The organism is Actinomadura sp. NPDC023710 (assembly GCF_040639875.1).
GTDB lineage: Bacteria > Actinomycetota > Actinomycetes > Streptosporangiales > Streptosporangiaceae > Spirillospora > Spirillospora citrea.
The window spans coordinates 1-56,856 of the sequence record NZ_JBFAGB010000024.1; the positions used below are offsets into that span (position 1 = coordinate 1).

46 protein-coding genes and 1 pseudogene (1 of these 47 only partly in view) are annotated in these 56,856 nt (G+C 72.7%); 17 read left to right on the forward strand and 30 right to left on the reverse strand.

Translation table 11 applies throughout. The features are described from left to right. Positions 1-507 precede the first annotated feature (507 nt). On the forward strand, positions 508-798 hold the full coding sequence (locus tag AB0H37_RS26135) for a CD225/dispanin family protein (RefSeq protein ID WP_179835341.1): 291 nt from the start codon (positions 508-510) through the stop codon (positions 796-798). 3 nt (positions 799-801) lie between these two features. Beyond that, positions 802-1,275, forward strand: coding sequence for a DUF2752 domain-containing protein (locus AB0H37_RS26140; RefSeq protein WP_360615836.1), 474 nt, complete (start codon positions 802-804; stop codon positions 1,273-1,275). A 483-nt stretch (positions 1,276-1,758) separates the two neighbouring features. Here the strand turns inward: AB0H37_RS26140 and AB0H37_RS26145 are convergent, their stop codons facing one another. The 20 genes and pseudogenes from AB0H37_RS26145 to AB0H37_RS26240 all read right to left on the reverse strand — a co-directional run bounded on the left by AB0H37_RS26145 (position 1,759) and on the right by AB0H37_RS26240 (position 24,402). Further along, positions 1,759-2,568: a crotonase/enoyl-CoA hydratase family protein gene (locus AB0H37_RS26145; RefSeq protein WP_360615838.1), complete on the reverse strand. Its 810-nt coding sequence runs from the start codon at positions 2,566-2,568 to the stop codon at positions 1,759-1,761. 75 nt (positions 2,569-2,643) lie between these two features. Beyond that, the gene (locus AB0H37_RS26150; protein ID WP_329089954.1) at positions 2,644-3,135 is read right to left on the reverse strand and encodes a metallophosphoesterase family protein; all 492 of its coding nucleotides are present in this window, start codon (positions 3,133-3,135) and stop codon (positions 2,644-2,646) included. Positions 3,136-3,542: 407 nt separating this feature from the next. Further along, a complete protein-coding gene (locus AB0H37_RS26155; RefSeq protein ID WP_360615840.1) occupies positions 3,543-4,250 on the reverse strand; it encodes a hypothetical protein in 708 nt (235 codons plus the stop codon). A gap of 231 nt (positions 4,251-4,481) precedes the next feature. Further along, positions 4,482-5,288: a hypothetical protein gene (locus AB0H37_RS26160; RefSeq protein ID WP_360615842.1), complete on the reverse strand. Its 807-nt coding sequence runs from the start codon at positions 5,286-5,288 to the stop codon at positions 4,482-4,484. Positions 5,289-5,323: 35 nt separating this feature from the next. Continuing rightward, the gene (locus AB0H37_RS26165) at positions 5,324-6,382 is read right to left on the reverse strand and encodes a 2-hydroxyacid dehydrogenase (protein ID WP_179835346.1); all 1,059 of its coding nucleotides are present in this window, start codon (positions 6,380-6,382) and stop codon (positions 5,324-5,326) included. Beyond that, the gene (locus AB0H37_RS26170) at positions 6,383-6,991 is read right to left on the reverse strand and encodes a histidine phosphatase family protein (protein ID WP_329089948.1); all 609 of its coding nucleotides are present in this window, start codon (positions 6,989-6,991) and stop codon (positions 6,383-6,385) included. After that, complete coding sequence (locus tag AB0H37_RS26175) at positions 6,988-8,463, reverse strand: FGGY family carbohydrate kinase (RefSeq protein ID WP_360615844.1); 1,476 nt, start codon at positions 8,461-8,463, stop codon at positions 6,988-6,990. Before AB0H37_RS26175 ends, AB0H37_RS26170 begins: the two co-directional genes overlap by 4 nt. After that, on the reverse strand, positions 8,460-9,971 hold the full coding sequence (locus AB0H37_RS26180) for an FGGY-family carbohydrate kinase (RefSeq protein WP_360615846.1): 1,512 nt from the start codon (positions 9,969-9,971) through the stop codon (positions 8,460-8,462). Before AB0H37_RS26180 ends, AB0H37_RS26175 begins: the two co-directional genes overlap by 4 nt. Positions 9,972-10,017: 46 nt before the next feature. Next, positions 10,018-11,262, reverse strand: coding sequence for a sugar ABC transporter permease (locus AB0H37_RS26185; RefSeq protein WP_218935196.1), 1,245 nt, complete (start codon positions 11,260-11,262; stop codon positions 10,018-10,020). Positions 11,263-11,416: 154 nt separating this feature from the next. Next, a pseudogene (locus tag AB0H37_RS26190) lies at positions 11,417-12,199 on the reverse strand (ATP-binding cassette domain-containing protein); the annotation flags it as partial. Positions 12,200-12,218: 19 nt separating this feature from the next. Then, positions 12,219-13,295 (reverse strand): substrate-binding domain-containing protein, encoded by a 1,077-nt coding sequence (locus tag AB0H37_RS26195; RefSeq protein ID WP_179835351.1) that lies wholly within the window; start codon positions 13,293-13,295, stop codon positions 12,219-12,221. Positions 13,296-13,565: 270 nt separating this feature from the next. Continuing rightward, positions 13,566-14,357 (reverse strand): DeoR/GlpR family DNA-binding transcription regulator, encoded by a 792-nt coding sequence (locus tag AB0H37_RS26200; protein ID WP_179835352.1) that lies wholly within the window; start codon positions 14,355-14,357, stop codon positions 13,566-13,568. A gap of 70 nt (positions 14,358-14,427) precedes the next feature. Continuing rightward, on the reverse strand, positions 14,428-14,820 hold the full coding sequence (locus tag AB0H37_RS26205; protein ID WP_179835353.1) for a rhodanese-like domain-containing protein: 393 nt from the start codon (positions 14,818-14,820) through the stop codon (positions 14,428-14,430). A gap of 21 nt (positions 14,821-14,841) precedes the next feature. Then, positions 14,842-15,714: a Gfo/Idh/MocA family oxidoreductase gene (locus AB0H37_RS26210; RefSeq protein WP_360615849.1), complete on the reverse strand. Its 873-nt coding sequence runs from the start codon at positions 15,712-15,714 to the stop codon at positions 14,842-14,844. Positions 15,715-15,774: 60 nt separating this feature from the next. Beyond that, on the reverse strand, positions 15,775-16,164 hold the full coding sequence (locus tag AB0H37_RS26215; protein ID WP_329089940.1) for a hypothetical protein: 390 nt from the start codon (positions 16,162-16,164) through the stop codon (positions 15,775-15,777). A gap of 96 nt (positions 16,165-16,260) precedes the next feature. After that, a complete protein-coding gene (gene narI, locus AB0H37_RS26220) occupies positions 16,261-17,034 on the reverse strand; it encodes a respiratory nitrate reductase subunit gamma (RefSeq protein ID WP_360615851.1) in 774 nt (257 codons plus the stop codon). Beyond that, positions 17,031-17,717: a nitrate reductase molybdenum cofactor assembly chaperone gene (gene narJ, locus AB0H37_RS26225; protein WP_360615853.1), complete on the reverse strand. Its 687-nt coding sequence runs from the start codon at positions 17,715-17,717 to the stop codon at positions 17,031-17,033. Before narJ ends, narI begins: the two co-directional genes overlap by 4 nt. Beyond that, positions 17,714-19,456: a nitrate reductase subunit beta gene (gene narH / locus AB0H37_RS26230; protein WP_360615855.1), complete on the reverse strand. Its 1,743-nt coding sequence runs from the start codon at positions 19,454-19,456 to the stop codon at positions 17,714-17,716. The genes narJ and narH overlap by 4 nt, the downstream gene beginning before the upstream one ends. After that, positions 19,456-23,094: a nitrate reductase subunit alpha gene (locus tag AB0H37_RS26235; RefSeq protein WP_360615989.1), complete on the reverse strand. Its 3,639-nt coding sequence runs from the start codon at positions 23,092-23,094 to the stop codon at positions 19,456-19,458. Before AB0H37_RS26235 ends, narH begins: the two co-directional genes overlap by 1 nt. A 69-nt stretch (positions 23,095-23,163) precedes the next feature. Next, on the reverse strand, positions 23,164-24,402 hold the full coding sequence (locus AB0H37_RS26240; RefSeq protein WP_360615857.1) for an MFS transporter: 1,239 nt from the start codon (positions 24,400-24,402) through the stop codon (positions 23,164-23,166). A gap of 194 nt (positions 24,403-24,596) precedes the next feature. Here AB0H37_RS26240 and AB0H37_RS26245 point away from each other — a divergent pair, with 194 nt between their 5' ends. Beyond that, positions 24,597-27,449 carry an FAD-linked oxidase C-terminal domain-containing protein gene (locus tag AB0H37_RS26245; protein WP_360615859.1) on the forward strand — a complete coding sequence of 951 codons (2,853 nt, stop codon included), beginning with the start codon at positions 24,597-24,599 and terminating at the stop codon, positions 27,447-27,449. 13 nt (positions 27,450-27,462) lie between these two features. On the opposite strand, the gene AB0H37_RS26250 is transcribed toward AB0H37_RS26245, so the two are convergent. Further along, the gene (locus AB0H37_RS26250; protein WP_179835360.1) at positions 27,463-28,209 is read right to left on the reverse strand and encodes an IclR family transcriptional regulator; all 747 of its coding nucleotides are present in this window, start codon (positions 28,207-28,209) and stop codon (positions 27,463-27,465) included. Between the two features lie 95 nt (positions 28,210-28,304). On the opposite strand from AB0H37_RS26250, the gene AB0H37_RS26255 reads away from it, so the two are divergent. From AB0H37_RS26255 to dmpG, 3 genes are read left to right on the forward strand one after another with little or no spacing between them, the layout of a single operon-like run. Continuing rightward, positions 28,305-29,102, forward strand: a complete 798-nt coding sequence (locus AB0H37_RS26255; protein WP_360615861.1) for a 2-keto-4-pentenoate hydratase — start codon at positions 28,305-28,307, stop codon at positions 29,100-29,102. Beyond that, entirely contained in the window at positions 29,099-30,049 is a 951-nt protein-coding gene (locus AB0H37_RS26260; RefSeq protein ID WP_360615863.1) for an acetaldehyde dehydrogenase (acetylating), read from the forward strand. The genes AB0H37_RS26255 and AB0H37_RS26260 overlap by 4 nt, the downstream gene beginning before the upstream one ends. After that, complete coding sequence (gene dmpG / locus AB0H37_RS26265) at positions 30,046-31,077, forward strand: 4-hydroxy-2-oxovalerate aldolase (RefSeq protein WP_329089928.1); 1,032 nt, start codon at positions 30,046-30,048, stop codon at positions 31,075-31,077. The genes AB0H37_RS26260 and dmpG overlap by 4 nt, the downstream gene beginning before the upstream one ends. Here dmpG and AB0H37_RS26270 read toward each other — a convergent pair. Next, positions 31,072-31,731 (reverse strand): HAD family hydrolase, encoded by a 660-nt coding sequence (locus tag AB0H37_RS26270; protein ID WP_179835364.1) that lies wholly within the window; start codon positions 31,729-31,731, stop codon positions 31,072-31,074. The two genes, dmpG and AB0H37_RS26270, sit on opposite strands and share 6 nt — an antisense overlap. Positions 31,732-31,824: 93 nt before the next feature. Between AB0H37_RS26270 and AB0H37_RS26275 the strand changes: the two genes are divergently transcribed. Then, complete coding sequence (locus tag AB0H37_RS26275) at positions 31,825-32,415, forward strand: TetR family transcriptional regulator C-terminal domain-containing protein (protein WP_329089925.1); 591 nt, start codon at positions 31,825-31,827, stop codon at positions 32,413-32,415. 7 nt (positions 32,416-32,422) lie between these two features. Here AB0H37_RS26275 and AB0H37_RS26280 read toward each other — a convergent pair whose 3' ends face one another. Beyond that, positions 32,423-33,274 (reverse strand): universal stress protein, encoded by an 852-nt coding sequence (locus AB0H37_RS26280; RefSeq protein WP_360615866.1) that lies wholly within the window; start codon positions 33,272-33,274, stop codon positions 32,423-32,425. A gap of 107 nt (positions 33,275-33,381) precedes the next feature. On the opposite strand from AB0H37_RS26280, the gene AB0H37_RS26285 reads away from it, so the two are divergent. Continuing rightward, entirely contained in the window at positions 33,382-33,936 is a 555-nt protein-coding gene (locus AB0H37_RS26285; RefSeq protein ID WP_360615868.1) for a hypothetical protein, read from the forward strand. 111 nt (positions 33,937-34,047) lie between these two features. Next, entirely contained in the window at positions 34,048-34,794 is a 747-nt protein-coding gene (locus AB0H37_RS26290) for an aquaporin (protein ID WP_360615870.1), read from the forward strand. Positions 34,795-34,822: 28 nt separating this feature from the next. Here the strand turns inward: AB0H37_RS26290 and argG are convergent, their stop codons facing one another. Then, complete coding sequence (argG, locus tag AB0H37_RS26295; RefSeq protein ID WP_329089917.1) at positions 34,823-36,271, reverse strand: argininosuccinate synthase; 1,449 nt, start codon at positions 36,269-36,271, stop codon at positions 34,823-34,825. A 1,417-nt stretch (positions 36,272-37,688) separates the two neighbouring features. Between argG and AB0H37_RS26300 the strand changes: the two genes are divergently transcribed. Continuing rightward, positions 37,689-38,147, forward strand: a complete 459-nt coding sequence (locus AB0H37_RS26300; RefSeq protein ID WP_360615872.1) for a hypothetical protein — start codon at positions 37,689-37,691, stop codon at positions 38,145-38,147. A gap of 39 nt (positions 38,148-38,186) precedes the next feature. On the opposite strand, the gene AB0H37_RS26305 is transcribed toward AB0H37_RS26300, so the two are convergent. After that, positions 38,187-39,713, reverse strand: a complete 1,527-nt coding sequence (locus AB0H37_RS26305) for an AMP-binding protein (RefSeq protein ID WP_360615874.1) — start codon at positions 39,711-39,713, stop codon at positions 38,187-38,189. A gap of 55 nt (positions 39,714-39,768) precedes the next feature. Continuing rightward, positions 39,769-40,605, reverse strand: a complete 837-nt coding sequence (locus AB0H37_RS26310) for an SAM-dependent methyltransferase (RefSeq protein ID WP_360615876.1) — start codon at positions 40,603-40,605, stop codon at positions 39,769-39,771. 231 nt (positions 40,606-40,836) lie between these two features. Here AB0H37_RS26310 and AB0H37_RS26315 point away from each other — a divergent pair, with 231 nt between their 5' ends. Then, the gene (locus AB0H37_RS26315; protein WP_179835372.1) at positions 40,837-41,658 is read left to right on the forward strand and encodes an SAM-dependent methyltransferase; all 822 of its coding nucleotides are present in this window, start codon (positions 40,837-40,839) and stop codon (positions 41,656-41,658) included. 7 nt (positions 41,659-41,665) lie between these two features. Here AB0H37_RS26315 and AB0H37_RS26320 read toward each other — a convergent pair whose 3' ends face one another. Then, complete coding sequence (locus AB0H37_RS26320) at positions 41,666-45,193, reverse strand: alpha-N-acetylglucosaminidase TIM-barrel domain-containing protein (RefSeq protein ID WP_360615878.1); 3,528 nt, start codon at positions 45,191-45,193, stop codon at positions 41,666-41,668. Positions 45,194-45,307: 114 nt separating this feature from the next. On the opposite strand from AB0H37_RS26320, the gene AB0H37_RS26325 reads away from it, so the two are divergent. The 4 genes from AB0H37_RS26325 to AB0H37_RS26340 all read left to right on the forward strand — a co-directional run bounded on the left by AB0H37_RS26325 (position 45,308) and on the right by AB0H37_RS26340 (position 51,077). Next, positions 45,308-46,486 carry an ROK family transcriptional regulator gene (locus AB0H37_RS26325; RefSeq protein WP_360615880.1) on the forward strand — a complete coding sequence of 393 codons (1,179 nt, stop codon included), beginning with the start codon at positions 45,308-45,310 and terminating at the stop codon, positions 46,484-46,486. 373 nt (positions 46,487-46,859) lie between these two features. Beyond that, a complete protein-coding gene (locus AB0H37_RS26330) occupies positions 46,860-47,522 on the forward strand; it encodes a TetR/AcrR family transcriptional regulator (RefSeq protein ID WP_329089903.1) in 663 nt (220 codons plus the stop codon). 320 nt (positions 47,523-47,842) lie between these two features. Next, positions 47,843-49,705 (forward strand): FAD-dependent oxidoreductase, encoded by a 1,863-nt coding sequence (locus tag AB0H37_RS26335; RefSeq protein WP_360615882.1) that lies wholly within the window; start codon positions 47,843-47,845, stop codon positions 49,703-49,705. A gap of 181 nt (positions 49,706-49,886) precedes the next feature. Then, positions 49,887-51,077 (forward strand): putative PEP-binding protein, encoded by a 1,191-nt coding sequence (locus AB0H37_RS26340; protein WP_360615884.1) that lies wholly within the window; start codon positions 49,887-49,889, stop codon positions 51,075-51,077. Between the two features lie 4 nt (positions 51,078-51,081). On the opposite strand, the gene AB0H37_RS26345 is transcribed toward AB0H37_RS26340, so the two are convergent. After that, positions 51,082-51,420 carry a VOC family protein gene (locus AB0H37_RS26345; protein WP_179835378.1) on the reverse strand — a complete coding sequence of 113 codons (339 nt, stop codon included), beginning with the start codon at positions 51,418-51,420 and terminating at the stop codon, positions 51,082-51,084. Between the two features lie 303 nt (positions 51,421-51,723). On the opposite strand from AB0H37_RS26345, the gene AB0H37_RS26350 reads away from it, so the two are divergent. Next, the gene (locus AB0H37_RS26350) at positions 51,724-52,956 is read left to right on the forward strand and encodes an acetyl-CoA hydrolase/transferase C-terminal domain-containing protein (protein ID WP_360615887.1); all 1,233 of its coding nucleotides are present in this window, start codon (positions 51,724-51,726) and stop codon (positions 52,954-52,956) included. 174 nt (positions 52,957-53,130) lie between these two features. Next, the gene (locus AB0H37_RS26355) at positions 53,131-54,372 is read left to right on the forward strand and encodes an oxygenase MpaB family protein (RefSeq protein WP_360615889.1); all 1,242 of its coding nucleotides are present in this window, start codon (positions 53,131-53,133) and stop codon (positions 54,370-54,372) included. 100 nt (positions 54,373-54,472) lie between these two features. Here AB0H37_RS26355 and AB0H37_RS26360 read toward each other — a convergent pair whose 3' ends face one another. Both AB0H37_RS26360 and AB0H37_RS26365 read right to left on the reverse strand, forming a co-directional pair. Next, positions 54,473-56,137, reverse strand: coding sequence for a DUF4132 domain-containing protein (locus AB0H37_RS26360; RefSeq protein WP_360615991.1), 1,665 nt, complete (start codon positions 56,135-56,137; stop codon positions 54,473-54,475). A 182-nt stretch (positions 56,138-56,319) separates the two neighbouring features. Beyond that, on the reverse strand, positions 56,320-56,856 hold the 3' portion of the coding sequence (locus AB0H37_RS26365; protein ID WP_360615891.1) for a hypothetical protein. Its footprint extends 216 nt past the window's final position; only the last 537 of its 753 coding nucleotides appear in the window; the start codon falls outside the window, past its right edge; its stop codon occupies positions 56,320-56,322.

Sequence of the window (56,856 nt, forward strand, 5' to 3'; positions counted from 1 at the left end):
GACCGAGCCGATAAAGGCACTGGCTTTTAACACGCTGTTGAGTTCTCAAGAAACGGACACCCACCGCGCTGGACCCGCTTTCGCGTTTCCCGCCCCGGGGCGACTCGTATTACTTTATCAGATCCGCTCGGACTGTCAATTCCGGGCTTTTCCGATACGCCATTCCGGTTCCGCTTGCGCGGTTCCTTCCCGGCGGTGGAGCTATTTCATCAGATCCGGCCCGATTGTCAAAACCGAGCCTTTCCGACCCACCACGGCACGCCGGGCACGGCGAGGCCGTGTCGGCTGTTTCGTAGGTGGTTTCCCCATGCTTCGGCCGGCCGCCATGCGGGCGTCCTGCATCCGTGAGGGGACGAGGGGTTAACTTACGCGGCCGGAGCGCCTCCGTCAAATCGGCGCCCCGGCGAGTTGCTCCTCTGCCAGGTTGCGGCGTATTGGGGGAACCTGGAGTGGCCTGTCACCATCTACCTAAGTAGATCACCCAGCCCAAGCAGGAGAGGTACCGACATGGCCTACCCACCCGCCCCGCCGCCGCCCCCGACCTCCGGCGCCGGCTCTCCTCCCCCGAACCATCTCGCATGGGCGATCGCGACCACGATCCTGTGCTGCCTGCCCGCCGGCGTCGTGTCCATCGTCTACGCCGCCCAGGTCAACTCCAAGTGGTCGGCCGGCGACCAGGCCGGCGCGCTCAAGTCGTCCAACAACGCGAAGACCTGGGCGATCGTGTCCGCGGTCCTCGGCGTGGTCGTCGGTGCCATCTACTTCGTCATCGCCCTGATGGGGAACAGCGGCAGCTGACCGATGACGGACGAGCCCCAGCCCGTCCCGCTCTCGCGGGGCGGGCTGGTCCCCGAGGTGCGAGGCGGCGGTCGACGGCGCCTCGCCGTCCGGTTGCTGCGGCCGGGCGGGGTGCTGATCCTCAGCGTCGCGGCCGTCTCGTACGTCGCCGCGGTCGACCCCAACGAGGCAGGGCACTATCCGACCTGCCCGTTCCTCGCTCTGACCGGTTTCCAGTGCCCAGGCTGCGGATCGATGCGCACCGTGCACGCGCTCGCCCACGGTCATCTCCAAGAGGCGTTCGGCCTGAATGTGCTGACCGTCGCGATGCTCCCGGTTCTGGTGTTCTTCTGGCTCCGTTGGGCAAGGGCCCGCGCCCTGGATCGTCCGGTGAGGACGAAGGTGGCGCACCCCGCACTGATCTGGATCCTGTTCGGCGCCATCCTTCTCTTCTGGCTGATCAGAAACCTGCCGGTCGGATCGGCCCTCGCCGCCTGACCACGACCGGCCAGGGCCGGGCGGACCCCGTCGCTCCGGGCGAGCTAAGGGTGGCCACTCCCCCTTGTCAGGCGGGTGGGACGTGCCGCCGCGGACCTTGCCTGAGCGGTTGCCGCGTCAGCTGCGCGCGGTCCTCTCTGCGTTGTCAGCAGGAGGGCCTGTGCGTTCGGCGAGATAGCCGTATACATACCGTCAGGTTCTTGTCGCTCTCGGGAAGCTGTGACGCCTGAGGTGGTCCGGAGACGTGGGGCCCAGGTGTTCCAGGGCTTGGGGCGTTGGCGTCGCGCTGCTCGGCGGGCCTTTCCCCTCGGGAGGTGATCCCGCCTGCCTGTTCCAGGCGGGTGACTCGCGGCGCAGGGCGGGAGGCCGCATTAGCCGCCCGGCAGCGCCCGGTCCGGCGGTGTTCTCGTTCGAGACGGTGAACGCGCTGATGGGTGTTCGGCCGCGGGTCGATAGCCCGGTTCTCGGACGCCGACGGGCGCGTCAGGCCGGGTCGGTGAAGGCGGGCGGGCGCTTGTCGAAGTAGGCGCGGACGGCCTCGACCTGGTTCGGGCTTCCGCGCAGGGCGCCGAGCGTCCGGGACTCCTCCAGGAACTGGCCGGCCAGATCGGCGTCGGCGGCGCGGTTGAGCAGGCGCTTGGCCCCGCGGACGGCGTCGGGGCTGTTGCCGGCTATCTCGCGGGCGAGTTCCGTCGCGGCGGCGCGGGGGTCGTCGGCGGTGCGGGTGGCCAGGCCGAGGCGGACGGCGTCCGCGCCGGAGACCCTACGGCCGGTGAAGGTGAGTTCCTTCGCGACGTCCTCTCCGACGAGACGGATCAGCGCGGCCGTGCCGGTCATGTCGGGCACCAGACCCCAGCGGATCTCCAGGACCGACAGGTGCGCGTCCGGGGCGACGATCCGGATGTCGGCGCCGAGCGCGACCTGCAGGCCGCCGCCGAGGGCGTGCCCGTGGACGGCGGCGATGACGGGCTGCGGCATTTCCCGCCACACGTGCACGGCCTGCTGTCCGAGGTTGGTGATGCGCCCCGGCTCGCGCGCGGTGATGTCGTCGGCGCGCCGCCCGGCGCCGTCGCCGGCCATGGCGGCGAATCCGGCGAAGTCCAGGCCGGCGCAGAACGCGCGGCCCTCCCCCGACAGGACCACGGCCCGGACGGAGGCATCGGCGGCGAGGGCGTCCCCGGCCTGGGCGAGCGCCTCGAACATGGGAAGGTCGAGGGCGTTCAGCTTGTCGGGACGGTTGAGCCGCACGTCGGCGACCCCCTCGTGGACGTGCACGGTGACGCGGTCGGTCATGGCGGGGTCCCTCTCATCCTCGCGGTCCTCTCCGGGGACGATTCCATGCGGCGCCCCGCCGGTCGAGGGCGACGGTCAGGTCACGGGGACGAGCCTCGCCCCGGTGATCCGGCCGTCGTCGATGTCCAGGAGCCCGAGGGTGCCGTGCGGCTGGCGGCGCCGGTCGGTCGGCGACCCGGGGTTGAAGATGCGGACGCCGTCGCCGGTCTCGTCCAGCGGGATGTGCGAGTGCCCGAACACCACGAGGTCGGCGCCGGGGAACCAGCGCCGCATCCGTGCGGTGCGGCCCCGGGCCTGGCCGCTGTCGTGGACCATCGCGACGGCGAGGCCGTCCAGGTCGAGTTCGAGACGTTCGGGCGCGCCCCACTCGGCCACGTCCGGCCCGTCGTTGTTGCCGAGGACGGCGTGGACGGGCGCGAATGCGGCCAGCTCGTCGAGGACTGACGCGACGCACACGTCGCCGGCGTGCAGGATCACGTCGGCGTCCCGCAGGTGCTCGGCCACCCGCGGCGGGCACGACTTCCAGCGCCGGGGCGCGTGGGTGTCGGAGATGGCCACCGCTCTCATGTCCTCCATTGTCCCGTAGGGCGCAGACCGGGCCGGATGCGGGACGGGCATCGGCGGTGTGCGGCCTCTACTCCGACGTCGAGGGCTCCGGGCCGGCGCCGGACGGCGCGGCGATGGGAGCGGCCGTGTCGTGGCGGGGAAAGGCGGGTGATTTTGCCACGGCAGGTCTCGGACACGCGTGGGAAACAACTGTAAGCACGCAGTCATTACTGCGGACTGAACTGCGGAGTTACGCTCGAATTCCTCGCGATCGTCCAGAAGGATTCGGCCGTACGCCCCCGGTCGTTCTTTCCGACACGGCGACCCAGCACCGCGAGGGCACAGTGAGGGCGGCCGGGCCCGAGGAGGATGATCACTCCCTTGCACCGGCCCCGGGCCCGGCCGCCTCTCCACCCGCCCGGGGCGGGTTACGGGGTCAGGTAGAGCTTGCGGTCGAAGACCCCGGAGCCCGGCGTGCTCTCACCGCGGGCGATGGCGGAGCCGCTGCCGGTGCCGTCGGACGGGCAGAGGCCGCTGCTTCCCGACTGCCGCACGAGCGTGATGTTGTCGGACCTGCCCTGCGCGTCGTCCTGGTTCGGCAGCGGGCGGTTCGGGTTGTCGCGGTTGTAGACGTCGAAGCGCAGACCGTCGGTGCTCCCCGTCCGGAATCCGTAGTAGCAGGTGACGGTGATGCCGAGGATCTTGCCCTCCATCTTGAAGCGAAGGCCGCCGCTGATGGACAGGGTGCCGTCCCGGCCGCCGGAGACCGGGTCGTAGGCGACGCTCCCGCTCTTGTCGGGCATCTGCCCGAGGTCGAGGTCGGTGGCCGGGGAGCTGAGGCCGTTGGAGGTCCGGCACGCGCCGATCGACGCGGCGGTCAGCTCGCCCGCGCCGGTGGACTGGACGGTGCCCTGCAGGTCGGCGCCGTCGCAGGAGCCGGTCACCTTCACGCCCAGGTAGTTGACGGAGAACGTGAGCGCTCCGACGGTGGCGACCTGCCAGTTGCCGGAGTAGGGCGCTCCGGTGGCGGTCTCCTGGCGGATCGTGGTGGTGGCGGCGGACGCGGCGGGCGCAGTCAGGGCCAGCGCGGCGGAGGCGGCCGCCAGAGACGCGGCCAGCCTGATGGGAGCCTTCACGGGGTTCCTCCTCGGGGAGAGGGATTTGCCTTTTTCTACCCGAGTGGCCGTGAAAAGCAAGACCCCGTTCAGCCGGATATTCACAGTCTAGAGAATTCCGCTAAACGGGGGCGGCCGGACACTAAGCTGACCGTGATATCGACCGAAGAGTTAAGCACTCTGTGCGCAGAAACGGGATGGCGCGCGGCCGGGACGGGAGGTAGGGACGGAACCCGGCCGCGCGCCTGGCCGTCAGTGGAACACGGGCTTCATCGCGTACACGCGGTTCGGCTTGTTGTAGCCGAAGAAGACGCGGGTGCCGCGGCCGGCGGGCGCGACCGCCAGCCCCTCGCTCTCCCCGGTCAGCGGGATGTCGATCGCCTCCAGGATCGTCCCTGCCCGGTCCAGCACGGTGATGGTGTCGTTGGTGTAGTAGAGGACCTTGTCGCCGGCCATCTCCAGGCCCTGCGGGACGCCCTGGTAGCCGAGGTCGAAGGTCGAGCGGACGGTGCCGTCGAGGTCGGTGAACGCGAACACGAACGGGCCCTGGTCACCCGGTCCGGCGTGCACGAGCAGGCCGTCGCGCCGGTTGTCGACCGCGACCAGGCCGGAGTTGCCGAGCGAGCCGAGGTCGATGGTGCGCACGACCTCCGGCTCGCCGCTCCAGTCCACGACGTTGACCTTGGTCGGGTTCGTCCCGCCGCCGGTGGCGACGTAGAGGAGCCCGTCGCGGTCGCGGACGCTGATCTCGGCGGCGTGCCCGACGGCGAGCGGCGCGCTCTCCTTGAGGGTGGTGCCGTCGCGGTCGTACTCGCGGATGACGCCGTGGCCGCCGCCCACGTCGAAGCCGACGTAGAAGCGGCCGCGGCGGTAGGCGAGGCCCTGCATATTGTCGGTGTGGGGGACGTTGAAAAGCAGGTCGAAGGTATAGGTGCGTCCGTCGGCCGCGGCGGGGCGGGCGCCGGCCAGGGCGGCGGCTCCGGCGAGCGTGGCGGCGCCCGCGAAGCCGAGGACTCTGCGGCGGGTGAGAGCGGCCTCGCCGAGTCCGGGTCCGTGCATCGTGCCTCCTTGTGGGGGGGTGGTGGGGAGGAAGGTCAGGGGCGGGCCGGCCGGGGAGCCTCCAGCGCCTCGGGGTTCGCGCAGTGCAGGAGGGGCTCGCCGCGCACGTGGCGGCCGACGTCGGCGGCGAGGATGCGGGCCGCGTTGGCGGCGGTCTGCTTGCTGGCCCCGGCCAGGTGCGGCGTGACGATGATGTTCGGGGTGGTCAGCAGCCGCGACCCGGCCGGGATCGGCTCCTCGGGGAAGACGTCGAAGGCGGCGGCGAACAGGTGCCCGGACTCGGCGGCGTCGCAGACGGCCTCGTAGTCCAGCAGCGACCCGCGCGCGCAGTTGACGATGATGGAGCCGGGCGGCATCGCGGCGATCTGCGCGGCGCCGATCATCCCCGTGGTCTGCGGCGTCGCGCGGGCGTGCAGGGAGACGATCTGCGCGCGCGCCAGCAGTTCGTCCAGCGGGACGAGTTCGGCGATGCCGGACAGGTCGCCGAGGTCGTCCAGGTACGGGTCGTGGACGAGCACGCGGGCGCCGAGCGCGGCGAGCGTCCGGGCGACGCGGCGGCCGACGGCGCCGCAGCCGACGAGCCCGGCGGTGCTGCCGTGGATCTCGATGCCGACGTCGTCGTACCGGTAGTAGTCGCCGCGCCACTGCCCCGCCATCAGGTCGACGTGCGTCTGCGGGATGCGCCGCACCGCCGCGAGGATCAGCCCGAGGGTGTGCTCGGCGGTGGCGCCGGCGTTGCGTCCGGGCGCGAAGCAGACGGCCACGCCGTGCTCGGTCGCCGCCTCCAGGTTGGCGTTGACGGGCCCGCCGCGGCTGATCCCGAAGAGCCGCAGGTCCGGTGAGGCCTCCAGGATCCGCCGGGTCAGCGGGGCCATCTGGGTGACGCAGACCTCGGCGCCGCGCAGCGCCTCGATGAGCTGCTCCTCGGTCCCGGACGCCTCGTCGACCTCGGCGACGCGCCCGAACGGCTCCACCGGCCACGGCAGGGTGACCTCCGAGAACGCCAGGTCGCCGGGCGCCTCGGCGCGCAGAGCGCCGATGAGCAGCTCGTTGCGGACGAAGAGGTCACCGGCCGCGAGCACGCGGGTAGTCATTCATCGCTCCAGTGGGGTGTTGAACTCCAGGAGGGCGGCCTCGCCGTCCCGGAGCCGGATCTCGGTCAGTGCGCAGTTGCCCAGCGACGGGAACCGCCGCCGGTAGTCCCTGAGCGGCACCCCCAGGAGCCGGCACAGCGCGAGCCGGATCGCCGTGGAGTGCGCGACGACCAGCACGCGGGCGCCCTGGTGCAGGCGGGCGATGTCGTCCAGGCACGCGGTGAAACGCCGGGCGGCCGCGGCCGGGTCCTCGCCGCCGGGCAGGTGCGCGGCGACGGGGTCGGCCAGGAACGCGCGCAGCTCCGCGGGGAACTTGCGTTCCATCTCCCCGCGGGTGAGCCCCTCGCCGTGCCCGAAGTCCAGCTCCCGGAGCCGCTCGTCGACGTGCAGCCGCGCGCCGATCGCCGCGGCGGACGGCGCCGCGGTCAGCCGGGACCGCGACAGGTCCGAGCACCACACCGCGTCGGGCCGGGCCGCGTCCGCCCACGCGGCCAGCGTGCGGGCCTGCTCCAGGCCGCGCGGGGTCAGCGCGACGTCGCTGATCCCCGCGTAGCGGTTCTCGGCGTGCCACTCGGTCTCCCCGTGCCGGACGAGGATGAGGCGCGTCATCGGGATGTCCTCTCGCGTGCGTGCGCGGCGGTCTCGGCGGGCAGCCACCCGCGCCGTTCCAGCTCACCGACCAGGCGCAGGTAGGGCGCGTCGAACACGCCGGTCTTCTCCGGACGCGGGTCGATGACCGCCTTGACGGCGACCATCCGCCCGGCGGTCTCGGCGACGTCGCGGCCCGGCGCGGCGGCGAGGACGGCGGCGCCGAGCGCGGGTTCGGCCTGCCGGGGCAGCACGACGGGGCGGCCGAGGATGTCGGCGCGCAGCTGGCACCAGTACCGGCTGCGCGCGGCCCCGCCCGTCAGGGTCAGGTCGCCCCCGGTGGGCGCGCCGAGCAGGTCGAGGTGGTCGAAGCAGAGCCGCTCCAGGTAGCCGACGCCCTGCAGGACGGCGGCGAAGTCGTCGGCCTCGTCGCCCGTCCCGTCCAGCCGGAACCCGCGGGCGTCCGGCGCGAGGAACGGGAACCGCTCCCCCGCCGGGACGAGCGGGTAGGCCAGCGCCGCCGCCGGTTCGCGCCGGGCGGCGCGCCGGTCCAGGTCGGCCAGGTCGCGGCCGGGGAAGTCGCGGGAGATCGCGCCGGCGCCGGTGCTGGACGCGCCGCCGGGCAGCCACCGTCCGTCCGGGGCCCTGTGGGAGTAGACGACGCCGAACGGGTCCTGGACGAGGTCGTCGCTGACGCCCTTGAGGACGAGGGTCGTCCCGAGGACGGAGTTCCACGACCCGACGGTGAGGCGTCCCGTCCCGAGCTGCGCGGCGCACCCGTCGGTGGCGCCCGCGACGACGGAGGTCCCCTCGGGGAGGCCGGTCGCTTCGGCGGCCGCCGCGCAGACCGTCCCGAGCGGCGTGCCGGACCGTTCCAGCGGCGGGAGCAGATCGGCGGGGACGCCCAGCGCGTCGAGGACGTCCGCGGGCCAGGCCTCGGCGACGAGGTCCGCCCCCGTCTTGAGCGCGTTGCTGAGGTCCGCGGCCACCGGGTGTCCGGTCAGCCGCCGGTTGACGAAGTCGGCCTGGTGGGCGAGGCGGGCGCCCGCGCGCGGGTGGTTCTCCAGGAGCCACAGCAGTTTCGGCAGGGCCCAGGCGGGCTGCATGCGCTGGTAGCCGAGGCTGCGCCACACCTCGCCGCCGGCCTCGTTGACCCGCTGGACGTGGTCGGCCGCGCGGGTGTCGTCGTACATGAGCGCCGGGGTCAGCGGCCACCCGCCGTCGTCGGTGAGCAGGATCGTCCCGGACGTGGCGTCGACGGCGACGGCCTGCACCGCCTGCGCCGGGACGTCGCGCAGCGCCTCCCGGCAGGCGGCTCCGACCGCCGTCCACCAGTCCTCGGGGTCCTGCTCGTGCCGGGGGCCGTCCCGCCGCCCGGTCAGCGCCCGGCTGCCGGCCCCGGCCACGTCTCCCGACGCGGTGACGGCGAGCGCGCGCACGCTCTGCGTCCCCAGGTCGACGCCGACCCACACCGCCTCGTTCTGGTCGGTCACCGGGCGCCGCCGTCCCGGCCGGTGCGGGCACGTGCCGCCGCGAGGGTCGGCCAGGCGGGCGCCGTGGCGGTGCGGATCGTCAAGAAGTCCTCATAGGTCTGGGCGTAGTGGGCGGCCCGGCCCGGGTCGGGCGCGTAGGTGTCGCCGGGTCGGACGTGGGCGTCGGCGGCCTCGCGGGCATCGGCGGCCCGCCCGGTGGCCAGGAGGCCGACGATGAACGCGCCGCGCGCGCCGGCCTCGCTGTCGGCCGACCGGACGACGGGGACCCCGGTGACGTCGGCCAGCATGCCGAGCCAGACGGGGCTGGCCGAGCCGCCGCCGCTGACCCGCAGCTCGGTGGGGCGGGTCTCGGCCGCCATCAGGCAGTCGCGCACGACCAGGCTCAGCCCCTCCAGGACGGCGCGGGCGATCTGCTCGCGCTCGTGGTGGACGGTGAGGCCGTGGAACGCGCCGCGCGCCTGCGGGTCCAGGAACGGCGCGCGTTCGCCCGCGGGCGACAGGTACGGCAGGAAGACCAGGCCGTCGGCGCCCGGCGCCGCCCGCGCCGCCAGCTCGGCGAGCTCCGCGGGCGCGGCGAGGCCGAGCACGCGGCACGCCCAGTCGACGACCTGGCCGCCCGCGAGCGTCGGGAAGGCCCGCAGGTAGCGGCCCGGCAGGCCCATCGCGACCGTGAGGCCGGACGGATCGCCGCTCAGGCGCGGGGCGTCCACGACCGTCTCCGTGCACAGCGTCGTGCCGAGGATCGTGCAGGCCTGGCCGGTGTCGACCGCGCCGACGCCGATCGCGGTGGACGCGATGTCGTAGGGGGCGAGGACGACCGGCAGGCCCTCCGGCAGCCCCAGCTCGTCCGCCGCGTCCCTGGTCAGGGGGGCGGCGCGCCGGTCGTCGCCGCGCAGGTCGGGCAGGAGCCGCCGCGCCCACTCCATGTCGTAGGCGCGGAGCAGGTCGTCCGAGAAGCGGAGCGCGGCGATGTCCAGGAAGGGCGCGGACGCGTCCGAGCCGTCCACCGCGATCCGCCCGGTGAGGCGGGAGAAGATCCAGCCGCCGCAGGTGAGGGACGCCGCCGACCGGGCGAGCCGGTCGGGGTCGTGCTCGCGCAGCCAGGTGAGGATCGCGTTCGGCAGGCCCGCGAAGTGCAGCGACCCGTTGACGCGGAACGCCCGCTCCAGCACGCCGGAGGCGGCCCAGCGCTCGACGGCCGGGGCGGCGCGGCCGTCGTTCCACAGGATCGCCGGGCCGGTGGGGGCTCCGTCGCCGTCCACCAGCCAGCAGCCGTCGCCCTGCGCGGTGAGCGCCAGGAAGTCGACGTCGCCGCCGACCTGGGCGAGCACCTCCCGGACGGCGTCGGCGACGGCCCGCCACACCGCGCCCATGTCCTGCTCGGCGTACCCCGGGGCGGGCCGGGCCACCTCGGTGGGACGCCGGGCGACGGCCAGTTCGGCGCCGTCCCCGGCGTACCCCACCGCCTTGATCATCGTGGTGCCCGCGTCGACGCAGACGACCGTCATCGGTTCCCCCGTCCGTTGCGTAGTGGTCCCATCCAACCCGGGCCGGTCAGGCGCGGCCGTGCGAGGCGCGCGAGCGGCGGGCGACCGAGTCCAGCGCCACGGCGAGCAGCAGCACCGCGCCGGTGACCATGAAGCGGTAGGACGAGTCGAGGTTCAGCAGCGTCAGCCCGCTGGAGATCGACTGGATGACCAGGATGCCGAGCAGCGCCGCGAACGCGTTGCCGCGCCCGCCGAACAGGCTCGTCCCGCCGATGACGGCCGCCGCGATCGCGTTCAGGTTGACGTCGCCGCCGCCGCTGCTCTGGTTGGCCGCGGCGAGGCGCGCCGCGGCGAGGATGCCGCCGATCGCGGCGAGCGTGGTGCACATGACGAACGCCGAGGCGTAGACCGTCTTGACGTTGATGCCGGCGCGCCGGGCCGCCTCGACGTTGCCGCCGACGGCGTACACGGACTTGCCGTACTTCGTCCGGGACAGGACGTAGTGCGTCACCAGCACGAGCGCCAGGAACAGGACGAACATCCAGCCGACCCCGCGGTCCCGGTTCAGGTACCAGACCGCCACGCCGAGGCCGACCAGCAGGGCGGCGCTGCGCAGGATGAGCGTGCGCTCCGTCGTCGCGGGCAGGCCCGCCCTGCGGCGCTGGGCCGCCCGGTTATGGCCCGTCAGGTACAGCCCGGCCGCGCCGACGACGACCAGCGCGTACGCGAACCACGGCGGGAGGAAGTCGAGCTGGGCGAACGTCACCAGCCGCGAGTCGAACGGCAGGTTGATCGATCCCTTGGGCCCGAGGACCCACAGCTGCAGGCCGAGCCAGCCGAGCAGCCCCGCCAGAGTGATCACGAAGCTGGGCACGCCGAGCCGGTTGAACACCTTCGCGTAGAACCAGCCCAGCGCGACGGCCAGGGCCACCGCCGCGGCGATCGCCAGCCAGGACGGCCAGCCGTGGTCGACGAACAGCACCGCGACGACGGCGGCGCTGAGCCCGCTGACCGACCCCACCGACAGGTCGATCTGCCCGACCAGCAGCATGAACATCACGCCGAGCGCGATGACGCCGACCGGCACGCACTCCAGCGCCAGGTTGACCAGGTTCGCGCTGGACAGGAAGACCGGGTTGAGGATCTGCATCACGGTCCAGATCACGACCAGCCCGCCGACCACCGGCGCGACGCCGAGGTCGCCGCCGCGGACCCGGTCGGCGGCCGCTGCCAGCGCGGCGCGCACGCCGCGGTCCCCGGGCTCGCCCGGCAGGCCGGTCTTGGTCTCCGGGGGTGCCATGAGGTCACTCATCGCCCGCTCCCTTCCTCAGGCCGCCCGGTGCGACCCGCTCGGGCCGATCGCCGGCCGGCTCGGGCTCGTCCGCGTCGCCGGCGGCGTCCCGCGCTTGCGCGGTCTCGGTCTTCCCGCCGGCCTCGCCGGGGGCGTCCGCCGCTTCGGGACGGAGTTTGCCGGCGCGGCGGCTCACCACGTTGTCGGTCGCGCCGGTGATGGCGGCGACCAGTTCCTCGGCGGAGGTCGTCCGCGCGTCGAACACCCCGTTGTTGCGGCCGAGGCGCAGCACCGCGACGGTGTCGGCGACGGCCTGCACGTCCGCCATGTTGTGGCTGATCATGAGGACGCCGTGCCCGCGCTCTCTGAGCCGCTCGATCAGGTTGAGCACCTCGGCGGTCTGCGCCACGCCGAGCGCGGCGGTCGGCTCGTCCAGGATGATGACCTTCGGGTCGCCGAGCAGCGACCGGGCGATCGCCACCGTCTGCCGCTGGCCGCCCGACAGCGCCGCGACCGGGACCCCCACCGAGGGGATCTTCGCCGAGAGCTGGGTGAGCAGCTCGCGGGAGCGGACCTCCATCGCGACGTCGTCCAGGCGCAGGGCCCGCATCTCGCGGCCGAGGAACAGGTTCTCGATCACGTTGAGGTTCTCGCAGAGGGCGAGGTCCTGGAAGACGGTCGCGATGCCGAGCTGCTGCGCCGCGGCCGGGGTGGGGATGCTCACCTCCCGCGACTCGAAGGTGATGGTCCCCGCGTCCGCGGCGTGCACGCCGGACAGGACCTTCACCAGGGTGGACTTGCCGGCGCCGTTGTCGCCGACGAGGGCGACGACCTCGCCCGCGGCGACGTCCAGGTCGACGCCGGTGAGCGCGGCGACCGCGCCGAACGACTTGCTGACGCCGCGCAGCGACAGCAGCGGGCCCGCCGCGCCGGCGGCCGGGGTGGGCGTTGGTGACATGACGAACCTCGGGAGATCGCTACTTGAGGCCGAGCTTGGCGCAGGCGGCCGCGTACTCGGCGGTGCAGACCTTGTCGGCCTTGAGGGCGCCGCCCGGGCCGAGCAGGACCTTGCCGATGTTGTCCTGGGTGACGACGGTCGGGGTGAACAGCTCCGACGGCGTGCCGAACAGCGTCGTGTTGCCCTTCGGGGTCTCGCCCTGGACGAACGCGTGGGCCGCGTTGGCGGCGGCCTCCGCGACGATCTTGATCGGCTTGGAGATCGTGTTGTACTGGTCGCCGGCGATGATCCGCTGCGCGGCGGCGAGCTCGGCGTCGTTGCCGGTCACCGGCGGGACGTCGGTGCCGGCGGCCTTGAACGCGGCGACGGCGGCGCCGCCCGTGCCGTCGTTCGCGGCGACGACGCCCGCGATCTGGCCGCGGAACTTGCTGATCTGGCCGCTGACCCACTGCTGGGCCTTGGCGGGCTCCCAGCCGGGAGTGTCGTACTCGGCGAGCAGCTTGAAGCCGCTCGGGTCGACCGAGCTGTGGATGCCCTTCTTGATGAGGTTCGCGGCCGCGTCCGTCGGCGAGCCGTTGACCTCCAGGATGCCGCCCTCGGCCTTCTCCTGCTTGAGGTGGTCGACCAGCGACTGGCCGATCATCGCGCCGATCTTCTCGTTGTCGAACGAGACGTAGTAGTCGGCCTTGGCCGCCGGGATGGGGCGGTCGTAGGCGATCACCTTCACGTCCCGGGACTGCGCCATCCGGACGATCGACGCCGCCGCGGCCGAGTCGACCGGGTCGATCACGATGGCCTTGACGCCCTGGGCGAGCACCGAGCTGGCCTGCTGCTGCTGCTTGGAGGCGTCGGCGCCGGCGTTCTGGTAGAGCACCGTGCAGCCGCCGCACAGCTGCTTCATCTTGGCCTTGAACAGCGGGGCGTCGTAGAGCTCGTAGCGGGTCGAGGCGATGTCGGGCATGAGGAACGCGATCTTGGCGCTCTTCGCGTCGCCGCCGCCGGACCCCGCGCTCTTGGAGGAGCACGCCGCGGCGGGGGCGAGCGCGGCGAGCGCCGCGGCGGCCGCGGCGACCGTCCTGAGAGAGGGCTTCTTCACAGAGTTCTCCTCGGGGGTGCGCCCGTGAAGGGGGCGATGGAGCCGATGCGGCGTCCGCTCGACCGGGATCGGCGGCCACCGCGGGGAGAACGTAACATTCCGAACGTTAGAAGTGTCAATACATGGGCGTTAACTAACACGGATGATCGTGAAGATGATCGTTCCGGGAGTCAGTAAAGCCTGGTCACAGCTCAGCATCGATCCCGTGGGGGCCCTAGGCGTCCACGGGTCAGGCGATGTTAGTTGTAACGTCCCGTGCTCACACGGAGGTCAGCGGCGCGGGCGCACGGCGACGTCGTAGTCGACCTTGTGCTTCGCCAGTTCGGCCAGCGCCTCCGGCGCCGCCCCGTCGTCGACGACGACGCGCTCGAAGTCGCTCAGCGGCGCGACCCGGTGCAGCGCGGTGCGGCCCAGCTTCGTGTGGTCCACCAGCAGGACGTTGCGGACGGCGCTGCGCAGCATGGCCCGCTTGACGACCACGACCCGCTGCTCCTGGTGGCCGGCGTTGCCCGCCGACACCGCCGAGGTCGACACGAAGCACAGGTCGACCTGCAGGGACTCGATCATCTCGACGCACGAGACGCCCATGAAGGAGTTGTGCAGCGGGTCGTAGTCGCCGCCGAGCGCGATCAGCCGGATGCCCTGCACCGGGGCCAGCAGGTTCAATCCGTCCAGGAAGTTGGTGACGATCGTCAGCGGGCCGAGGCCGGGGAGCCGCCGGGCCAGGGCGAGGGCCGTCGTCGAGTCGTCGAGCATGATCGCCATGCCGGGCTCGACCAGCTCCGCCGCCCTGGCGGCGACGGCCTCCTTCTCGTCGCGCATCGTCTTGGCGCGGTAGGCGACGCTGCTCTCGAAGACCCCGGACCGCTGCGCGGTGACCCCGCCGCGGTACTTGCGGACGATGCCCTGGCGCTCCAGCTCGTCCAGGTCGCGGTGGATCGTCATGAGGCTGACCCCGAACCGCTCGGCGAGCCCGGCGGCCGTCCCCGACCCCGCGGCGAGCACCGCCTCGGCGATCGCGTCCTGCCGCTGCGCGGGCCCCCGCCGCTGCCGGTCGCTCATGCCCCGCTCCTTCGTCCGGACGCCAGGCCAGAAGTTAACACCAGTAATGTTAAGAGCTCAACTCACCCGGTCACCGGTCGCCGCCCCCGGTCGTCGGCAGGCCCGCCGCGCGCCAGGCCTTGAACCCGCCCACGACGTCGGTCGCGCGGGTCAGCCCGAGGTCGTGCAGGGAGGCGGCGGCGAGGCTGGAGGTGTAGCCCTCCGAGCAGAACACGATGACGCGCAGGTCGTGGCCGGTGGCCTGGGGCAGCCGGGCGCCCGAGGCCGGGTCGAAGCGCCACTCCAGGACGTTGCGCTCCACGATCAGCGCGTCCGGGATCTCGCCCTCCTGCGCGCGCTGGGCGGCCGGGCGGATGTCGACCAGCACCGCCCCTTCTCTCATCTCGTCGTGAGCCTGGTCGGGGTGGACGCGCGCGAGCCGGTCGCGCGCCGCGGCGAGGATGTCATCGATAGTGCGTGCCATGGACCAAGCATGGCAGGCAGGTCAGGCCAGCTGCGCCTCGGCCGAGGCGAGAACCTCCTGGATCCGCAGGCCGTGGGCGGCGTCCAGCGCCGGGCCCGCGCCGCTCCGGACGGCGGCGGCGAACTCGGCCACCATCGTGGCGAACGCGTCGTCGCCGAGCTGCGACCAGTCGAGCCGCGCGTGGCCGCCCCGCCCGTACACCTCGACGTGGGCGGGCGGGAGCTCCCCCATGCCCGCCATCGACACCGACGCCTGGCTGATCGCGCCGCCCTCGTGCTCCAGCGTCAGCCCCAGCCAGCCGAGCGGGTCGCCGTGCGCGCGCACGGCGGCGACCCGGCCGAGCGCGGCGTCCAGCAGGTCCACGATGTGGGGGCCGAGGTCCAGCAGCGCCCCCTTCTCCAGCCGCCACGGGGTGGCGAAGGGGCCCCCGCTCAGCACGGACGAGACGAACGAGCCGTAGCCGCCGAACGGCTCCAGCCCCCGCGCCCGGTCGAGGAAGTCGCGGGCGGCGCGCGAGTAGCGCAGCGTCAGGACCATCTGCGAGACGACGCCCGCCTCGGCGACGGCGCCCGCAAGACGGCGGGCGCCGTCCAGGTCCATGGCGAGGGGCTTCTCCAGCAGGACGGCCTTGCCCGCCCGGGCGGCCCGGGCGGCGAGGTCGGCCTGCACGTCCGGCGGGACGGAGAACGCCACGGCCTCGCAGGCGTCGAACAGCTCCTCGATCCGCTCGAACGAGGGCGCGCCGTGCTCGCCGGCCAGTGCGGCGGACGCCTCGGGCCGCCGGGCCCACACGCCCGCGAGCCGCGTGGCCGGACCCGCCGCCAGCGCCGGCGCGTGCACCATCCCCGCCCAGGGTCCCGCCCCGACCAGCCCCACCGCCACGGAATCGCTCATGGGACAAACGTAGACGATCTACCAGCTTTCCGGCGCAGTGCGCGGCGGGGGCGGCGAGCGTCAGCCGAGCTGGACGCCGAAGAACAGCGCGAGGAGCGCGCCCAGGGCCCCGAGCGCGCCCCAGGCGGCGAGCCCGGCCTTGGACGTGGCGCGGGTGTGCAGGAACGCGGCCACGCCGGACAGCAGGACGAACACCAGCTTCACCTCCAGGGTGCGCTGGGCGGCGCCTTCCAGGTCGTCCGCGACGATGTTCCAGACGCCGGTGAGGACGAGGACGGCGAACGCGGGCCAGGCGATCGTGTTGAACCGGCGGGCGGCGGCCTTGGTGACGCCCTCGTAGCCGCGCAGCGCGGGCACGAGCGCGCCGAGGGTGATCTGCCCGCCGACCCAGATCGTCGCGGCGAGCACATGCAGGAAGATCCGCACGTCGGCGGTGGTGACGGCGAGCACGAGGGGCCTCCGAGGACGGACCGGGCAGGTGGTGGGACGGGTCGCCCCCGGACGTTACCGCCCGCCCCGGCGGTGTCCGGCGGCGCCCCGGGCGCCTCAGGTGGTCCGCTCCCATCCCCGGAGGGGACGGTGCATGCCGAGCTGCTCGTCACGGCTGCGGTAGACGATGTAGGGGCGGGTCAGGTAGCCGACGGGGGCGGTGAGCATGTGGACCAGGCGGGTGAACGGCCAGATGGAGAACAGCACGAGCGCGCTGATCGCATGGAGCTGGAACAGGATCGGCACACCGGTCATCAGGTCGGGGTCGGGCCGCAGGTAGAAGATCGACCGGAACCAGGGGGAGACCGTCTCCCGGTAGTCGTAGCCGCCGCCGACGATGTTCGCGACGACGGTCGCGGACAGGCCGAGGACGATGGTCAGCGCCAGGACGGCGTACATGAGCTTGTCGTTGCGGGTGGTGGCGGAGAACACCGGCCCGACCGTGCGGCGACGGTAGATCAGGATCGCCAGTCCGGCCAGGGTGCAGAAGCCCGCGACGGTGCCGAGCACCACGGCGACGACGTGGTACATGCCCTCGGTCACGCCGGCGGCCTCCGTCCAGTCGTCGGGGATCAGCAGCCCGCCGACGTGACCGAGCGCCACGAGGATGATGCCGAAGTGGAACAGCGGGCTCCCGATGCGCAGCAGCCGCCGTTCGTAGAGCTGGGACGAGCGGGTCGTCCAGCCGAACTTGTCGTAGCGGTAGCGCCAGATGTGCCCGAGGACGAACACCGCCACGGCGACGTAAGGCACGGCGACCCAGAGGAGGATGCCGGCGACGCCGGGGTCGCCGCCGTTCTCGGCGGCGAGAACGGGCAGGTCACTGGTCATGAGCGGGCTCCAAGAACGGGATCGGGCAGGAAGACCGGCCCCATGGCGGTCGCGTCGGCGCCGTAGGGGGCGAGGCCGACCTCCTCTTCGGGCGGGCCTTCGGCGATGAGCCGGGCGACGGCGTCCTCGGCCCGGCCGGTCAGCGGCGGCAGCGTGGCCGTGACGGCGTCCAGGACGGCCTTCCACGGCGAACCGGACTCGGTGAGGGCCAGGCGCAGGATCTCCAGGCCGGCGCGGTGCTCCAGGAGCAGCCGGCGTCCCTGTGCGAGGTCGCCGGTGGCGGCGAACTCCAGCACGACGGCCAGGTGGTCGGGCAGTTCGCCTTCGTCCAGGCCGAGCCCGGCCGCCTGGTACGCCTGCTTGAACCGCACCAGAGCCATGCCGCGTTTGCGGGTGTCCCCGTAGGCGTAGTACGTGAGGTAGAGGCAGCAGCGTTTGCGGTGGTCGAACGTGGCGACGTAGTCGGCCGCCAGCTCGCGCGGCGGGGTGGCGTCCAGATGGTCGAGGACGCGGCTCAGCGGCTCCGCGGCCGGCGGGGGCAGGCTCGCCACGGCCCGGCGCAGCAGCGGCCGCCGCCCGAGCAGTTCCTCGTCGGGGTAGCCCAGCAGCAGCGAGGCGACCTGCCAGGCGGTGGCGAGCTCGGTGTCGGTGAGACCTGCCTTGTTCGCGGGTCTGATCTTCACGGCCTGGGCTCCGTTCCGGCGTCGTCCGAGTCCGCGGACGGGTCGCCGCCCTCCCGGCCCGGGCCCTCGTCGTCGTCGCGGGCGGGGAACAGTCCGGCGGGGGCGCCCTTGCCGTCCCAGTTGAGCAGGTTGACGCGCGTGTGCTTGTCGGCCGGGTCGACCGGGCTGTCGGAGGTCTGGCGCTCCCTGAGCATGTGGAAGTTCTCCACCGCGATGGGGCTGGCACCGCCGGACGCCTCGCCGAACGGCCCCGAGCCGCCGCCCAGCCCGGCTCCGCCCATTCCCGGCCCGCCCTCGTAGTCGAGCGCGCACTCCGTCGCCAGTTCCTCCAGGCCGTGGGCCTGCTCGGCGTGCGCGGGCGGGATCACGTACCGCTCGTCGTACTTGGCCAGCGCCAGCAGCCGGTACATGTCGTACATCGCCTCCCCCGACATCCCGACCCCCTGGGGGATCGTGTCGTCGGGCTCGCGGCCGAGGTTGATGTCGCGCATGTAGGACCGCATCGCGGCCAGGCGCCGCAGCACGGCGTCCACCGGGGCGGTGTCCCCGGCGGTGAACAGTTCGGCGAGGTACTCGACCGGGATGCGCAGCGCGTCGATCGCGGCGAACAGGTTCCCCCCGTCCTCGGCGTCGTGGCCGGTGTCGCGGACGACGTCCACGACCGGCGACAGCGGCGGAATGTACCAGACCATCGGCATCGTCCGGTACTCCGGGTGCAGCGGCAGCGCCACCTTGTAGGTGTTGATCAGCGCGTGGATCGGGGAGCGCTGCGCGGCCTCGATCCAGTCGGCCGGGATGCCGTCGCGCTCGGCCGCCGCCACGACCTCCGGGTCGCTCGGGTCCAGGAACACCTGCCGCTGCGCCTCGTAGAGCCCGGTGTCGTCGGGGGCGGACGCGGCCTCCAGCACCTTGTCGGCGTCGTAGAGGATCAGCCCGATGTAGCGGAGCCGTCCCACGCAGGTCTCGGAGCAGACGGTGGGGATGCCGACCTCGACGCGCGGGAAGCAGAACGTGCACTTCTCGGCCTTGCCGGTGCGGTGGTTGAAGTACACCTTCTTGTACGGGCAGCCCGACACGCACATCCGCCAGCCGCGGCAGCGGTCCTGGTCGACCAGCACGATGCCGTCCTCGGTCCGCTTGTAGATCGCGCCGGACGGGCAGGACGCCGCGCAGCTGGGGTTGAGGCAGTGCTCGCAGATCCGCGGCAGGTAGAACATGAAGGTCTTGTCGAACTCCATCTTCACCTTGTCGGAGATCTCCTTGAGCAGGACGTCCTTGGCGCCGTGCTCGACCGAACCGCCGAGGTCGTCGTCCCAGTTCGCCGACCAGGAGACCTTCATGTCCCTGCCCGACAGCAGCGACTTCGGCCGTGCGACCGGCGTGTGCTCCTGCAGGGGTGCGTCGGTGAGGGTCTCGTAGTCGTAGGTCCAGGGCTCGTAGTAGTCGTCGATCCCGGGCAGCTTGGGGTTGGAGAAGATCGTCAGGAGCTTGCGGAGCCGGCCGCCGCCCTTGAGGGCGAGCCGGCCGCGCCGGTTCAGCGTCCAGCCGCCGCGCCAGCGCTCCTGGTCCTCGTACCGCCGGGGGTAGCCCTGCCCGGGCCGGGTCTCGACGTTGTTGAACCACACGTACTCGACGCCGCCGCGGTTGGTCCACGCCTGCTTGCAGGTGACCGAGCAGGTGTGGCACCCGATGCACTTGTCGAGGTTCATCACCATCGACATCTGCGCCATGACCCGCATCAGTACTGCACCTCCTGGGAGCGGCGGCGGATGACGGTGACCTCGTCGCGCTGGTTGCCGGTCGGGCCGAGGTAGTTGAACGCGAACGACAGCTGCGCGTACCCGCCGATGAGATGGCTCGGCTTGATCAGCAGCCGGGTCAGCGAGTTGTGGATGCCGCCGCGGCGGCCGGAGGTCTCCGACCGCGGGACGTCGATCAGCTTGTCCTGCGCGTGGTACATGTACACCGTGCCCTCCGGCATCCGGTGCGACACGATCGCCCGGGCGACGACGACGCCGTTGCGGTTCACCGCCTCGATCCAGTCGTTGTCGCGTACACCGATCTTCGCGGCGTCCACCCCGCTCATCCAGATCACCGGGCCGCCGCGCGACAGCGACAGCATGAACAGGTTGTCCTGGTACTCCGAGTGGATCGACCACTTGTTGTGCGGGGTGAGGTAGCGGACGGTCAGCCCCAGCTCGCCGGTCTCGCCGAGCTCGGGCTCGCCGAACAGGGCGGACATGTTGAGCGGCGGGCGGAACGTCGGCAGCTGCTCGCCCAGCTCGGCCATCCAGTCGTGGTCGAGGTAGAAGTGCTGCCGCCCGGTCAGGGTGTGCCACGGCTTGAGCCGCTCCACATTGATCGTGAACGGCGAGTACCGGCGCCCGCCGGCCTCCGACCCCGACCATTCCGGGGAGGTGATGACGGGCACGGGACGCGCCTGGGTGTCGGCGAACGTGATCTGCCTGCCCTCGTGCTCGGCGGCCAGATCGGCGAGGCGCTGCCCGGTGCGCCGCTCCACCGCCCGGAATCCCTGGGTGGCGAGCCGCCCGTTCGTGGTCCCGGACATCGCCAGGATCATCTCGCAGGCGTGCACGTCGCGCCGCAGCGACGGACGCCCGTCCGCCGGGCCGCCCCGCACCACGCCGTTCTTGTGCCTCAGGTACTCGACCGCGCCTTCCATCTCGAACGTGACGCCCTTGGTGGTCGCGCCGAGCCGCTCGGCGAGCGGGCCGAGCGCGGTCATCTTCGCGGCGACGGCCGGATAGTCGCGCTCCACCGTCACCAGCTTCGGCATCGTCACTCCGGGGACGGGCTCGCATTCGCCCTCGGCCCAGTCGGCGACGCGTCCGTGGGGGGTGGCCATCTCGTCGGGGGTGTCGTGCAGCAGCGGCACGGCGACGACGTCCTTGCGGACGCCCAGATGCCGCTCGGCGAGCCGGCTGAACTGGACGGCGATGTCCTGGAAGGCCCGCCAGTCGCTCCGGGTCTGCCACGGCGGCGCGATCGCGGGGTTGAACGAGTGCACGAACGGGTGCATGTCGGTGGTGTTGAGATCGTGCTTCTCGTACCAGGTCGCGGCCGGCAGCACGATGTCGGAGTAGACCGTGGTGCTGGTCATCCGGAAGTCCAGCGACAGCAGCAGGTCCAGCTTCCCGGCCGGGGCCTCGTCCCGCCAGACGACCTCCCTGGGGCGTTCGTCCGGCGGTGTCTCCTCCGCCCGTACGGCGTCGTCGGCGCCGAGCAGGTGCTTGAGGAAGTACTCGTTGCCCTTGGCGGACGAGCCCAGCAGGTTGGAGCGCCACACGGTCAGGACACGGGGGAAGTTCTCCGGGGCGTCGGGGTCCTGGCAGGCGAACTTCAGCCGGCCCGCCTTCAGCTCGTCCACGATGTGCTCGCCGGCCGGCCTCCCGGCGGCCTCCGCCTCGTCGGCGAGGGTGAGCGGGTTGCGGTCGAAGGTCGGGTAGGACGGCATCCAGCCCAGCCGTGCCGCCTGCGCGATCACGTCGGCCGTGGACCGTCCGGCGAGCCGCCCGCCGCCCGTCGCCGCCGACAGGGTGCCCGCGTCGAACTGGTCGTAGCGGAACTGGTCGGAATGCAGGTACCAGAAGGCGGTGCCGATCATCTGGCGGGGCGGGCGGGACCAGTCCAGCCCGAACGCCAGCTGCGCCCACCCGGTCACCGGGCGGCACTTCTCCTGCCCGACGTAGTGCGCCCAGCCGCCGCCGTTCACGCCCTGCCCGCCGGTCAGCGTGGTCAGCGCGAGGAACGTCCGGTAGATGGTGTCGGAGTGGAACCAGTGGTTGGTGCCCGCGCCCATGATGATCATCGACCGGCCGCGGGACTCCTCGGCGTTCGCCGCGAACTCCCGCCCGATCCGCTCGGCCGCCCGCGCGGGGACGCCGGTGACGGTCTCCTGCCAGGCCGGCGTGCCCGGCTCCGACGCGTCGTCATAGCCGGAAGGCCACGAACCGGGCAGCCCGTCCCGTCTCACCCCGTACTGGGCGAGCAGCAGGTCGAACACGGTCGTGACCAGATGGCCGCCGACCTCCCGGACCGGCACGCCCCTGCGGAGCGTTCCAGGGGCGCCGCCGACGCCGTCGAACCGGGCCAGCTCGATCTCGACCGTCTCGCCGCCCTCGACCGACAGCAGCGGGTCGGCGTCGCCCAGGTCCAGGTTCCACCTGCCCACGCCGGCGTCGCCGTACCGGAATCCGAGCGACCCGTTCGGCACCAGCGGATGCCCGGTGTTCGCGTCCAGGATCACGGTCTTGAACGCGGCGTTCTCCGACTCCGCCTCCGCGCCCGGCAGGTCGGCCGCGGTGAGGAACTTGCCCGGGACGCGGGTGCCGTCGCGCTCCTCCAGCCGCACGAGGAAGGGCAGGTCGCTGTAGCGCTTGACGTAGTCGGCGAAGTACGTCGCCTGCCGGTCGACGAAGAACTCCTTGAGGATGACGTGCCCCATGGCCATCGCCAGGGCGCCGTCGGTGCCGGGCTGGGCGGCCAGCCACTCGTCGGCGAACTTGACGTTGTCGGCGTAGTCCGGGGAGACGGCCACGACCTTCTGGCCCCGGTAGCGGGCCTCGGTCATCCAGTGCGCGTCCGGGGTGCGGGTCACCGGCAGGTTCGAGCCCCACATGATCAGGTAGCCGGCGTCCCACCAGTCGCCCGATTCCGGGACGTCGGTCTGGTCGCCGAACACCTGCGGGGACGCCACCGGCAGATCGGCGTACCAGTCGTAGAACGACAGCATCGTCCCGCCGATCAACGACACGAACCGGGCGCCCGACGCGTGGGACACCATCGACATCGCCGGGATCGGGGAGAACCCGGCGATCCGGTCGGGGCCGAACTTCCCGATGGTGTGGACGTGCGCGGCGGCGATCATCTCGGTCGCCTCGTCCCACGTCGCGCGGACGAGGCCGCCGCGGCCCCGCGCGCCCTTGTAGGCGCGGGCCTTCTCCGGGTCGGAGACGATGTCGCGCCACGCGGTCACCGGGTCGCCGGTGCGGGACTTGGCCTCCCGGTACATCTCCAGCAGGACGCCGCGCACGTACGGGTACCGCACGCGGGTCGGCGAGTAGGTGTACCAGGAGAACGACGCGCCCCGGGGGCAGCCGCGCGGCTCGTACTCGGGACGGTCGGGTCCCACCGAGGGGTAGTCGGTCTGCTGCGCCTCCCAGGTGATGATGCCGTCCTTGACGTACACCTTCCAGGAGCACGATCCGGTGCAGTTCACCCCGTGGGTGGAGCGCACGACCTTGTCGTGCGACCAGCGGTCCCGGTAGAACGCGTCCGCCTGCCGCCCGCCCTTCTTGGTCATGGTCCGCAGATCGGGCGAGATCCGCGCGCGGGTGAAGTACCTCCGCGTGCTCACCAGTGCGTCTTCCAGCGGGCCGTCCAGGCCGGGCCGGCCATCGGTCGAGCTCAACTCCGCTTCCCTTCCCTATACGTCCTGGCGGCCCGGCGCGGCGCGCCGGACGACCGTGGCGGTGAACAGCGCGGCGGCCGCGGCCACGAGCGCGAGCAGAACCAGTCCGGCGGCGTACGAGCCGTAGGCGCCGTAGACGAAGCCCATCACCAGCGGCGGGACGAACCCGCCGAGGCCGCCCGCGGCGCCGACGACGCCGGTGACCGCGCCGACCTTGCTCACCGGGGTGAGCTGTGCGACCAGCGCGAACGTCGCCCCGCTGCCGGCGCCGAGCGCGGCGGCCATGGCGAGGAACGCGATCGTCCCGAGCGGCGTCAGCGGCGGCGCGGACGCCTGCGCCGCCGCGCCCGCCACCGTCACCGCCAGGGCCACGACCATCACCCGGGCTGCGCCGACCCGGTCCGACAGCCATCCGCCGAGCGGGCGCATCACGACGGCCAGCAGGACGAACCCCGCCATCCGGTTCGCGGCGTCCGCCTGGGACAGCCCGTACTGCGTCTTCAGATACGTCGGCAGGTACACCGAGAACGCGACGTAGCCGCCGAACGCCACCGCGTACAGCGCCGACATCTGCCAGGTCACGCCCATCCGGGCCGTGGCGGCCAGCCGTTTCGCGAGCGGCTCGGCCGGCGCCGTCCGCCCGGGGGCCTCCCGCAGGACGAGCCACGCGGCCGCCGCGTACACGGCGAGCAGCACGGCCATCACCACGAACGGGAACTCCATCCCGTACCTGTCGACCTCCTTGACCGTCGTCAGGGCGCTGATCGCGGTGCCGCCCATCCCGGCGCCGAAGATCCCGATCGCCAGCCCGCGCCGCTCGGGCGGGAACCAGGCGTTGACGAAGGGGACCCCGACCGCGAACGTCGTGCCGGCGATGCCGAGAAAGAACCCGCCCGCGAGCAGCGACGCCAGCGAGGAGTGCCCGGCCAGGCCCAGGTAGAGGACGGGCACGATGGTGAACAGCGAGACCGCGGGGAACATCGCCCGGCCGCCGAACCGGTCGGTCAGCGCGCCGACGGGGATGCGTCCCAGCGAGCCCACGACCACGGGCACGGCCACGAGCAGGGACTGCTCGAACGACGACAGCTCCAGCGATTCCTTGAACCGCGGGCCGAGCGGGCTCAGCAGCGCCCACGCCCAGAAGTTCACCGCGAACCCGATCGTGGCCACCGCCAGCATGACCATCGGCCGCCCGCCGCCGCCCGTCCCGGTCTCCGCGGGGCCCGCTTCCGCCGTCCGGCGTGTCCCAGTCACCGTGCTCCTGCCTCCGTCAGCCCGATTTCGGTGGGCCTTCCCTGCGCGTCCTGCGGATGACCATGATCGGTTTCCGCCGCACCACCCTCGTGGAGCTCGGTGACGCGCGGTAGGGACCTTGGTCCCGACAGCGGGCCCGGAGGTGGGGGCCGCCCGGCGACCGGCGTCCCGCACCATGACCTACCGTTGTCACCGTGACCGACCATCGTGAGCACGGCGAGCTGGTGGAGGCGCTGCGGGCGGCCGGGGTCAGCGGGGTGGACGACTCGGCGCTCGCGCGGTCCCTGTACTCCTCGGACGCCTCCCTGTACCGGGTGCCGCCGCGGGTCGTGGTGACGCCCCGTGAGACGGGCGAGCTGCCGGCCGTCCTCGCGGTGTGCCGCGACGCCGGGGTGCCGCTCACCATGCGGGGCGCCGGGACGTCCATCGCGGGGAACGCGGTCGGGCCCGGGGTCGTCGTCGACGTGAGCCGGCACCTCGACCGGGTGCTGGAGATCGACCCGGAGGCGGGGACGGCGCTGGTGGAGCCCGGCATCGTGCAGGCGCGCCTGCACCGGGCGGCGGCGGAGCACGGGCTGCGGTTCGGGCCCGATCCGTCCACCCGGACGCGCGCCACGCTCGGCGGGATGATCGGCAACAACGCGTGCGGGTCGCGGGCGCTCGGCTACGGGCGCACGAGCGACAACGTGCTCGGCCTCGACGTCGTCACCGGATCCGGGGAGCGGCTGCGGCTCGGCGACGTGCCGGGGGCGCACCCCGGCAGCGTCCTGCTGGAGCGGCTGCGGGGGCTGGTCGGTGAGAACCTGGCCCTCGTGCGGACGGAGTTCGGGCGGTTCGGCCGGCAGGTCTCCGGTTACTCCCTGGAGCACCTCCTGCCGGAGAAGGGCTTCGACGTCGCCCGCGCGCTGGTGGGAAGCGAGGGGACGCTCGCACTGACGTTGGCGGCTCGGGTGCGGATGGTCCGGGAGCCCGCGCACCGGGCGCTCGTGGTGCTCGGATACGGGTCGATGGCCGAGGCCGCCGACGCCGTCCCGGCGATCCTGCCGCACGGCCCGGTCGCGTGCGAGGGGCTGGACTCGCGGATCGTGAACGTCGTGCGGGAGCGGCGGGGCGCCGGCGCGGTGCCGCCGCTGCCGTCCGGGTCCGGATGGCTGCTGGTGGAACTGGCCGGATCCGAGCCGGGGGCGCCGCGTTCCACGGCACGCGAGATCATCGCCGCGTCCGGCTGCGCCGACTCGGCGCTCGTGGAGGACATGGCGCTGGCCGACGCGCTGTGGCGGATCCGCGAGGACGGCTCCGGGCTCGTCGCGCGCACGCCCGCCGGCGAGCAGGCGCACGCCGGGTGGGAGGACGCGGCCGTCCCGCCCGAGCGGCTCGGCGCGTACCTGCGGGAGTTCGAGACGCTGCTGGCCGGCTACGACCTGTTCGGCGTCCCGTACGGCCATTTCGGCGACGGGTGCATCCACGTCCGCATCGACTTCCCGTTCGGACGGACCGGCGGGACGCGCGTCTTCCGGGACTTCCTGAACGACGCGGCCGCACTGGCGGCCCGGCACGGCGGCACCATGTCGGGCGAGCACGGCGACGGGCGGGCCCGCAGCGAGCTGCTGCCGCACATGTACTCGGCCGGGGCGCTGGCGCTGTGCTCGGCCGTCAAGGACGTCTTCGATCCGGACGATGTACTCAATCCCGGCATCATCGTGCGCCCGGCGGCCGTGGACGCCGACCTGCGCGCCGTGCAGACGATCCCGCTGGACCGGGGACTCGGTCTCGCCTACCGGGACGACCGCGGCGACCTGTCCCGGGCCGTGCACCGCTGCACCGGCGTGGGCAAGTGCCGTGCCGACAACACCGGGGCGGGCGGCGTGATGTGCCCGTCCTACCTGGCGACCCGGGAGGAGAAGGACTCCACGCGCGGACGGGCCCGGGTCCTCCAGGAGGTCGTCAGCGGGAAGCTCGGCCCGGACGGCTGGAAGTCCGAGGCCCTGCACGACGTCCTCGACCTGTGCCTGGCCTGCAAGGGCTGCGCGTCCGACTGCCCGACCGGCGTCGACATGGCCTCCTACAAGGCGGAGGCGCTGCACCGGCGGTACCGGGGGCGGATCCGGCCGCGCTCCCACTACGCGCTCGGCCGGCTCCCGCTCTGGACCCGGCTCGCCGCCAGGGCGCCCGCGGCGGTCAAGGCGGTCAACGCGGCGATGCGGTCGCGCGCGTTGAAGCCGCTGCTCGCCTGGGGCGCGGGCATCGACCGGCGGCGCACGCTCCCCGCGCTCGCGCCCGTGACGTTCCGGCGCTGGTTCGCCTCCCACCGCAGCCCAGAGGGCCGCAACGGCGACGTCGTCCTGTTCGTCGACAGCTTCACCGACGCGTTCTCCCCGGAGGTGGGCCGGGCGACCGTGCAGGTGCTGGAGCACGCCGGCTACCGCGTCACGGTGACCGAGCGCCCCGTGTGCTGCGGGATCACGTGGATCTCCACCGGGCAGCTGGACGGGGCGCGGGCGCAGGCGCGCCGCACCGTCCGCGCGCTGCTCCCCCACGTCCGGCGCGGCGCCAGGGTCGTCGGCATGGAGCCGTCCTGCACCGGGGTGCTGCGGTCCGACGCCGAGGAGCTGCTGAGGGGCGTGGACGCGGCCGCCGCCCGCGAGGTCGCCGCCGCGACCCGCACCCTGGCCGAGCTGCTCGCCGAGACACCCGACTGGACGCCGCCCGACCTGTCCGGCGTCACCGGGATCGCGCAGCCGCACTGCCACCACCACGCCGTCATGGGCTGGGCGAAGGACGCCGACCTGCTGCGGAAGGCGGGCGCGGGCGTCGAGCGGCTCGGCGACTGCTGCGGGCTGGCCGGCAACTTCGGCGTCGAGAAGGGCCACCACGAGGTGTCGGTCGCCGTCGCCGAGCAGCGGCTGCTCCCGGCCGTCCGCGCGGCCGGGGAGGACGCCGTGATCCTGGCCGACGGGTTCAGCTGCCGCACGCAGCTGCGCGAGCTGGCGCACCGCGACGGCGAGCACCTCGCCCAGCTCCTGGCCCGGCGCCTGCCGGGGCGCTGACCGCCCGGCGCGGCTAACCGCCCAGCGTGCGCGACAGGGTGAGCGCGGCGGTGTGCACGGCCGGTGCGACGGCGGCGAGCCGCATCCGGGTCGCCCAGCCCGACACCGACAGCGCGCCGAGGACCAGGCCGTCCGGGCCGAGGACGGGGCTCGCGGCGCAGACGATCCCGCGGCCGGACTCCTCCCGGTCGTAGGCGACGCCCTCGCGCCTGATCGTCTCCAGCTCCCGGGCGAGCAGCCCCGGTGCGGTCACGCTGCGCTCGCTGGCCTTGACCAGCTCCGACTCCAGCACCCGCTGCACCGCCTCCGGCGGGGAGAACGCGAGGATCGCCTTGCCCACCCCGGTCACGTGCGCGGGCAGCCGCCCGCCCACCTGCGACGGCAGCCGCGGCCCGCCGGAGGAGCCGAGGATCTCCACGTAGACCACCTCGCCGCCCTCCAGCACCGCGAGGTGGACGGTCTGCCGGGTCGCCTCCCGCAGGTCCGACATGTACGGGACGGCGGCGTCCCGCAGCACCCGCTGGCGCGGGACCCGCTGCCCGATCTCGAACAGCCGCAGCCCGAGCCGCACCCGCGGGCCCCGGCGCTCCAGGAGCCCGGCGTCCACCAGGTCGAGGGCGATGCGGTGCGCGGTCGACTTCGGCAGGCCGCTGCGGCGGGCCAGCTCGGCGGCGCCCAGGCCGTCGTCCTCCGGACGGAACGCCGACAGCACCGCGACGACGCGGCGCAGGAAGCTCTCCTCGGACGGAACGGACGGCATGGAAGAAGTGTCCCACCACGCGGGACGGCCGCGTTGCCCGCGGGGGTCCGGGCGGGAGAGGCTCGGCCTGCCCATACGAACGAAAGGACGGCCCCATGGACCCGGGTTCCGTGGAGAAGGCCGCGGCCGCGCTGCTCGACGCGTACGCCACCGGCACTCCCATCTCGCCGCTGACGAAGGACCATCCGGACATGTCGGTGGCCGACGCCTACGCGGTCCAGCTCGCCCAGGTCAAGGCCTGGACGGCCGCCGGCGCGCGGATCAAGGGCCACAAGGTCGGGCTGACCTCGGCCGCAATGCAGCGCCAGATGGGCGTGGACCAGCCCGACTTCGGCGTGCTGCTGGACACGATGTTCCTGCCGGAGAGCGCCCCGATCGACACCGGCCGGTTCCTGCAGCCCCGGATCGAGCCGGAGATCGCGTTCGTGCTGGGCCGCCCGCTGGCCGGTCCCGGCGCCACGACGGCGGACGCCGTCGCGGCCGTCGAGTACGTGCTGCCCGCGCTGGAGGTGATCGACTCCCGCATCGCGGACTGGAAGATCACCCTTCCGGACACGATCGCGGACAACGCCTCCAGCGGAGGCGTCGTGCTCGGCACCCGCCCGGTCCGGCTGGACGACCAGGACCTGTCGCTGATGGGCTGCCTGCTGCGCCGCGACGGCGACCTGATCGACACCGGCGCGGGCGGCGCGGTCCTCGGCTCGCCGGTCAACGCGCTGGTCTGGCTGGCCAACGTCCTCGGCGAGCGCGGCGTGAGCCTGGAGGCCGGGCACGTGGTCCTGCCCGGCTCGATCACCGCGGCCGTACCGGTCGCACCCGGGCAGACACTGACGGCGACGTTCGCCGGGATCGGTTCGGTGACCGCTCGGTTCGGAAGGGAGGAGCTGACATGAACGAAGCGACCCGGGGGACGCGGGGGGCCGCCCCCTCGCAGGGAACGGGAACGGGCAGGCTGACGGCGGCGATCGTCGGGCCGGGCAACATCGGCACCGACCTGCTGGTCAAGCTCCAGCGCAGCGAGCTGATCGACGTCCACTCGATGGTCGGGGTGGTGCCCGGGTCCGACGGCCTGGAGCGCGCCCGCAAGATGGGCGTCGAGGCGTCGGCGGAGGGCGTGGAGTGGCTGCTGAAGCAGCCCACGCTGCCCGACCTGGTGTTCGAGGCGACGTCGGCGAAGGCGCACCTGGCCAACGCGCCCCGCTACGAGGAGGCGGGGATCACGGCGATCGACCTGACACCGGCCGCGACGGGCCCCCTGGTGTGCCCGCCGGTGAACCTGGACTCGCTGTCGGACGCCCCCAACCTCAACATGATCACCTGCGGCGGGCAGGCGACGATCCCGATCGTGCACGCGGTGTCCTCGGTGGTGCCCGTGCCGTACGCCGAGATCGTCGCGTCGATCGCGTCCCGCTCGGCCGGGCCCGGCACCCGCGCGAACATCGACGAGTTCACCGAGACCACGGCCCGCGCGATCGAGCAGGTCGGCGGCGCCGGGCGGGGCAAGGCGATCATCATCCTGAACCCGGTGGACCCGCCGATGATCATGCGGGACACGGTGTTCTGCGCGATCCCGTCCGACGCCGACACCAAGGCCATCGCGGAGTCGGTCGAGAAGATGGTCGAGAAGGTCGCCGCCTACGTCCCCGGCTACACGCTGCGGGTCGAGCCCCAGTTCGACGAGCCCCGCGACATCTGGAACGGGATGGCCCGCGTCGCGGTGTTCCTGGAGGTCCGCGGCAACGGCGACCACCTGCCGCCGTGGGCCGGCAACCTCGACATCATGACCGCGGCCGCAGCCAGGGTCGGCGAGCAGCTCGCGCGGAGAAAGGCCTCGATATGAGCGACGTCAGCGAGAAGATCCGGATCACCGACTCCACGCTGCGGGACGGCAGCCACGCGATGGCGCACCGCTTCACCGAGGAGCAGGTCCGGGGCGTCGTGCACGCCCTGGACGCCGCCGGCGTCGAGGTCATCGAGGTCACCCACGGCGACGGCCTCGGCGGGTCGTCCTTCAACTACGGCTTCTCGCTGGAGGACGACGTCAAGCTCGTCGCCGCCGCCGTGGACGAGGCCGCCCGGGCCAAGATCGCCGTCCTGTTGCTGCCGGGGCTCGGCACGGTCAACGACCTGAGGATGGCGCACGACGCGGGCGCGTCCGTCGCCCGGGTCGCGACGCACTGCACGGAGGCGGACGTGTCGCTGCAGCACTTCGCCGCCGCCCGCGACCTCGGCATGGAGACCGTCGGGTTCCTCATGCTGTCGCACCGGGTGGGCCCCGAGGAGCTGGCGCGGCAGGCCCGGATCATGGTGGACGGCGGCGCGCAGTGCGTCTACGTCGTCGACTCCGCCGGCGCCCTCGTCCTCGGCGAGGCGCAGGAGCGGATCAGCGCGCTGGTCAAGGAGATCGGGCACGAGGCGCAGGTCGGCTTCCACGGCCACCAGAACCTCTCCCTCGGCGTGGCCAACTCCGTCCTGGCACAGCAGAACGGCGCCCGGCAGATCGACGGCGCGCTGTGCGCTCTCGGCGCGGGGGCCGGCAACTCCCCCACCGAGGTCCTGGTCGCGACCTTCGAGCGGCTCGGCGTCCCGACGGGCGTGGACGTGCAGGGCGCGCTGGCGGCGGCCGACGACGTGGTGAAGCCGTTCCTGCACCGGCTGCCGTTCGCCGACCGCGGCGCGATCACGCAGGGGTACGCGGGCGTGTACTCCAGCTTCCTGCTGCACGCCGAGCGGGCCGCCGAGCGCTACGGCGTCCCGGCGCACGAGATCCTGCAGAAGGTCGGCGAGGCCGGCTACGTGGGCGGCCAGGAGGACATGATCATCGACGTGGCGCTCCAGCTCGCCGCCGAGCGCGACCGCGCGTCATAGCGCGAGCGGGCTGCGGTCCAGGTCCTCCAGGAGGGCGCGGGGGTCGTCGTAGACGGCCGCCGCGCCCGACTCCTCCAGCTCGGCGCGGCCCCAGCCACCGGTGAGGACGCACACGCACGGCATCCCCGCGCGCCGGGCGGCCTCGACGTCCCAGCGGGTGTCGCCGACGAACACGGCCCGGGCGGCGGGCACCGCGGCGCGTTCCAGGGCGAGCCGGACGAGGTCGGGCGCCGGCTTGGTCGCCTCCACCTCCGAGCCGGAGGTGGCGTCGTCGATCGCGTCGTCGGCGTCCAGCGCCGCGCGCAGCGCCTTCAATTCGGGCGCGGCGGCCGAGCTGGCGAGCACGACGCGGCTCCCGCGCCCGGAGCAGGCCCGCAGCAGGTCGGCGGCGCCGTCGAAGGCCTGGAGCCGCGACCAGTACTGGGCGTACAGGGCCGTGTGCGCGGTGCGAATTCCGTCGTCGGCGTCCCGATCCCGGTCGTCCGGGAGCAGGTGGTCCAGCAGCTTGTCCGAACCCATGCCGACCGCCCGGTGCACGTCCGCCATGGGGACGGTGTGCCCGTGCTGGAGGAATGCCTGCCACCAGGTGGTGGCGTGCAGATAGTTGGTGTCGACCAATGTGCCGTCGACGTCGAAGAGCACCGCATCGATCATGCAGCGGCCCTACCCCGTCCGTCTCCGGGGAATCGGCGGCCCGCGCCGATCTCGATCGGTTGCACGGTGCAAGCGTTGGGATAGCGTGGCGTGATGACCCACGAGGAGCCCCGCGCGTCGACACCCCGCGGCCTGGCACGCCGGGAGCAGCTCGTGGGGATCGGTCTCGACCTGCTCGCCGAGGGCGGCTGGGCCGCGCTCACGGCCCGGGCCGTCGCGGACCGGGCCCGGATCCGGCCGGGGCTGCTCCACCACTACTTCAACGGGCTGCCGGGGCTGCACGTCGCCGTCGCGCAGCGGGCCAGCGAGACGATCGTCGACCCGGTGGTGGACGCGCTGGTCGCCGCGCCGGACACGGCGGCCGCCCTGCGGGCGCTGCGCGAGCGCGTCCTGGACATGCTCGCCGGGGAGCGCAACCTCAGGCTCGCCGCCGAACTGCTGGTCCGGGCGCTGCGCGACCCGCGGATGGGCGCCGAGCGGCGGGACTGGTCGCGGGAGGTGCGGGCCCGCATCGCCGCGCGGCTGGAGCACCTGCGCCCCTCCTGGCCCCCCGAGCGCCGCGAGGGCACCGCCATGCTCTTCACCGCGATGCTGGACGGGCTGATGCTCCAGCTGATCCTCGACCCCGAACTGCCTGCCGACCCGGCCCTGCACGCGACCGAGGCTCTTGCCGCCGACCCCTGACCGGCGCTCAGTCCCGGCGCGCGGGGACGATCGCGACGGCGCGGCGGGCATGCCGGAGCACCGCCGTGCTGGTCGAGCCCAGCCGGGCGATCCCGGCGCCCCGGTCTCCCAGGACCAGCAGCCCGGCGTCGTCGGCGGCGTCGAACAGCGCCGCCAAGGGGGGCTCCAGCAGCAGCGAGACCCGGATGTCGAGCCCCGGGTACCGCCGGCGCCACGGCGCCACGGCCGCCTCCAGCTCGGCGGCGCGCGTCTTCTCCAGCAGTTCCCTGTCGTGGAACAGCCCCAGCTCCTCCGCGTCGACCGCGGCGGGCTCCCAGCACGCGTACACCACGCGCAGCTCCCAGCCGCGCAGCGCCGCCTCGGCGGCGGCGAAGCCCAGCGCCGGGTCGCACCACGTCGTCCCGTCGGCGCCCGCCACGACCCGGCGGGGGCCCGTCCCGTCCTTGACGACGATCACGGGGCGGGAGGCGCCCGCCGCGAGCTCCAGCACCCCCGCGCCCTCGTCCAGCCGCCCGGGTGCCCCGATCACCGACAGCTGCGCCTCTCGGGACTCGCGCAGCAGCGCGCCGCGGGCCGGACCGCGGACCAGGCGGCCGCGCACCGCGCCGGTCGCCCCCAGCTCGCGCGCTCGCCGCGTGCCGCATTCCAGCAGGTTCTCCCCGACCCTCCTCATGACCGCCTCGCCGTGCGGGTCTTCGTACTCCTCCGGGTAGGGCCAGTGCCAGCAGTGGCACATCACCAGGTCGAGGCCGCGCAGCCGGGCCTCCTCGATCGCCCAGCGCAGCGCCGTGTCGTTCTCCGCCGTCCCGTCGTAGCCGAACAGGACATGCCCTTGCTCGTCGTTCTCCACGCCCTTCATGTGCCTGCCCTCCTCCTGCCAGTCTGCGCGCTTCGCCGGCGCACCAGAAGAGGCGCGTGCGCGACCGCTTCCCGGAGCGATTACTGTCACGGACGAAGGAGGAGTCAATGAGAAGGCTAGGACGGGTCCGCCGCCGTTTCGGCTTCGACCGCAACGATCTGCGACGCGGCGTCGACCGCCGCCAATGGAAGGTCGGCGTCGCCGCCGCGGTGCTGTTCACGGTGCTCGCCCCGCCCGCGTCCGTGCTCCTGGCCGTCGATGCCCACCGCAGCGGCGTCCGGGCCGAGCACCGCAACGTCCACCGCGTCACGGCGCAGGTCGTCCACACCGACTCCCAGGGCGGCGCGGGCGTGCGGCACACCTACGCCGAGCTGGCCTGGACGTCCCTCGACGGCCGGATGCGGACCACCGTCGTCCCGGCCGACAAGTCCGTCAGACCGGGCATGGAGCAGCGCATCTGGGTGGACGCGGCGGGCAATCCGATCCAGCACCCTCAGACCCGCACCGCCACGCTGGCCACCACCGCGGTGGCCGCGGCCACGGCCGCGGTCGCCGTGGGGGCCCCTCTGCTGGCCGCCTACCTCCTCGTCCGCCGCCGCTGCGACCGCCGCCGCGACGCCCTCTGGGACGAGAGCTGGACCAGCCTGGCCCAGCACGCCTGACCGGTTCCCCAAGCCGCCCCCATTTCTGGGTCACGGCGATCACGCCGAGATGATCTTCTTCGCCCCCGGGGGTAGGCCGAGGGCATCAGATCCTCGGGGGAAGGTGAGCGCGTGTACAGGAGGATCGCGGCGGAGCTCATGGGCACGCTGCTCCTGGTCTACTTCGCGGTGGGCGTGGCGACCCTGTCGTTCGGCTTCGGCGTCGCCGGGCGCAGCCTCTCGGCGGGCGTCGTCGCGACGGCGCTGGCCTTCGGCCTGGTGCTCCTCGTCCTGGTCTACGCGATCGGGCCGATCTCGGGCTGCCACATCAACCCGGCCGTCACGCTGGGCGTGCTGCTCGCCCGCCGGATCCCGCCGCTCGACGCCGTCGGCTACTGGATCGCCCAGTTCGCCGGCGGCATCCTGGGCGCGCTCCTGCTGTGGGCGACCTTCTCCGGCTCGCCGCTCTACGCCCGCTCCGTGACCGGCCTCGGCGCGGACGGGTGGGGCGACGCCAGCCTCATCCACATCGACATGGGCGGCGCGTTCCTCACGGAGGTCGTGCTGACCGCCCTGTTCGTGTTCATCGTCCTGTCCATGACGAGCACGGCGGCCATCCCGTCCGTCGCCGGGGTCGGCATCGGCCTCGCCCTCACGACCGTCCACCTCATCGGCATCCCGATCACGGGGACCTCGGTCAACCCGGCCCGCAGCCTCGGGCCGGCCGTCGTCGTGGGCGGGACGGCCCTGTCGCAGGTGTGGCTGTTCATCGTCGCGCCCCTGGTGGGGGCCGTGGTGGCCGCGGCGCTGCACGGCTTCGTCGGGCCGCCGGAGAAGGAGACCCCGCTCCCGCCCGTGCAGGAGGACGAGGCCCCCTAGCTCCACCGGCGGCCCGGCGGGGCGCGGCTCAGTCGGTGCCGAACTCCATGGCGGCGCGGTCGAGCACCTCGGCGTCCCGGGAGTCCTTGCCGCGGGAGGCGATCGCCTCCGCGCCGCCCGCCGGCATCGCGCCGATCAGCCCGGTGGAGGCCGCCTGCGCGGCGCCGATCAGGGCCGGGTGCGCGCTGCCGACCATGCCGAGCCCGGCGTACTGCTCCAGCTTGGCGCGCGAGTCGGCGATGTCGAGGTTGCGCATGGTCAGCTGGCCGATCCGGTCCACGGGGCCGAAGGCGGAGTCCTCGGTGCGCTCCATGGACAGCTTGTCGGGGTGGTAGCTGAAGGCGGGCCCGGCGGTGTCGAGGACGGAGTAGTCCTCGCCGCGCCGCAGCCGCAGGGTGACCTCGCCGGTGACGGCGATCCCGACCCAGCGCTGCAGCGACTCGCGCAGCATCAGCGCCTGCGGGTCCAGCCAGCGTCCCTCGTACATGAGCCGGCCGAGCCGCCGCCCCTCGCTGTGATAGGTGGCGAGGGTGTCCTCGTTGTGGATCGCGTTGACGAGCCGCTCGTAGGCCGCGTGCAGCAGCGCCATGCCGGGCGCCTCGTAGATGCCGCGGCTCTTGGCCTCGATGACGCGGTTCTCGATCTGGTCGGACATCCCGATGCCGTGCCGTCCCCCGATGGCGTTGGCCTCCAGCACCAGGTCGACGGCGGACCCGAACTCCTTGCCGTTGATCGTCACCGGGCGGCCCTGCTCGAAGCCGATCGTGACGTCCTCGGCGGAGATCTCCACGGCGGGGTCCCAGAACCGCACGCCCATGATCGGATCGACGATCTCGATCCCGGCGTCGAGGTGCTCCAGCGCCTTGGCCTCATGGGTCGCGCCCCAGATGTTGGCGTCGGTCGAGTAGGCCTTCTCCACGCTGTCGCGGTAGGGCAGGCCGCGGGCGAGCAGCCACTGCGACATCTCCGTGCGGCCGCCGAGCTCGGTGACGAAGTCGGCGTCGAGCCAGGGCTTGTAGACCAGCAGGGACGGGTTGGCCAGCAGCCCGTACCGGTAGAACCGCTCGATGTCGTTGCCCTTGAACGTCGAGCCGTCGCCCCAGATCTGGACGTCGTCCTCCAGCATGGCGCGGACCAGGAGGGTCCCCGTCACGGCCCGTCCGAGCGGGGTGGTGTTGAAGTAGCTGCGGCCGCCGGAGCGGATGTGGAACGCGCCGCACGCCAGGGCGGCGAGCCCCTCCTCCACGAGGGCGGCCCGGCAGTCGACCAGGCGCGCGACCTCCGCCCCGTACTTGGCGGCGCGGCCGGGCACGGACGCGATGTCGGGCTCGTCGTACTGCCCGATGTCGGCGGTGTAGGCGCACGGCACCGCGCCCTTGTCGCGCATCCACGCGACCGCCACCGAAGTGTCGAGGCCACCGGAGAAGGCGATCCCGACGCGCTCACCGACGGGCAGGGAGGTCAGCACTTTGGACATGAGCACAAGTATGCACGCTCCTGCATGAACATGCAACGCGGTGCTTCAGGCTCGCCCGCACCCCACCGGCCGGGCCGGGCGTCGGGGCGTCGCTTCCGGGGCCGGCCCCGGCCCGATGCGCGTTCACAGGAAGGAGGAATCAGCGCGAGGGCGAGCGCTCCGGCCGACCTCGGTCCCCCCACGGTGAAACTCGATCCCCACGCGGCGAAGGACATGCCCCACATCCATCGGAAGAGCTTGACCAGCGGATACCTCGTTTCTTACTCGGCGAGTCGTCTCCCTCATGTATGGGCCGCCGCATCAGCGCGACCCCGAAGGCACCGTTCCATCACTCGTCTCCGAGTTCGCACCGGTTTCGCGCGTGCGGATCATTCGGCTTTCACGGTTCGCCGCTTACCAGGCGGCCGGCCGTGGACGCAAGTGCGCGAAGCGGCATGGACTCAAGCCTCAATGCGAGATGCTTCATTCGTCGCGTATTCGTCCCATCGAGATGCCGATCCACGCGCGGCCGGTTAATAATCATCGACCCTGACACCAACACTTGCCGCGCAAGTTTCACATGCGAAATGGGAATGACCGTAATGCGCCATTCCGAAACCTGAGAATGACCGCTTGTGGCCGATCGCCTCACATTCTGCGCGGCCTCGCGTTCCCTGGTTCATGGCACTGCCGGAAGCCGGTCGCACGAGCAGAGGAGGCGTTCCATTGCGGAGCCGTCCGAACCCCGGGCCCCACTCCAGTGATCCCCGGGGCGCCGACATCCGACGGAGAATTGTCCGGTTACACCGGATTGCACGGAACGGAGGGAAACGAGATGGAGTCGGTTCGGCAAACAGGCGTTCACCGCCAAAGCAGCCGGAGGTACACGGAACCCCGCGGTTGCGGGGCAGCGGGGACGGGAAACACGGGCGACCCGAAAGCGATGTGTTTTCTAACGGCGCCGAGAGCTTTCCATCTGTTGGGCTCCCCGCTCTTCCAAAAGTCGACCCGGTCACGGGAAGATTGAGGACGGTAACGGAGAGCAACCACACCAACGGAAGCTTGAACTGATCATGGACACGCCCGTCAACCCCGCTGACCAGGCGTTAGCCCGTCTCCGCGAGGACTTCCAAGGCCACCGAATCTGGCGCGCCACGCGCTACGACGGGAGGCTCGGCGACTGGGTCGCCACCCTGCACGACCCAAAGGCCGGCATTGACCCGACCGTTATATGCAACACCGCCGAAGAGCTCCGCAAGGCGCTCACCAACGAGCTCAGCCGCGCGGCCTGCCGTCCGAGACCCGACCCCCGTAAGTGGGTGCGCCGGTAATGGGGTGGATCGAACCGAAGAATCTGCAGGCCCCAGCCTCAACTTCCTCCATTACAAGCCATCTTGACCGACTTGCACAGGAGGTCGTCCGGGAGGGCTGGAAGGCCGTGGCGCGCTACGACGGGCCCCTCCCGCTCCTGCGCGTCTTCGACCCGGCCGTCCCGGGGTTCGGGGAGAGCGTCACGCTCGCCCCCGGATCGACGTCCGACGCCTGGTGGTACCGGTCGAGCACGGGTGAGGATCTGGCCCCGCACACCAACCCGGCCCGCGCGGCCGAGCGGATCGCCCGGATCCTCACCCCCTATGTGGCGGCCGCGCTCGCCGCCCGGGCGCGCCGTCCGGTGAGGGACGGCACCGCGTTGCCGATCCCGCCGCCCGGCCCCGGCACGCCCCACACGGAAACGATCGCCTACCTCCATGCCCGCTTCGGTGTCCTGTGCTGGTGGGGCACCCACACCAAGGAATGGTGGGCCCTCATCCCCTGCGCCGCGCAGTGGAGGCTCGTCAACGCGCCCGCCTCGGAGACCCTCGCCCAGGCCATCCTCGACGTCCACGCGCACTGCTAGGCCCGGCAGCCGGGGGGCCGCCCCTCCCCGGCGCCGGGCTCAGGTCGCCGCGGAGTGGTCGCGTTCCTGCAGGAGGGCTTTGTGGATCTTGCCTACGGGGGTCAGCGGAACGTCCGGGGTGATGACGAACTGGCGGGGGACCTTGTAGTCGGCCAGGCGGTCGCGGCAGTAGGCGGTCAGTTCGTCGGCGGTGGGCGGTTCGGCGCCCGGGCGCGGGACGACGTAGAAGCGGCCGACCTCACCGAGGATCGCGTCGGGGACGCCGATCCCGGCGGCCATCGCGACCTTCGGGTGGGCGGTCAGGACGTTCTCGATCTCGACCGGGTAGACGTTGAAGCCGCCCTGGATGTACATCTCCTTCTTGCGGCCGCGCAGGACCAGGTGCCCGTCGGGCTCCCCGGCGACCATGTCGCCGGTGGCGAGCCAGCCGTCCGGCAGGAAGACCTCGGCGGTCTCGTCCGGCATGTCCCAGTAGCCGGCGGCGACGCAGGCGCCGCGGATCTGGAGCTCGCCGGTCTCCCCCGGCGGCAGGACGGTCCCGTCGGGGGCCGTCACGCGCGCCTCGAAGTCGCCGATGATCGCGCCGAGGGTCCGGGAGACCGTCTCGGGGTCGTCGTCCATCGGGGACAGGACGCAGGCGCCTGAGGATTCGGACAGGCCGTAGAGGCCGTAGAGAGGCGCTCCGGGGAAGCCGCGGCGGATCGCGTCGGCGAGCGCGGGCTCCACGTTGGAGCCGCCCGCCATGCACAGCCGGACGGACGAGAGGTCGTGCTCGGCGAAGTCGGGGCGGCCGAGCATCAGCACGTACATCGTGGGGACGGCGCCGAGGAACGTCACCCGGTGGCGTTCGACGGCGCGCAGCGCGGCGTCCGGGGAGAACGCGGGCAGCAGCGCGACCGAGCCGCCGCTGACCAGCGCGGCCATGATGGTGCAGGTGATCCCGCCGACGTGGTTGAACGGGAGGTGGCCGAGCAGGACGTCCTCGCCGGTCATCCCGAAGTGCTCGGCCTGGGCCGAGGCCGAGGCCAGGATGCTCCGATGGGTGATGACGGCGCCCTTGGGGCGTCCCGTGGTGCCGGACGTGTAGAGGATCATCAGCGGGTCGTCCGGATCCACCGCGGCGCGGGCCGCGGTGAGGGCCGGCGGGGCCGGGGTCGAGGCCAGGGCGTCGAAGCCCGCGCCGAAGTGCACGGCGGGGATGCCGGACGACTCGAAGTACGCGGCGAAGTCGAAGTCGGGCACGGCGTCGACGCCGACGACCAGCCGGGCGCCGCTCTGGCCGAGCATGTAGGCCAGTTCCTGCTCCCGGTAGCGGACGTTGAGCGGGACGACCACGGCGCCGATCCTGGCCGCGCCGAAGAACACCGCGAGCCATTGCGCGGTGTTGGGGCCGAGCAGGCCGATCCGATCGCCCTTTCCGACGCCGCGGGCCAGCAGGCCCGCCGCGACCCGGTCGGCGAGCTCGTCGAACCCGCCGAACGTGATGGTGCCGTCGCCGTCGTACAGGAACGCCTCGTCCCGCGTCGCCGCGGCCTCCAGCGCTCCGCCGACCGTCACTGCCCGCATGTCGCCTTCCCTCGTCCCGGTGGCATTCGTCAGGGAGCGGTCGTGCACGCACACCTCAGAGCTTGCGGCCGACCCCGGCGTAGAACCAGATCGGCAGGGCCTCCTCAAGGGAGACCGGGTGCTCCGGCCGCCACAGCGGCGCCCACACCAGGCCCGGGTCGACCAGTTCGAAGTCGCCGAACAGGCCCGTCACCTGGTCAAGGGTGCGCGGCGTGCCGGGCGCGTTCGTCCTCTTGTAGACCTCCACGACCTTCGCCACGATGTCGGGGACGCCGTCTCCGGAGGCATGGGTGATCGCCATGTGGCTGCCGGGCGCGAGCGCCTCGCGCAACTCGGCCATGACGCCGGGCGGGTCGTCCTCGTCCGGGATGAAGTGCAGGGTGGCGATCGTCAGCAGCGCGACCGGCTTCCCGAAGTCCAGCAGCCGGGTGATCTCGGGGTGCTCCAGGATCTCGCGGGGGCGGCGGATGTCGGCCTGGACCATCCGGGTGCCGGGCGAGTCGGCGAGGATCGCCCGTCCGTGCGCGACGACCTGGCCGTCGTAGTCGGCATAGGCGACGCGTGCGGCGGGGTTCACCGACTGGGCGATCTGGTGGACGTTCTGCTGGGTGGGCAGCCCGGTGCCGATGTCGAGGAACTGGTCGATGCCCTGCTCGGCCATGTACCGGACGGCGCGGCCCATGAACGCCCGGTTCTCCTTGATCAGGGTGATCAGGGTGGGGTCGGCGGACTTGGCCTCCTCGGCGCGGAGGCGGTCGGCCTCGTAGTGGTCCTTGCCGCCGAGGTAGTAGTCGTACATGCGAGCGATGTTCGGCACGCTCGGGTCGAATCCGCCTGGCCGAAGCCCCTCGCCTGCCACCGTGCCTCCCTGCCGGCCGCCCACGCTGATCATCTTCGCACCCAACTCTACGGTCTGCGCCCGTCCCGTCGGACCGGTCCACAGAAACGACCGATCACGATTCGGTCCGGCGGCACGGCCCCGGCGGCCCGGCGCCGACGATCGACGTGCCCGGCCGGGGCACCTACCTCGAGTACGTCGGGCATACCGGAAAGGTGCGTGCCATACTGGGCGATTCCCGGCCGCCGTGCGTCACCGCTCGGATGTCAGCTGAATGGAGAAGCCATGCCCTTCCCCGCGGGGCACGAGCCGCAGACCTTCGATCCGACGGCGCCCAACGAGAGCCGGATGCACGACTACTTCCTCGGCGGCAAGGACAATTACGCCGCGGACCGGCAGGCGGCGCTCCAGGCGATCGAGCTGGCGCCGGAACTGCCCGTCCTGGCACGCGAGGGGCGCAAGTTCCTGGACCGCGTCGTGCGGTTCCTCGCCGCCGCGGGGATACGCCAGTTCCTCGACATCGGGACCGGCCTGCCCACCCAGGGAAGCGTGCACCAGATCGCCCAGGCGGTGGCGCCGGACTGCCGGGTCGTCTACGTGGACAACGACCCCGTCGTGCGCGTCCACGCGCAGGCACTGCTGGGAAAGAACCCCTACACCACGGTCGTCGAGGCCGACATGCGGGATGCCGAAGGAATCGCGCGGCACCCCGACCTGCGCCGCCTGATCGACCTCGACCGGCCGACGGCGCTGCTGTTCTTCCACGTGCTCTACGCCATTCCCGACGACGAGGAAGTGGCGTGGAGCGTCCGGCGGCTGGGCGACCTGATGGCGCCGGGCAGCCATATCGCGATCTCGCATCCGGTCAGCGACCTGTGCCCGGAGGTCACCGCCAGGCTCGCCTTCCTCTACCAGCAGGAGACCCACGCGATCCGCGGCAAGCCGCGCTCGAACGTCCGGACCAGGGCCGAGGTGGAAGGGCTCTTCTCCGGCTGGGACCTGATCGAGCCCGGCGTCGTCTACCTTCCTCTGTGGCGTCCCGAGCACGAGACCATCGAGTCGTCCAGGCCGATCTGGAGCGTCGGGGGCGTCGGGCGCAAGCCCTGAGCGCGCGTCACCCCACCGGAGTGCCGTAGACGCTCACCTCCGTGAGGTGGAAGGTGAGGTTGGCGGTGTTGCCGGAACCGACCACCCGGATGTAGCGGGCCTCGGCCTCGGTGGTCATGGTGTCGCCCGCGTCGGCGGCGGGGCGGGGCCCGTTGCGCCCGCCGAGGGTGAACCAGTGGTCGCCGTCGAGGCTGCCCTCCAGCCGGTAGGTGTAGTAGCGGGTCCCGTCGACGTAGTTGCGGACGTTGACGCGCGAGACGTCGTCGACGGCGCCCAGGTCGACCCGCCACCAGTTCTCGCCGTAGGTCATCTGGCCGCCCCAGTAGGGCGAGTTGGCGCGGCTGCCGTCGTTGGCGGCCTCCGGGGGCCGCCCGGGCTCGGAGGACAGCGCCGTCACCGGCTTGCGGAGGCTCTGCAGCGGGTCGCCCGACCCGTCCCGGGACGTGCTGGGCGAGGCGAGGATGCCGCCGCCGAACTGCGCGATCGCCTCCTGAGCGGTGTGGCCGTTGACCGCGCTGACGAACATGCCGACGTCCTGGGCGCCCGCCGTGCCGGGGACCGTGCCGGAGCCGACCACGGCCCAGTTCCTGCCGTCGGAGCTGCACGATCCCGTCATCCGGTCGCCGTCCCTGCTCAGCCGCACGTGGACCTCGCCCGCGGTGAACCCGCCGACCTCGGTGTAGTGGTCGAGCCGGCCGTCGCCGTCGGCGTCGCGGGAGAAGACGCACCCGTGGGCGGGCGTCACGGCGATGGTGGCGTACCCGGCGGACCCGGCCCGGGCCAGGTCGTCGCCCGCGACCAGTCCGGCCCGCGTCCAGTCGGACGACCCGTCCAGCCTGGTCACCTTCGTGGAGACCGCGTGCCCCGGGGTCAGCCCGCCTTCCTTGTAGACGGTCGCGAACTCGTTGGTCTCGCCCCACATGTCCTTGCCGCCCGCGGCGATGCCGACCGTGTCGCCGGACTGCGCGAACTCGGCCGCGGTGGAGGCGAAGGTCTTGTAGGGCGCCCCCACCGTGCCGCTGCCGACCATGAGGAGGGAGTGCGCGCTCGCCTGTTCGGAGTCGCCTCCGGCGGTGCGCCACGAGACCGTGGCGTCCAGGCCCGGCAGGGCGCCGGGCCGGGCGTCGGCGGGTGCGGTCACCGTCCAGGTCGCGGTGGCGGTCTCGCCGGGGGCGACATCGCCGGCGGGACCGGATCCCGCCGCGATCCTGTAGCCGGCTGGTGCGGCCAGCCGGAAGCGCGCCTTCCGGGCCTCGCTGAGCGTCGACTCGTTGGTGAACGTCGCGGTGACGCGGACGGCGCCGCCCGGCTCGACGCCCTTGCGGTCGGTGGCGAGGGCCAGCGCGCCCGCCGGTTCCTCGGCCACCCGCCGCGCCAGCCGGTGGGCGTCGCCGTGCGGCTCGGCGGCGTAGCGGGTGCCGCCGTGCGCCCAGCGCTCGGCGACGGCGCGCCAGTCGATCCGCTGCGGCTCCGCGCCGGTCCTCATGGCGCGCCCGAGCTCGTCGAAGAACGTCTTCCAGCGCTCGGCGTAGTAGCCGCCGACCAGCCCGTTGAACTCGCGGCGCGCGTAGTCCTGGAGGCCGGGGCTGTCGCTCTCCCACAGCGTGACCAGCGACTTGAGGTTGTAGTCGAGGGTCGCCGCCTCCCTGCGGTCCGCCGCCTGCCGGGACGCCTCGCGCTGCCAGGTGCCGAGGAGGAAGTGCGGGTCGGCGCCGAGGACGTCGTCCATGAGGCGGATCTCGCCCATCCACCGGTCGGTGAGCCGCGCGAAGGCGGTGCGGTCGCCGTCCCGGTAGGCGGCGCGGATCTTCGGCAGGAGCAGCCTGCCGCGGTTGGCCAGCACCTGCCTGGCGACGTCCACGAGGTCGTAGCGGTACGCGCCGGAGCGCCGCAGCCGCGGATCGACGTCGAGCAGTTCGCGCAGGGCCTTCTCGAACTCGCCCGGGTCGTACTGCAGCGGCGTCCCGGTGGCGGTGAGGTTCGGCTGGTCGTCGAACAGGCCGGTCACGTGCCGGGTGTCCTTGCCCGCGGGCCACGCGTAGGCGGTCCGGCCGATGATCCGCCAGGCCGCGAGCGCGTGCGGGTCGGCGGCCCCGTAGCGGGCGGTGGCGTACTGGTCGAACCAGGCGTCCACGTCGACCGGGCCGTCCCGCCACGGCATGTCGGCGAAGAACGCCACCGCGGCCGGGTTGTTGTCGATGGCCTCGGGCATCAGGGCGATGCCGTTCATGGCCGTCCCCTGCCTGGCGCGCCAGGCGTGGAACTTCTCGTTCCACACGGTGAGGCCGGCGCCGAAGTTCTGGTGGCCGCCGAAGTTCCAGATCGTGCCGAAGGCGTACTGCGTGCCGAGGAAGTCCTTGTCGCGGTCGGTGATGTCGGGCTGCTCCGTGATGCCGTCCACGATGAACATGCGGGAGCGGTCGACCGCCTGGAGGGTCTCCTTGCGGGGGTTGTTCTGCCAGCCGAGGATCACCCAGGTCGCGCCGGGATGCGCCGCTTCGAGCGCGTCCTGCACGGCCCGGGACGCCTCGGGCACCGGCACGGACCCGGCCCGCCCGCCCTCGTGCAGGAGGTCCATCTTGTACATCGTGCTCGCCCCGTACAGCTGGGTCTGCGCCTGGTAGAACGCCCCGGCGACCTTTCCGAACTCGGGCCCGGTAGGGTCGAGCCAGTCCGCGCGCTCCAGGCCGTTCCAGGTGCCCTGCGGGACGGTGTTGGCCCCGGGATTGCGGGTCTCGAAATCGGTCGGGACGGTGCCGTAGAAGCCCGGCAGCACCGGCGTCATGCCCAGCTCGCGCAGCCGGTCGACCATGCGCCGGGCGAGCGCCGCGCGCCGGTCGATCAGCTGCTGGGAGATCGGCGAGTCGGTGCAGCACATGTTCTGCAGCAGCCACCACGCCTGATGGCCCGGCTGCGGGATCCAGGCGCGCATGTCCGCGGCGCTGTAGCCGAACTGCTGGAACGTCCGCTGGTAGACCGCGTCCTGCCCCTCGTACACGAGGACCTCGTTGATGCCGAGCAGCGCGAGCGCGTCGATGCGGCGCTCCCACTCCTCCCAGCTCAGGTACGCGCCGGCGTATCCCTCGTTGGTGTCGTTGAGCGCGAACCGGTGCGCGACCGAGGAGTCGGCCTCGATCGGCGCGGACGGCAGCGGCAGCCGCCCGGGCAGGTCGAGCTGCGTCCCGCCGATGGCGACGTTCGCGTGCGCGACCTCCCGCAGGTAACGGCCGAATCCTGTGAGCTGGACGGCCGGGGACGTGCCCGCGACGACCAGGCGCCCGTGCTCGGCGGAGACCCGGAAGCGGTCGGGGCCGGAGCCCCTGGGAATCGTCCGCAGCTCGACCTGGCCTGCCCGTCCCCGGCCGAGGAGCCGCTCCAGCGTGCGGGCGGCGGGTCCGGTGGCGCGGGCCGCCGGTTCGGCGTCGCGCGCGGCGGCCGGAACCACCGCGGTCATCGAGACCGCCAGCAGCGCGACCAGCATGACGATGGCCGACCGCGAGCGGCCACCGGTTTCTGTTCGTCGGCCCGGGACCATGGCGGACACCTCCACCGCGAGGTTTGTTAAGCTCGTTGAAAAACTGGAGCGGCCTTCATCATGAAGGCGCCGGGTCCCGCGGTCAAGGGTTCGTCCGCGATCTTCTGGAGGGGCATGAAAGAGGATCGCGCGGTCGGCACCCCGGTGCTGCGCCGCCTCAACACCGCCGCCGTTCTGCGGGCGGTGCGCGAGCGCGCGCCCGATCCGCTGCGCCTGGCCGAACTCGTCGAGCTGACCGGGCTCACCCGTCCCACCGTGGGGCAGGCGGTGGACGACCTGGTCGAGGCCGGCTGGCTCCAGCAGCACGATCCGGCGGCCGCCTCCCGGCACGGCGGCCGCCCCGCCGTGCGCGTCTCTCTGCGGGGCCGCGCCGCGCCCGTGCTGGGGCTCGACGTCGGCCCCCACACGGTCAGCGCGGGGGTCAGCGACCTCGCCGCCCGGCGCCTGGCGGCCGTGCGCCGCCCGGTCGGGCGGAGCGAGGCCGGTCACCTGCTGCGCGCCGTCGACGAGGTGATCGAGAGCGCCCTGCGGGAGGCCGGCCTCGGCGCGGACGAGATCGCCGGCGTGGTGGTCGCGACGCCGGGCATCGTCGACCCCGGCGCCGGGCGCGTCCTGCTGGCGCCGAGCGTCCCGGGCTGGACGTCGGTGGACCTCTCCGGCCACCTGCGCGACCGCTTTCCCTGCCCCGTCCAGGTCGAGAACGACGCCAACCTCGCCGCCCTGGCCGTCGCCGGTGAGCGCGGGACCCTGCTGGCCGTGCAGTGGGGCGAGCGCCTGGGCGCGGGCGTCGTGATCGACGGCCGCCTCCACCGGGGCTCGGGCGCCGCCGGGGAGATCGGCTTCATCCGCCCGCCCGGCCGCGTCCCGGAGACCGGCGACGGGCGGGGCCCGCTGGAGCGCACCATCGGCGCCGAGGCCATCGCCGCGCGGGCCCGCCGCGCCGCCCGCGGGCACCCCGAGTCCGCCCTGCGCGCCGGCGAGGCCGACGCCGCCGCCGTCTTCGCCGCGGCCGCCGCCGGAGACGCCGTCGCCCAGGAGGTCGTGGACGCCGTGGCCGCGACCTTCGCGCAGGCGATCGCCCCCGCCGTGCTGGTCCTCGACCCCGACACCGTCGTGATCGGCGGCGGCGTCGCCCGCGCCGGGTCCGTCCTGCTCGGCGCCATCACCCGGCACCTGGCCGAGCTGACCCTCACCCCTCCCGCCGTGGAGTTCTCCGGCCTCGCCGAGGACACCGTCCTCACCGGCGCCCTGCACCTGGCCCTCGACGAGGTCTGGCGCCGCCTCACCGTCTGAGGCGCCGAAAGATCATCCAGGAAGGGCGTCGAAGAGGTTGGGCAGGCCGGAGCGGTAGCGCTGGGCGTCGAGCTTCTTGACGCCGTCCAGCAGCGCGTTGACGGCGGCGCGGCGCCGGACTCGTTCGCGCCCTCCATGGTGGCCAGGTCGACATGGGTGCGGACGTAGTCGCCGGCCATGAACAGGTTCGGGGCGTGGTGGTCGCGAGCGCCAGAGTGGCGGCGGCGCGGCGGACGGTGGAGCGGATCACGTTGAGCCTCCTCGGCTGAGCCCCCGTGACGTCCGGCCCCCGGCCGGCCGCGGGTTCCGGATGCTGTCAAGCATTGTGTCGACACACTGTCCGATCCCGGCCTGGAGGCGGTACGCTGCGGCCATGGCGACCACCACCCAGCCCCGCAGGAAGGTCCGGGAGCGGCGCGACGACGTCCGGCGCCGCGTGCTGCGGACGGCGACGGAGATGATGGCCGACGGCACGCCCTACACCGAGCTGCCCGTGCAACGCATAGCCGAGCGAGCGCGGGTGGCGCGCTCCACCCTCTACCTGCACTTCCCGGACAAGAGCCGGCTGCTCCTCGCACTGGCGGACGAGGCGGTCGACGCGCTGTTCGGCGAGGCCGTCATCTGGTGGCGGGCCGACCACTCCGACGGGGTCGACGGCGTCGCCCGCGCCATGCGGCAGATGATCACCGCGTACCGCGAGCACCGCCGCGTCCTGCATGCCCTGGCCGAGGTCGCCGGGTACGACCCCGAGGTCGCGGAGTTCTGGCGCGAGCGGATACGGCGGTTCGCCGCCGTCGTGCAGAACCGGCTGGAGAGGGAGCGGCGGGCGGGCACCGTGGACCCGGAGATGGACGTCCGGTCGACGGCCCAGGTACTGATCTGGACCGTGGAACGGACGATCTCCGCGCACTGCCACCACGACGAGGGCGCGGGAGACGAGCGGATCGCGCGCACCCTCGCCCGGACGATCTGGCTCACGGTCTACGGCGCGACGCCCGCACCGCCCCGCGGTGACCGGCGCTCGGCAAACCGGTAGCGCCCGGATCCTCGGACGGGAACGGGGCCGGCACGGACCCGCCCACGTCGCGCCGGCTCACGTACGCGCGGCCGGGCGTTCGCTCGCCGGCATATTCGCTAAGAATTTATATAGCAAATTGCTTTGGAACGCGACTTTCCCCGGGAAGCGACTTTCCAGCGGAGCGCCGCTGGATTGGTCCCGGCACGAGGCGGCCGCCGACACGCGAATATGCGCGGCCCGTTCGGCGGCCAAACCGTTGAGCTTGGGCGATAATGCGCGCTACGCTCAACAGTGGGGGATTTTCCATAGCCGTTCGGCTCGGGCGGAGGAGTGGTCACGTGGGCTTTCCAGGATCCCGCAGGGTCGTCATCGTCGGAGCGGGCTTAGCCGGAACCGCCACCGCCATACGTCTCATGCAGTTCGCCCGGGAACCTTTACAAGTGGTGCTGATAGAGCGGCGGCCCGAATATCGCAGTGCGGGCGTGGCCTATCACCGTTCAGGCAACCACTGGCACCACGTCTTCAATATCCAGGCGGGCCGCATGTCGATGTTCCGGGAGGACGTCGACGATTTCGTGGACTGGGCGAACACCGAGGCCGACCGGACCGGCTGGCCCCCGAGGTGGAGGGACTTCACCTTCACCGAGTCCGGTCCGGCGCCCCGCCGGCTCTACGCCGACTACCTGCGCACCCGCCTCACCGAGGCCGCGCGGGAGGCGCCGGACGGCGTGGAGTTGCTCGAAGTCGACGGCGAGGCGGTCGACATAACGGTCGGCCCCGGCCGCGCGGACGTCGTCGTGGAGAAGCGCCCCTCGCCACGATCCGGCGCCGGGCCGGACCCGACCACGATCGGGGCCGACCACGTCGTCCTCGCGACGGGGCTGGAGGAACGGGAGCTCCCGTTCGCGGACGCCGTCAGGGACCACCCCTGCTTCGTCCGGCACCCCTATTCCGAGCAGGGGATCCAGCGGATCCTCGGCCTCCGGCAGGACGCCGAGGTCGCCATCATCGGCACGCTGCTGAGCGCGTACGACTCGGCCTCACTCCTGCTGCGGCACGGCCACACCGGGAGGATCCACATGATCTCGCGGTCCGGGCTGACGCTGCGCACCTATCCCTCCGACCACCGCCACCACGTCCTCGACCTGCCGGCTCCACGGCTGCACTCCGACGGCTACGAGGGCCGCGACGAGCTCGTCCGCCTCTTCAGGAGCGAGTGGGAACGGGCCTGCGCCTTCGTCGCCCAGCGGCATCCAGGCGTGGCGCCCGCGGTCGTGAGCGAGCGCATCGCCAAGTCCTGGGAGCCCCGCCTGCCCGAGGTCCTCGCCCGGATCCCCTCGGCCGATCTCCGCGCGCTCCTCGACCGATACGGGAGCCTGCTGGCCACGCTGCGCGTGAGCGCCGTCCCCTACATCACCGAGTTCGTCGACGCCGCGATGGCGGAGGACGGGCCGATCGTCCACACCACCGGCGCCGTCGGCGGGATCACCGCCACCGAGGCCGGCAGGCTGCGGGTGGCGGTGTCGGGGCCCGCGCCGGCGCGGACGATCGAGGCGGACCTCGTGATCTCCAACTTCGGGCGGGAGACCGACTACGAGCGGGTCGGTTCGGCGCTCTGGCGGAACCTGCTGGGCAGGGGGATCGCCGCGCGGCACCGGCGGACCGGACGCGGCGTCGAGGTGGACGGCCACGGTTTCCTCCTCGGACCGGCCGGCGTGCGCACCGCCCCGATCACCGTGGTCGGCTGCCCAAGGGAGGGCGACGAGATCACCCGGTACGGCCGGATGGGCGCGTTCACGTTCAACCTCGCCGCGATCAAGAACCACTCGGTCGGCGTCGCCGCGGCGGTTCTGCGCCACCTCGAATCGTGCTACGACGAACCGACCGAAACCGTGTCCAAGGCCGTGGCCCACGGTGGGGACGACGCGGTGCGCACGGCGTTCGCCCGTGCGGTACGGCTTGACGTGCGCCGGATGGCCGCCCGGCGCCGCCACGACCGCCGAGCCCTGGCGGACCGGCTCGATCACGGCCTGAAAGCCCTTATGAGCGCCGTGATCGCCAACGGCGAGGCCCCCGCGCCGGACGGCGCGCTGCGCTTCGTCGTGAACGCGGCCGCCACGACGAAGCTCAACGACCTGTCCGTGACGCCGCGGGATCTCCGGTCGCTTCTCGAACTCGACGAGCCGCCGGAATCAGGATAGCCGGAAAGCCATATCGGCATTCGGGAGGTGCGTTTCCTCGTCCACGACTGTCACTCTCTAACCATGCTCTGCCCGGGACGGGCCTGACCGCGGATCGCCTTCGAGCGCGGTCGGCACGCATCGCCAACCGGGACCGGCGAGAGAGAGGACGTCCGTGAGCCCTCGCGAAGTTTCAGGGGTCGTGCTCGTCGATTCACACCAGCGCTCCGTTCAAGGATCCTGCAATCGCAGCAGAAAACCGGTCGACGGCACCATTCTGGTCGTCGATGCACTCGGCCCCGACCTTTATGACGCCATCGTCGCCTGTTCCGCCGTGATCTGCGCGAAAGGCGGCCGGACCGGCCACATGCAATCCCTTTGCCGCTCGCGTGGAATCCCCGTGCTGCGCGTCGCCCCCTCCGAACTGGACGCGCTCGCCGGCGAGGCCACCGTCCTGCTCGACCGCGCGTCGGTCGTCCTCGGCGAGGCCGCACCGGCGGCGCCCGCCCCGCGGTGCCCGGACGCCGCCTTCGGCGACGTCGAGTCGATCTGCGTGGTCGTCACCGACACCGCGGACATCCGGGCGACGAACGCCCTCGCACCGCGCGTCGAGCACGCCGACTCGTTCTTCATCCGCGAGGAGTTCCTCTGCTTCTCCGCCGCCCTGAGCCCGATCGACTCACTTCGTGCGGGAGTCCGCGAGGCCGAGCGCTACGGCGCCGCGGTGGCGTCGGAGCTCTGCCCGATGGTGCGCGAACTCCTTCCCGGCCAGCGCCTGATCATGAGGCTCCTCGACCTGCGCTCCGACGACGCCGCCAAGATCACGTCGGGTGACCACGTGGACGACGAGCCGAACCCCGAACTCGGCCGGCACGGCGCCCGGTGGCTGCTGCGGGAGCGCCGCTACCCCCACGCCTTCCGGGCGCTGCGCCGCCACCTGCGGGACCGGCTGGGCGCGGACGCGGACCGGGTGCGTTTCGCCGTTCCGTTCATCAACGACCATGACGAGTACGTGCGGCTGCGGCGGTTCCTCGGCCTCGGGGACGAGACGCCGCTCGCCGTCTTCGTCGAGACGCCGGCCGCCGTGCACTCGGCGGCCGGCTTCTGCGCCTCCGGGGCCTGCGAGCTGTTCGTCGGCACCAAGGACCTGATCCAGTTCTACCTCGCCGCCGACCGCGGCAACCACCTGGTCTCGTCCGTCTACCAGACGCGGCATCCGGCGGTCCTGGCAGCGCTGCGCCAGGCCGTGGAGTCCGGCCGCGCCGCCGGGGTCCCGGTCCACGTGTTCGCGCTGGGCGCCGACCTGGACCACTACGCGCGGCACCTTCCGGTGCGCAGGCTCATGATGTGCGCCGCCGAGCTGCGTCACCTCGCCGCGAGGACGGCGGCCTAGCGCGTCACCCGGCGCCGCCGAAGCCGATCTCGTTGCCCCCCGGGTCGCGGAAGACCACCTTGGTCACGCCGTTCCCGTACTCCTCGCGCCGCGCCGGCGCGATGCCCCGCCGGGCGATCCCCGCGACCCGGTCACCGAGATCGTCGACGAACGCGAGCACCAGGGCGTTCCCCGCCCGCTCCGGGTCCTGCACGATGTAGACGTACCGGTGCTCGGCCACTTCCCACACGGCCTCGATGTCGTTGGGCAGGAACGACGGCTTCCCGCCGAAGAAGCGCTCGTACCACGGCAGCGCCTCCCCGTAGTCGGTGACGGGGATGCCGGCGAAGAGATCGAGTGACATGCGTTTCCTCCTGCGTCGTGGACATGTCGCAGGTAATGACCACGGCGGTGCCGCCAACTCATCGCCGCCCGCCTTCCGGCGCGTCCCGCCGGCGGGATCGGCGCCCGGCCGGCGGCGAAGAAGTCGCTACAGCGTTCATGGGTCTCACCTCCTCCAGTGGCCCGGGAAAGCCACCACCGCGCGCGTCGCCCTCTCCAACCCTTTGCCGCCGCCCTCGGCGTCGGCGCCATCCGGCCGGTCGGGCACACTGGCCTGGGCCGGATCTCCGCGACTGGTCGCGAAGTCTCTCGGAAAGGGATCTTGATGCGCGTTGTCTCCCAGGAGGATCTGGCGCGGGTGCTGGGCGGACTGCCGGGACGGCCCCGGATCGTGGCCGGCGGCAACTTCGCCGCCCCCCGGCGTGCCCTGCGGATCCTGGACGGCGCGGTCGGCGAGTACCGCCTGTTCATGCTCAACGCCCAGATGGAGGTGCCGGACCGCGAAGGGGTCGATCTGGAGACGCCCTTCGTCGGCGCCGGGATGCGCGGCCGCGCGAACCTGCGCTACTTCCCGTCGCGGCTGTCGCTGGTGCCGAACCTGCTGAAGGAATCGCTGCCGCCGGACGTGGTGATCGTGCAGACCTCCCCGCCGGCCGGCGGGACGGTCTCGCTCGGCATCGAGGTCAACATCCTGCCCGCGGCCATCGAGGCGGTCCGCGCGCGCGGCGGCCTGGTCGTCGCGCAGATCAACCCCCGCATGCCCTACACGTTCGGCGACGCCGTCCTGGCGACCGACGAGATCGACCTGGCGATCGAGGACGACGAGCCGCTCGCCACCCCGGTCCCCCGGCCGCCCGGCGAGATCGCCCACGAGATCGGCGAGCGGGTGGCCCGGCTCGTCCCGCAGGACGCCACCCTGCAGCTCGGCATCGGCGCCATACCGGACGCCGTGCTCTCCTCGCTCCTCGACCGGCGGGGGCTGCGCGTCTGGTCGGAGATGTTCAGCGACGGGGTGCTGGCGCTGGAGAAGGCGGGCGCGCTCGACGCCGGCTCCCCGATCACCGCGTCCTTCGCCTTCGGAAGCCCGGAGCTGTACGCCTGGGCCGACCGCAACGACCGGATCCGGATGCTGCGCACCGAGAAGACCAACGACCCGAGCCTCATCGCCCGCCGGCCCCGGATGGTCTCGGTGAACTCCGCGCTCCAGGTCGACCTGTTCGCCCAGGCCAACGCCAGCCGCGTCCGCGGGGTGATCTACTCCGGCTTCGGCGGGCAGACCGACTTCGTCGTCGGCGCGCTGCACTCCCCCGGCGGGCACGCCGTCATCGCCCTGCCGTCCTGGCATCCGCGCGCGGACGTCTCGACCGTCATCCCGCGCCTCGCCGGTCCGGTCACCTCGTTCCAGCACAGCTACATCGTCAGCGAGCGGGGCGCCGCCACCGTCTGGGGGAACGACGCCGCCTCCCAGGCGCAGCAGATCATCGACAACGTCGCCCACCCCTCCGCCCGCGACGAGCTGCGCGAGCAGGGCCGGGAGCTCGGCTTCCCGCTGCGCTGACCGCCCGACCGCCCCGCGGTTCCTCCGCGTCCCGTCGCCGGGACGTCACGAACGCGTGAACACCTATTGGCACATCGCCAATAAGGGTCTAGTGTTCCGGTCAGCTCAGGAAACCCGGGGGTGTCCGGCATCGCGATCGGCAGGGCGCCTCCGGCCCCCAGGAGGAGCGAAGGCATGGACAGACCCAGCAGACGCGACGTGTTGATCTCCGGTGGGGCGCTCGGAACGCTCGGCGCCCTCAGCGTCGCCTCCCCCGCGCAGGCGTCCTCACTGTGGACGTGGTCGCCCAAGGGCTCGGTGGCGGGCGCGGGCAGGGGCGCCGACCCGCGGTGGGTGTGGGACCCGGAGGTCGACGCGCTGGTCGCCTCGCTGCTCGACCGGGGTGAGGTCCCCAAGGTCAACGCGCTGCTGCGCACCTGGACCAAGAACGGCCAGCCGCTGCCGGACGGGCTGCCGGCGGATCTGCGCGACTTCATGGAACGCGCCCGGCGACTGCCGGCGTGGGCCGACCAGAGCAAGCTGGCCACCGCGTTCGAGTTCAACGAGAAGCGGGGCCTCTACCTCGGCGTCACCTACGGCTTCGCCAGCGGGATGATGAGCACGGCCATCCCGAAGGAGGCGCGCGCGGTCTACTACTCCAAGGGCGGCGCGGACATGAGGGACCGCATCACCAAGACCGCCAAGCTCGGCTACGACATCGGCTCCGAGAAGGCGTTCGAGCCCGACGGCGAGATGATCGTGACCTGCGTCAAGACGCGGCTGGTGCACGCCGCCGTGCGCCACCTGCTGCCGAAGTCGCCGTACTGGACCAAGGCGGCCGACGAGAAGATCCCGATCAGCCAGGCGGACATGATGGTCACCTGGCACAGCCTGCCCACCACCGTCATGCAGAACCTGGTCAGGTGGAAGGTTCCGATCCCGGACGCCGAGTCCGAGGCGTTCCTGCTGTCCTGGCAGCTCGCCGGGCACATGCTCGGCATCCAGGACGAGTACATCCCGAAGTCGTGGGACGAGGCGAACTCCCAGGCCGGGCAGGTGCTGACCCCGGTGCTCGCACCGACGCCCGAGGGCGTCAAGCTGGCCGACATCCTGCTCAACCTCGGCTCCACGATCGACGGCGGCATCCTCACCAAGCCCATCCTCGGCTCGCTCACCCGCTTCATGCTCGGCAACGAGATCGCCGGGTGGCTGAAGATCCCCCGGGACCCGCTGTGGGACCCGCTCATCCAGACCCTCTGGCCGCCCTTCGTCGCCGTCCGCGAAGGCCTCCTCGACCTCACCAAGGCGCCGAAGGAGCTGCGGCAGCTCTACTGGGCCTTCGACGAGATCCTCCGCCAGGGCGCCCTGCTCTACCTGTCCGGATTCAAGACGCCGATCAGCATCGAGATCCCGCAGACCAACAACCCGCACTACTGATCCGGGACGCCCCGGACCGCGCTCGCGGACCGGACGCACCACGCGGACGCCGGGCTCGGAACCGACCGGGGACCGAGCCCGGCTTCTCGGTCCCGTTCGGCTAGAACGCGCTGCGGACGAGGTCGTGCACGGCCTCGCTCATGGTGACCGGGTCGACCTGGCCGAGCGGCACCGTGTCCTTCGGCGCCCGGGCCGGGGCCGGGCCCGCCCACACAGCGTTGATCTTCTGGTCCTCGCCCTCCCCGTACATGTAGTGGCCCAGGCCGGGGCTCAGGCCGGCCACCACGTACAGGCCGGCCGGGTCGCGCCGGGCGAGCCACCCGCCCGCGAACCCGCCGTCCGCATCCACGGACTCCCAACGCCCCTGCGAGTGGCCCTTGGCCTTGCCGTAGGGCAGGACGAGCCCCTCCACCCGGGCGAGCCGGTGCGCGCCGCGCTCGTCTTCCGTGAGCCGGTGGACGGGCCGTCCGAGCTGCTCGAACGGCTGAAGGATCTCGTAATCGGCGAACAGTTCGGCCCAGGCGCGCAGGTCGTCGCCCAGCAGGACCGGATGGGCGATGCCGATGCGGTCGTCCGGCGCGGGCGCGAACGGGTCGTCGCCGACGGTGGCGTAGTCGCGGCCCTCGTCGACGCGGAAGGCCGTTCCGGAAGCGGTCGTCCACACCAGCCGGCGGACGATGTGCCCGAGCAGCGGGTGGGCGACGAACAGGGTCCGGAAGCCCTCCGGCGTCCAGCTCCGCCGGGTCGTCATGGCCAGCTCCAGGCGCCTGATCTCCTGGTCGGCGATCGTCCGCAGGTCCTTCCTGAGGCCGGTGAACAGGGCGTGCGCGGCCGGGGCGAGGGCCGGATCGTCCTTCGGGCCGGGTTTCGGCGCGCTCTTGCGCACCTTGCCGTTCGGCTCCACGACCAGCGGGACGAGTTGCTCGTCGAAGGTCACGGTGAACCGCCGTGGACCGTAGTCCAGGACGAGCGTGCCCCGCTCGTCCAGCCCGAAGTCGGGGACGGCCCGGTCGGCGAGGCCGTCGCGCGTCATGCCGCGCGCCGCGGCGATCTCGTCGATCTTGAGGACGGCCCTCGCCTTCAGCCCCTTGTACCTGCCGCGGCGGGTCAGCTCGAACAGATGGGTGAGGGCCACGTCGGAGCCGATCGCGGCCAGGACGTCCAGCGCGGTCGCGGCCCGGCCGGTGAGACCCTGGCCCGGCCAGAGCTTGATCAGCGGGCTGAGCCGCCGCACCGTCGTGTCGTCGCCGATCAGGCCGAGCTGCGCCAGCGCCCAGTTGTGCCGCGTCGGGGCGCCGAGCGCCTGCCAGCGCTCGAACACCGCCCAGGAGAACTCGGCCAGCGAGTGCCGGTCGCAGAACGCGCGGACCTGGGCCGCCTCGGGTGCCTTCCTGGCGAGCAGGTTCAGCAGTCGCCGGGTCGCGCTCGCGGGCAGCGACCCATCGCGGCCGCGCGTGAGGATCCGGGGAAGCAGGGCGGGGTCGGCCCAGTCCGCCTTCGCGCTCCGGGTGGGCTTGCCGCTGAGCACGTCGGGCAGGTCGGCACAGTCGGGAACGGCCGGACGCGGCAACAGCGCCTCGACGCTCCCCGGCGGCACCGCCTCGGCCAGACCGGGCCTGGCGTACAGCAGCCCGCGCACCGTTCCCGCCGCTTGCAGCCCCCTGGTCGTGTCGTCGCCGATCAACGGGGCCAGCGCCCGGAGCGCCTGTTCCGGGTGCCGTTCGGCCGCCTCCTGCAAGGCGGCGGGCACCCCCTTCTCGCCCATGTGGCCGAGCAGGAGCGGGAAGACCGCCTCGTCCGCGATCCCCAAGAGCGCTTGCAACACGATCGGGCGCGTCTCATCGGCGTTGAGACCCTGCCGGAGTGCGATCTCGAGCAGCGGGAGCGCGTCCGCACCCAGGCCGTCGAGCAGCGTCCCTATCACGGCGGGAGTGACCGGTATCCATCTCACGTCCCCGATCTGCGCCGCGCTGGACAGGGAGCAGAGCAGGAACTCGTAGTCGAGTTCCCTGGACCCGAAGGAGCTGCCGGGGGAACCGTCCAGCCAGGCCGTCTCGGTCGGGACAAGGTAGGACGCCACGCGCCGCCTCCAGACGTCGCCGCGACGGCGCGACGCGCCACGGCGTCGCCGTACTCGTCCTCGGACGCGGCGGCCAGCAGCGTGCGGAGCCGCTTGACCACCGCGTCCTTGGCGACCCACCGGCTGACCGGGAAGTGGTCGTGGAAGGTGACGCGCCGGATCTCGCCCCGCCATCCCCGGGGCGCGCCGTCGCCGTAGGCGACGAGCAGGACGGCGCCACCGGAGCCGGGCGTCGCAGGTCGCGGCACCGGGCCGGGCTCGATCGAGAAGGCCTCGGTGACCGCGCAGGCGGCGAACGCGAGCCCGTGATCCAGCACCCACGCGTCCAGGAACGCCGTGGCGTCGACGCCCTCGACGTACTTCACCGCCGCGGCGGCCACGCCCGCCGCGCCCGCCGGATCGGC

What these genes read in the sequence shown, in the direction of transcription:
- AB0H37_RS26135 (WP_179835341.1), top strand. Translation starts at nt 508, where the DNA reads ATGGCCTACCCACCCGCCCCGCCGCCGCCCCCGACCTCCGGCGCCGGC.
- AB0H37_RS26140 (WP_360615836.1), top strand. Translation starts at nt 802, where the DNA reads ATGACGGACGAGCCCCAGCCCGTCCCGCTCTCGCGGGGCGGGCTGGTC.
- AB0H37_RS26145 (WP_360615838.1), bottom strand. Translation starts at nt 2,568, where the DNA reads ATGACCGACCGCGTCACCGTGCACGTCCACGAGGGGGTCGCCGACGTG.
- AB0H37_RS26150 (WP_329089954.1), bottom strand. Translation starts at nt 3,135, where the DNA reads ATGAGAGCGGTGGCCATCTCCGACACCCACGCGCCCCGGCGCTGGAAG.
- AB0H37_RS26160 (WP_360615842.1), bottom strand. Translation starts at nt 5,288, where the DNA reads ATGCACGGACCCGGACTCGGCGAGGCCGCTCTCACCCGCCGCAGAGTC.
- AB0H37_RS26165 (WP_179835346.1), bottom strand. Translation starts at nt 6,382, where the DNA reads ATGACTACCCGCGTGCTCGCGGCCGGTGACCTCTTCGTCCGCAACGAG.
- AB0H37_RS26170 (WP_329089948.1), bottom strand. Translation starts at nt 6,991, where the DNA reads ATGACGCGCCTCATCCTCGTCCGGCACGGGGAGACCGAGTGGCACGCC.
- AB0H37_RS26180 (WP_360615846.1), bottom strand. Translation starts at nt 9,971, where the DNA reads ATGACGGTCGTCTGCGTCGACGCGGGCACCACGATGATCAAGGCGGTG.
- AB0H37_RS26185 (WP_218935196.1), bottom strand. Translation starts at nt 11,262, where the DNA reads ATGAGTGACCTCATGGCACCCCCGGAGACCAAGACCGGCCTGCCGGGC.
- AB0H37_RS26200 (WP_179835352.1), bottom strand. Translation starts at nt 14,357, where the DNA reads ATGAGCGACCGGCAGCGGCGGGGGCCCGCGCAGCGGCAGGACGCGATC.
- AB0H37_RS26205 (WP_179835353.1), bottom strand. Translation starts at nt 14,820, where the DNA reads ATGGCACGCACTATCGATGACATCCTCGCCGCGGCGCGCGACCGGCTC.
- AB0H37_RS26210 (WP_360615849.1), bottom strand. Translation starts at nt 15,714, where the DNA reads ATGAGCGATTCCGTGGCGGTGGGGCTGGTCGGGGCGGGACCCTGGGCG.
- narI (WP_360615851.1), bottom strand. Translation starts at nt 17,034, where the DNA reads ATGACCAGTGACCTGCCCGTTCTCGCCGCCGAGAACGGCGGCGACCCC.
- narH (WP_360615855.1), bottom strand. Translation starts at nt 19,456, where the DNA reads ATGCGGGTCATGGCGCAGATGTCGATGGTGATGAACCTCGACAAGTGC.
- AB0H37_RS26250 (WP_179835360.1), bottom strand. Translation starts at nt 28,209, where the DNA reads ATGCCGTCCGTTCCGTCCGAGGAGAGCTTCCTGCGCCGCGTCGTCGCG.
- AB0H37_RS26255 (WP_360615861.1), top strand. Translation starts at nt 28,305, where the DNA reads ATGGACCCGGGTTCCGTGGAGAAGGCCGCGGCCGCGCTGCTCGACGCG.
- AB0H37_RS26260 (WP_360615863.1), top strand. Translation starts at nt 29,099, where the DNA reads ATGAACGAAGCGACCCGGGGGACGCGGGGGGCCGCCCCCTCGCAGGGA.
- dmpG (WP_329089928.1), top strand. Translation starts at nt 30,046, where the DNA reads ATGAGCGACGTCAGCGAGAAGATCCGGATCACCGACTCCACGCTGCGG.
- AB0H37_RS26270 (WP_179835364.1), bottom strand. Translation starts at nt 31,731, where the DNA reads ATGATCGATGCGGTGCTCTTCGACGTCGACGGCACATTGGTCGACACC.
- AB0H37_RS26275 (WP_329089925.1), top strand. Translation starts at nt 31,825, where the DNA reads ATGACCCACGAGGAGCCCCGCGCGTCGACACCCCGCGGCCTGGCACGC.
- AB0H37_RS26280 (WP_360615866.1), bottom strand. Translation starts at nt 33,274, where the DNA reads ATGAAGGGCGTGGAGAACGACGAGCAAGGGCATGTCCTGTTCGGCTAC.
- AB0H37_RS26285 (WP_360615868.1), top strand. Translation starts at nt 33,382, where the DNA reads ATGAGAAGGCTAGGACGGGTCCGCCGCCGTTTCGGCTTCGACCGCAAC.
- argG (WP_329089917.1), bottom strand. Translation starts at nt 36,271, where the DNA reads ATGTCCAAAGTGCTGACCTCCCTGCCCGTCGGTGAGCGCGTCGGGATC.
- AB0H37_RS26305 (WP_360615874.1), bottom strand. Translation starts at nt 39,713, where the DNA reads ATGCGGGCAGTGACGGTCGGCGGAGCGCTGGAGGCCGCGGCGACGCGG.
- AB0H37_RS26310 (WP_360615876.1), bottom strand. Translation starts at nt 40,605, where the DNA reads ATGATCAGCGTGGGCGGCCGGCAGGGAGGCACGGTGGCAGGCGAGGGG.
- AB0H37_RS26315 (WP_179835372.1), top strand. Translation starts at nt 40,837, where the DNA reads ATGCCCTTCCCCGCGGGGCACGAGCCGCAGACCTTCGATCCGACGGCG.
- AB0H37_RS26320 (WP_360615878.1), bottom strand. Translation starts at nt 45,193, where the DNA reads ATGGTCCCGGGCCGACGAACAGAAACCGGTGGCCGCTCGCGGTCGGCC.
- AB0H37_RS26325 (WP_360615880.1), top strand. Translation starts at nt 45,308, where the DNA reads ATGAAAGAGGATCGCGCGGTCGGCACCCCGGTGCTGCGCCGCCTCAAC.
- AB0H37_RS26330 (WP_329089903.1), top strand. Translation starts at nt 46,860, where the DNA reads ATGGCGACCACCACCCAGCCCCGCAGGAAGGTCCGGGAGCGGCGCGAC.
- AB0H37_RS26345 (WP_179835378.1), bottom strand. Translation starts at nt 51,420, where the DNA reads ATGTCACTCGATCTCTTCGCCGGCATCCCCGTCACCGACTACGGGGAG.
- AB0H37_RS26350 (WP_360615887.1), top strand. Translation starts at nt 51,724, where the DNA reads ATGCGCGTTGTCTCCCAGGAGGATCTGGCGCGGGTGCTGGGCGGACTG.
- AB0H37_RS26355 (WP_360615889.1), top strand. Translation starts at nt 53,131, where the DNA reads ATGGACAGACCCAGCAGACGCGACGTGTTGATCTCCGGTGGGGCGCTC.
- AB0H37_RS26360 (WP_360615991.1), bottom strand. Translation starts at nt 56,137, where the DNA reads ATGGGCGAGAAGGGGGTGCCCGCCGCCTTGCAGGAGGCGGCCGAACGG.